34 protein-coding genes, 2 tRNA genes and 3 rRNA genes (1 of these 39 running past the window's edge) are annotated in these 42,601 nt (G+C 68.6%); 17 read left to right on the plus strand and 22 right to left on the minus strand.

What is annotated here, in order from left to right; genetic code table 11:
* Positions 1–27: transfer RNA gene (locus ASF28_RS20650), tRNA-Leu, on the minus strand (it extends 58 nt beyond the left edge of the window).
* A gap of 213 nt (positions 28–240) precedes the next feature.
* Between ASF28_RS20650 and ASF28_RS20655 the strand changes: the two genes are divergently transcribed.
* Positions 241–1,734 (plus strand): multicopper oxidase family protein, encoded by a 1,494-nt coding sequence (locus ASF28_RS20655; protein ID WP_056097223.1) that lies wholly within the window; start codon positions 241–243, stop codon positions 1,732–1,734.
* 7 nt (positions 1,735–1,741) lie between these two features.
* On the opposite strand, the gene ASF28_RS20660 is transcribed toward ASF28_RS20655, so the two are convergent.
* A complete protein-coding gene (locus ASF28_RS20660) occupies positions 1,742–3,244 on the minus strand; it encodes a bifunctional ADP-dependent NAD(P)H-hydrate dehydratase/NAD(P)H-hydrate epimerase (protein ID WP_056097225.1) in 1,503 nt (500 codons plus the stop codon).
* A gap of 220 nt (positions 3,245–3,464) precedes the next feature.
* Between ASF28_RS20660 and ASF28_RS20665 the strand changes: the two genes are divergently transcribed.
* The 10 genes from ASF28_RS20665 (at position 3,465) to ASF28_RS20710 (ending at position 14,664) form a co-directional block, all read left to right on the plus strand.
* Positions 3,465–3,803: a P-II family nitrogen regulator gene (locus ASF28_RS20665; protein ID WP_056097227.1), complete on the plus strand. Its 339-nt coding sequence runs from the start codon at positions 3,465–3,467 to the stop codon at positions 3,801–3,803.
* Positions 3,804–4,060: 257 nt separating this feature from the next.
* A complete protein-coding gene (glnA, locus tag ASF28_RS20670) occupies positions 4,061–5,473 on the plus strand; it encodes a type I glutamate--ammonia ligase (RefSeq protein WP_056097229.1) in 1,413 nt (470 codons plus the stop codon).
* A 605-nt stretch (positions 5,474–6,078) separates the two neighbouring features.
* A complete protein-coding gene (locus ASF28_RS20675) occupies positions 6,079–8,196 on the plus strand; it encodes a TonB-dependent siderophore receptor (RefSeq protein WP_056097231.1) in 2,118 nt (705 codons plus the stop codon).
* Between the two features lie 11 nt (positions 8,197–8,207).
* Positions 8,208–9,371: a PepSY-associated TM helix domain-containing protein gene (locus ASF28_RS20680; RefSeq protein ID WP_056097232.1), complete on the plus strand. Its 1,164-nt coding sequence runs from the start codon at positions 8,208–8,210 to the stop codon at positions 9,369–9,371.
* An 82-nt stretch (positions 9,372–9,453) separates the two neighbouring features.
* On the plus strand, positions 9,454–9,984 hold the full coding sequence (locus ASF28_RS20685; RefSeq protein ID WP_082476708.1) for a lipocalin-like domain-containing protein: 531 nt from the start codon (positions 9,454–9,456) through the stop codon (positions 9,982–9,984).
* 29 nt (positions 9,985–10,013) lie between these two features.
* Positions 10,014–10,592, plus strand: coding sequence for an NADPH-dependent FMN reductase (locus ASF28_RS20690; protein WP_056097234.1), 579 nt, complete (start codon positions 10,014–10,016; stop codon positions 10,590–10,592).
* 56 nt (positions 10,593–10,648) lie between these two features.
* Positions 10,649–10,975 carry a hypothetical protein gene (locus tag ASF28_RS20695; protein WP_056097236.1) on the plus strand — a complete coding sequence of 109 codons (327 nt, stop codon included), beginning with the start codon at positions 10,649–10,651 and terminating at the stop codon, positions 10,973–10,975.
* A gap of 160 nt (positions 10,976–11,135) precedes the next feature.
* Positions 11,136–13,445, plus strand: a complete 2,310-nt coding sequence (gene rnr / locus ASF28_RS20700; RefSeq protein WP_056097296.1) for a ribonuclease R — start codon at positions 11,136–11,138, stop codon at positions 13,443–13,445.
* Between the two features lie 45 nt (positions 13,446–13,490).
* Positions 13,491–13,967 carry a DUF983 domain-containing protein gene (locus ASF28_RS20705; RefSeq protein WP_056097238.1) on the plus strand — a complete coding sequence of 159 codons (477 nt, stop codon included), beginning with the start codon at positions 13,491–13,493 and terminating at the stop codon, positions 13,965–13,967.
* The gene (locus ASF28_RS20710; protein WP_056097240.1) at positions 13,927–14,664 is read left to right on the plus strand and encodes an NUDIX hydrolase; all 738 of its coding nucleotides are present in this window, start codon (positions 13,927–13,929) and stop codon (positions 14,662–14,664) included. Before ASF28_RS20705 ends, ASF28_RS20710 begins: the two co-directional genes overlap by 41 nt.
* Before the next feature lie 247 nt (positions 14,665–14,911).
* Here ASF28_RS20710 and ASF28_RS20715 read toward each other — a convergent pair whose 3' ends face one another.
* From ASF28_RS20715 to gor, 4 genes are all read right to left on the minus strand, one after another.
* The gene (locus ASF28_RS20715; RefSeq protein WP_056097242.1) at positions 14,912–16,312 is read right to left on the minus strand and encodes a class II 3-deoxy-7-phosphoheptulonate synthase; all 1,401 of its coding nucleotides are present in this window, start codon (positions 16,310–16,312) and stop codon (positions 14,912–14,914) included.
* Positions 16,313–16,438: 126 nt separating this feature from the next.
* A complete protein-coding gene (locus ASF28_RS20720; protein WP_056097244.1) occupies positions 16,439–16,738 on the minus strand; it encodes an RNA polymerase sigma factor region1.1 domain-containing protein in 300 nt (99 codons plus the stop codon).
* Positions 16,739–16,803: 65 nt separating this feature from the next.
* Positions 16,804–19,095: an FdhF/YdeP family oxidoreductase gene (locus ASF28_RS20725; protein WP_056097298.1), complete on the minus strand. Its 2,292-nt coding sequence runs from the start codon at positions 19,093–19,095 to the stop codon at positions 16,804–16,806.
* A gap of 88 nt (positions 19,096–19,183) precedes the next feature.
* Positions 19,184–20,569 carry a glutathione-disulfide reductase gene (gene gor / locus ASF28_RS20730; RefSeq protein ID WP_157085678.1) on the minus strand — a complete coding sequence of 462 codons (1,386 nt, stop codon included), beginning with the start codon at positions 20,567–20,569 and terminating at the stop codon, positions 19,184–19,186.
* A 238-nt stretch (positions 20,570–20,807) separates the two neighbouring features.
* Here gor and ASF28_RS20735 point away from each other — a divergent pair, with 238 nt between their 5' ends.
* The gene (locus ASF28_RS20735) at positions 20,808–21,122 is read left to right on the plus strand and encodes a type II toxin-antitoxin system MqsR family toxin (protein ID WP_056097299.1); all 315 of its coding nucleotides are present in this window, start codon (positions 20,808–20,810) and stop codon (positions 21,120–21,122) included.
* Positions 21,115–21,558 carry a type II toxin-antitoxin system MqsA family antitoxin gene (locus ASF28_RS20740; protein WP_056097248.1) on the plus strand — a complete coding sequence of 148 codons (444 nt, stop codon included), beginning with the start codon at positions 21,115–21,117 and terminating at the stop codon, positions 21,556–21,558. The genes ASF28_RS20735 and ASF28_RS20740 overlap by 8 nt, the downstream gene beginning before the upstream one ends.
* Positions 21,559–21,629: 71 nt before the next feature.
* Here ASF28_RS20740 and rpmG read toward each other — a convergent pair whose 3' ends face one another.
* From rpmG to ASF28_RS20795, 11 genes are all read right to left on the minus strand, one after another.
* Positions 21,630–21,797 carry a 50S ribosomal protein L33 gene (gene rpmG, locus ASF28_RS20745; RefSeq protein ID WP_018044575.1) on the minus strand — a complete coding sequence of 56 codons (168 nt, stop codon included), beginning with the start codon at positions 21,795–21,797 and terminating at the stop codon, positions 21,630–21,632.
* 106 nt (positions 21,798–21,903) lie between these two features.
* Entirely contained in the window at positions 21,904–23,076 is a 1,173-nt protein-coding gene (locus tag ASF28_RS20750) for an MFS transporter (protein WP_056097250.1), read from the minus strand.
* An 88-nt stretch (positions 23,077–23,164) separates the two neighbouring features.
* Entirely contained in the window at positions 23,165–24,442 is a 1,278-nt protein-coding gene (locus ASF28_RS20755) for an efflux RND transporter periplasmic adaptor subunit (RefSeq protein WP_056097252.1), read from the minus strand.
* Positions 24,439–27,666: an efflux RND transporter permease subunit gene (locus ASF28_RS23500; RefSeq protein WP_056097254.1), complete on the minus strand. Its 3,228-nt coding sequence runs from the start codon at positions 27,664–27,666 to the stop codon at positions 24,439–24,441. Before ASF28_RS23500 ends, ASF28_RS20755 begins: the two co-directional genes overlap by 4 nt.
* A 160-nt stretch (positions 27,667–27,826) precedes the next feature.
* Complete coding sequence (locus ASF28_RS20765) at positions 27,827–28,921, minus strand: M48 family metallopeptidase (RefSeq protein ID WP_056097256.1); 1,095 nt, start codon at positions 28,919–28,921, stop codon at positions 27,827–27,829.
* A gap of 31 nt (positions 28,922–28,952) precedes the next feature.
* The gene (locus ASF28_RS20770) at positions 28,953–30,242 is read right to left on the minus strand and encodes a DUF898 family protein (RefSeq protein WP_056097258.1); all 1,290 of its coding nucleotides are present in this window, start codon (positions 30,240–30,242) and stop codon (positions 28,953–28,955) included.
* A 230-nt stretch (positions 30,243–30,472) separates the two neighbouring features.
* Entirely contained in the window at positions 30,473–30,697 is a 225-nt protein-coding gene (locus ASF28_RS20775; protein ID WP_056097260.1) for a YbdD/YjiX family protein, read from the minus strand.
* A 5-nt stretch (positions 30,698–30,702) separates the two neighbouring features.
* Positions 30,703–32,769: a carbon starvation CstA family protein gene (locus ASF28_RS20780; protein WP_056097262.1), complete on the minus strand. Its 2,067-nt coding sequence runs from the start codon at positions 32,767–32,769 to the stop codon at positions 30,703–30,705.
* A gap of 160 nt (positions 32,770–32,929) precedes the next feature.
* Positions 32,930–33,556, minus strand: a complete 627-nt coding sequence (locus ASF28_RS20785; RefSeq protein WP_056097264.1) for a TPM domain-containing protein — start codon at positions 33,554–33,556, stop codon at positions 32,930–32,932.
* Positions 33,546–34,355: a TPM domain-containing protein gene (locus ASF28_RS20790; protein ID WP_056097265.1), complete on the minus strand. Its 810-nt coding sequence runs from the start codon at positions 34,353–34,355 to the stop codon at positions 33,546–33,548. Before ASF28_RS20790 ends, ASF28_RS20785 begins: the two co-directional genes overlap by 11 nt.
* Before the next feature lie 6 nt (positions 34,356–34,361).
* Complete coding sequence (locus ASF28_RS20795) at positions 34,362–34,991, minus strand: LemA family protein (protein ID WP_056097267.1); 630 nt, start codon at positions 34,989–34,991, stop codon at positions 34,362–34,364.
* Positions 34,992–35,227: 236 nt separating this feature from the next.
* On the opposite strand from ASF28_RS20795, the gene ASF28_RS20800 reads away from it, so the two are divergent.
* The 3 genes from ASF28_RS20800 (at position 35,228) to ASF28_RS20810 (ending at position 39,365) form a co-directional block, all read left to right on the plus strand.
* Positions 35,228–35,530 (plus strand): SelT/SelW/SelH family protein, encoded by a 303-nt coding sequence (locus ASF28_RS20800; RefSeq protein WP_056097269.1) that lies wholly within the window; start codon positions 35,228–35,230, stop codon positions 35,528–35,530.
* On the plus strand, positions 35,527–37,791 hold the full coding sequence (locus ASF28_RS20805; protein WP_056097271.1) for a sensor histidine kinase: 2,265 nt from the start codon (positions 35,527–35,529) through the stop codon (positions 37,789–37,791). The genes ASF28_RS20800 and ASF28_RS20805 overlap by 4 nt, the downstream gene beginning before the upstream one ends.
* Positions 37,792–37,976: 185 nt before the next feature.
* Entirely contained in the window at positions 37,977–39,365 is a 1,389-nt protein-coding gene (locus tag ASF28_RS20810) for a methyl-accepting chemotaxis protein (protein ID WP_056097273.1), read from the plus strand.
* Between the two features lie 152 nt (positions 39,366–39,517).
* Here the strand turns inward: ASF28_RS20810 and ASF28_RS20815 are convergent, their stop codons facing one another.
* Positions 39,518–41,581, minus strand: coding sequence for a M23 family metallopeptidase (locus tag ASF28_RS20815; protein WP_056097275.1), 2,064 nt, complete (start codon positions 41,579–41,581; stop codon positions 39,518–39,520).
* A 256-nt stretch (positions 41,582–41,837) separates the two neighbouring features.
* Here ASF28_RS20815 and ASF28_RS23640 point away from each other — a divergent pair, with 256 nt between their 5' ends.
* A complete protein-coding gene (locus tag ASF28_RS23640) occupies positions 41,838–41,960 on the plus strand; it encodes a hypothetical protein (protein ID WP_274533147.1) in 123 nt (40 codons plus the stop codon).
* Here ASF28_RS23640 and ASF28_RS20825 read toward each other — a convergent pair.
* From ASF28_RS20825 to ASF28_RS20840, 4 genes are all read right to left on the minus strand, one after another.
* Positions 41,931–42,007 (minus strand) — tRNA-Met (locus tag ASF28_RS20825). The genes ASF28_RS23640 and ASF28_RS20825 overlap by 30 nt on opposite strands.
* 64 nt (positions 42,008–42,071) lie before the next feature.
* Positions 42,072–42,186: ribosomal RNA gene (gene rrf, locus ASF28_RS20830) — 5S ribosomal RNA — on the minus strand.
* Between the two features lie 33 nt (positions 42,187–42,219).
* Positions 42,220–42,338, minus strand: a 5S ribosomal RNA gene (rrf, locus tag ASF28_RS20835).
* Between the two features lie 159 nt (positions 42,339–42,497).
* Positions 42,498–42,601: ribosomal RNA gene (locus ASF28_RS20840) — 23S ribosomal RNA — on the minus strand; the annotation flags it as partial.

The raw sequence follows: 42,601 nt of genomic DNA on the forward strand, positions 1-42,601 counted from the left end.
CGCGTCTACCAGTTCCGCCACGCCCGCAAGCGACGACCTCCGGCGCGCATCCCGCCGCCAGAGCGCGGTCCTATAGCACGGGCACAACGGGCCGCAGCAAAAAAAGTCGGGGTGTGCGATTCCGTGTGGGTCCGCCTCCGGACCGGCGGTCCGGCACGCCGGTTGGCGCGCTCCGGCCCGGCGTCTACAAGCGGCGCGGGCGTTTTCGACCGACCGTTCCCGCCGCCCGCCAGAGGTGTCATGCCGCATCGTTCCCCGTCGCCCGCCGCCGGATCGGCGCTCCCCGAGCCGGCGCTCTCGCGCCGGACCCTGCTCGGTAGCGTCGCGGCCCTGGCCCTCGGATCGACGGCGGCGGCCGCCCAGGCGCCGGCAAGATCGGGCTCCCCGATGAAGCCCGCGCCCGAGGTGAAATCCGAATCGAAGCCCGAGGCCCCGGCGCGGCCCCTCAGCGCTGGGCCCGGCACGACCCGCCTGAAGCCCGAGCCGGCGGTCGTGACCCCGGTCTGGTCCTTCGACGGTACGACCGTTCCGCCGGTGGTGCGGGTCAGGCTCGGCGAAACCGTGCGCCTTCGGGTCGAGAACAAGACCGACAAGCCGCTCTCCCTGCACTGGCACGGCGTGCGCAACCAGAACCCCATGGACGGTGTGGGCAGCCTCACCCAGGCGCCGATCCCGCCGGGGGGCGACTTCACCTACGCGTTCGCGCCCCCCGACGCCGGCAGCTTCCTGATCCGGCCCCTCGTGATCGGCGGATCGAGCGAGCCGTCGGGCCGGGGGCTTTCCGGCATGCTCGTGGTCGAGGAGACGGCGCCGCCCGCCGTGGACCACGACCTCACGGTGCTGATGCAGGATTGGCGGCTCTCCGACGACGGCACCCTGCTGCCCTTCGGTCAGACGGCCTTCGCGGCGAGTTCGGGGCGCCTCGGCAACCTCGTCACCGTCAACGGCAAGCCCGCGCCCGATGCGGTCCCCGTCCGGCCGGGCAGCCGGGTGCGCCTGCGCCTCGCCAACGCCTGCAACGCCCGCGGTACCCGCATCCGCTTCGACAACCTCAAGGTCTACGTCGCGGCGGTGGACGGCCAGCCCACGGACACGTTCGAGCCCCTGCGCGCCACCCTGCCGTTCCCGCCCGGCACCCGCTACGACCTGATGCTCGACATGCCGGCGGAGGTCGGCGCCGCGGGCAGCATCACGGCGCTCGTCGGCAACGGCCTGGCGCTCGCCACCCTCACCACCGGGGGCGAGCCGGTGACGGGAAAGCGCGGTGCCATCGGTCCCATCGGCGAGAACAAGCTCCTGCCGGCGGAGGTGAAGCTGCAGAACGCGCTACGCCGGGACGTGGTGCTGACGGGCGGGGCGCGCATCGACAAGGACAAGCCGGCGGCCGAGCCGGTCTATACGGGCGACGCGGCGAAGGTCTGGGCCGTCAACGGCGCCGCCGGCACCGCCGGGGTGGCACCCCTGTTCACGGTCAAGCGCGGACAGGTGGTGGTGCTGGCCCTGCGCAACGACACCGCCTTCCCCCAGGCGCTCCACCTGCACGGCCATTCCTTCCGCCTGCTCCACCCCCTCGACGACGGCTGGGAGCCCTACTGGCTCGACACCTTCCAGCTCCTCGAAGGCCGCACCGCCCGCATCGCCTTCAAGGCCGACAATCCCGGCCGCTGGGTCATCGGCTCGACGGTGCTGGAGCGGTTCGACACCGGATTGTGGGGCTGGTTCGAGGTGACCTGACGCCCGGTCAGGTGTCCAGAACGCCGCGCAGCACCGCCAAGATCAACTCCGGAAGGTCCTCGGCGATGAGGCCGGGGCCGTGGCGGCGTCCGGCATCGCCGTGCATCCAGACGGCGGCGGCGGCGGCCTCGAACGGGTCCATCCCCTGCGCGAGCAGGCCGGCGACGAGGCCGGACAGTACGTCGCCCGAGCCGGCTGTGCCGAGATAGGGCGTGCCGTGGTCGTTGATGGCGGCGCGGCCATCCGGCGCGGCGATGACGGTGTCAGCGCCCTTGAGCACCACCACGGCGCCGGTGAGCGCCGCGGCCCGGCGGGCGCGTTCCAGCTTCGACAGGTCGTCGGCCACCGCGTCCGTTCCCTCGAACAGCCGGGCGAACTCGCCGTCATGCGGGGTCAACACGGCCTGCGAGTCGCCCTCGGTGAGGTGGGCGGCGAGCAGGCGCGCCTGCCCCTTGAAACTCGTGAGGGCATCGGCATCCAGCACGAGGCGACGCGAGGCCGCCGCCGCCACGGCGACGAGGTCGCGGGTGGCCTCGCCCATGCCGAGGCCGGGGCCGGCCAGGACCACGTTCAGGCGCTCGTCCACCAGGAGGTCGTCGAGGTCGTCGGCGCTGTCGCAGGCGCGCAGCATGATCGCCGTGAGATGGGCGGCGTTCTCCGCCATGGCGGCCGCGGGCGCGGCCACGGTGACGAGGCCGGCCCCGATCCGGAGCGCCCCGCGCGCGGCGAGCCGTGCCGCGCCGGTGCGATGGACCGGTCCGGACAGGACCAGGACGTGACCGCGCGCGTACTTGTGGCTCGTCGCCTCCAGGCGCGGAACGGCACGTCCCCACAGGGCCGGGCCGTTGCGCCACAGGGGGGCGTCCGTTCCGAACCCGGCGTCCAGATCCGCATCGCCGGTGCCGATCTCGGCGACATGGAGCGTGCCGCAATGGGCGCGTCCCGGCTGAAGCAGGTGCCCGACTTTGAGGGCGACGAAGGTGACGGTCTCGACGGCCCGCACGGCGACGCCACGGACGGCGCCGGTGTCGCCATCGATGCCGCTCGGCACGTCGACGGCGATGACGGGCACGGCCGCCCGCGCGAGACGCTCCACGCAGGCGGCCGCGTCCCCGTCGAGGTCGCGCGACAGGCCGGCGCCGAACAGGGCATCGACGACGAGGCCGTAGGCGGAGAAATTCACGATGTCGGACACCCGCAGGACGGGACCGGTCCATCCGGCCGCCGCCCCGGCGGCATCGCCCTTCAGGTCGGCGACCGGCACGAGGGCGGCGAGATCGACGGAAATACCGTCCTCCACGAGAGATCGGGCCGCCACGAACCCGTCGCCGCCGTTGTTGCCGGGCCCGCACAGGACGAGGACGCGCCCGCCCTCCGGCAGCCGGGCCCGCACCCGGTCGGCGACGGCGGCCCCGGCCCGCGCCATCAGCTGCGCCCCCGCGGTGCCCCCCCGGATCGCGGCGGCATCGACCCGGCGCATGGCCTCGACCGTGAGCAGGCGCGTCGTCATCTCGTAGTCCCTCACGATCCCGGGTTTCCCTGCATGCCTGCGCGCCGCTCACACCCTGCCTCACGCTGGTCCACCGACGGGCGCGAGATCGAACGATTTGCAGGGCATGCACATTCGTTGTGCAGATTTTGGCCGACCATCGTCAAAACGGCGTGGCGAAGGCCCGGCGGCGATGATACCAAAGTGGTTCAGAGCAGCATCGAGGTCAGGCCCGCCCGGCATGAAGAAGATCGAAGCGATCATCAAGCCTTTCAAACTGGACGAGGTGAAGGAAGCCCTCCAGGAGGTCGGCCTGCAGGGGATCACCGTGATCGAGGCCAAGGGCTTCGGCCGCCAGAAGGGCCACACGGAGCTCTATCGCGGCGCCGAGTACGTGGTCGACTTCCTGCCCAAGGTGAAGCTCGAGATCGTGCTGTCGGACGCCCTGGTGGAGGGCGCCGTCGAGGCGATCCGCAAATCGGCCCAGACCGGGCGTATCGGCGACGGCAAGATCTTCGTCTCGTCCATCGAGGAAGCGATCCGCATCCGCACCGGCGAGACCGGCACCGACGCGATCTGATTCTTTTTTCCTGATCTCGTCCCCGGGCATCCGCCGATACGCGCGGTCCGACACGGACCGGGTCATCGCCGTCGCAGCACCGTGCCGCCGTCCGTCATAACGGAATCGCTGCTCTGTTTTCGGGCAATGGTGTTTTCTTCGCGCAAACCGGGTCCACCCCGCGCGAAAACCCTATAAACCCGAGCCCAACCGCGGGCCGCTCGGCGGCCGGCGGCAAAACCACGGCTGAATGCCGCGAACGAAGGAGACCCCCGAGGATGGCCAAGACTGCAGCCGATGTCCTGAGAGAGATCAAGGACAACGACGTCAAGTACGTGGACTTTCGGTTCACCGATCCGCGCGGCAAGTGGCAGCACGTGACGTTCGACGTCTCCCTCGTGGACGACGAGATTTTCACCGACGGCACCATGTTCGACGGCTCGTCCATCGCCGGCTGGAAGGCCATCAACGAGTCGGACATGCTGCTGATGCCGGACCCGGCCACGGCCTGCATGGACCCGTTCTTCTCGGCCTCCACCATGTCCATCGTCTGCGACGTGCTCGAGCCCTCCACCGGCGCGCCCTACAGCCGTGACCCGCGCGGCACGGCGAAGCTCGCCGAGGCGTATCTCAAGTCCACGGGCATCGGCGACACGATCTATGTCGGCCCCGAGGCCGAGTTCTTCGTGTTCGACGACGTGAAGTTCGCCTCCGACCCGTACCAGACCGGCTTCAAGCTCGATTCCACCGAGCTGCCGATCAACGGCTTCACCGATTACGAGGGCGGCAACCTCGGCCACCGCATCCCGATGAAGGGCGGCTACTTCCCGGTGCCGCCGCAGGATTCGGCCCAGGATATGCGCGGCGAGATGCTCGCCGCCATGCAGTCCATGGGCGTGAAGGTGGAAAAGCACCACCACGAGGTGGCGTCGGCCCAGCACGAGCTCGGCATGAAGTTCGACACGCTGACCCTGCTCGCCGACCACATGCAGATCTACAAGTACTGCATCCACAACGTCGCCCAGAGCTACGGCAAGACGGCGACGTTCATGCCGAAGCCCGTCTACGGCGACAACGGCTCGGGCATGCACGTGCACCAGTCGATCTGGAAGGACGGCAAGCCGCTCTTCGCCGGCGACAAGTACGCCGACCTCAGCCAGGAATGCCTGTGGTTCATCGGGGGCACGATCAAGCACGCCAAGGCGCTCAACGCCTTCACCAACCCGTCGACCAACTCCTACAAGCGCCTGGTGCCGGGCTACGAGGCGCCCGTGCTGCTGGCCTACTCGGCCCGCAACCGCTCGGCTTCCTGCCGCATCCCGTGGACGACCAACCCGAAGGCCAAGCGCGTCGAGGTCCGCTTCCCCGATCCGATGGCCAACCCCTACCTCGCCTTCTCGGCCCTGCTCATGGCGGGCCTCGACGGCATCCTCAACAAGATCGATCCGGGCCCGGCCATGGACAAGGATCTCTACGACCTGCCGCCGCGCGAGCTGAAGAAGATTCCCACCGTCTGCGGCTCGCTCCGTGAAGCCCTGCAGAACCTCGACCGCGACCGCGCCTTCCTCAAGATGGGCAACGTCTTCACCGACGATCAGATCGACTCGTTCATCGAGCTCAAGATGACGGAAGTGATGCGCTACGAGATGACCCCGCACCCCGTCGAGTTCACCATGTACTACTCGCTCTGAGGCGAGCGGGCCGGGCGCACGCGCCCGACCTTTCGGACGATCGCGACGCCGGGGCCTCGAAGGGGGCTCCGGCGTTCCGCGTTTTCGGTCTCGAGGAAGGCGCGGCCCCGATCCCATCCGGTCGCCGAGAGGGTATTCTGCGGGTCGAGAACCGGCCGGGATGGGCGCCGGTCGGGGAAGGGAAGAACCACGCCCGCCGTGTCCCGGCCTCGAAGCGGCGTTGAGGTGTCGGTCACCGGCCCTGTGCATTTGGGCTCCACGCACGGGGGCAACTCCCCGACTTCGGTCCGCGTCGCCGAAGCCGTGCAGCAAGGCAGGAACGCACCCTGACCAACAGGCAATAAAGTAGGGTTTTGGTCCGCTGCCGTGACGCTGCCTCACGCCACCGTGCGATCCACGCACACGATAATGCAAAGAGGGACGATCGCAAGTTGTAGAAAGGCTCTTTCTACTTTATAAATAGTCCAATTCAATATTTCTCAGGTATGGACTTCGATCGCGCATCGATTGACAATAGACAGATGCTTTAGGTAGGCGGAGACATACAGCAGACAAGGGGCGTTCGCTCGGTCACGTCGCGCTGTCGTCCGAGTCGAGCCCTCTCCATGTCGAAGACGTCTTTCCACGCCATTCTTCTGGCGACCGTCAGCCTGTTGTCGGGTGCCGCGCAGGCCCAACAGGCCAGCGACCCCGTCATTGCGCTGGACGAACTGTCCGTGTCGGGCGACGGCAAGGCGGTGTCGCGGGGCTACCAGCCGGTGCGCTCCTCCATCGCCATGGGCTCCGAGACGCCGATCCTCAAGATTCCGCAGGCGGTGGCCGTGGTCACCGAGCAGGCGCTGCAGGATCAGGGCGTGCGCACCCTCGACGAGGCGCTCTACAACGTTTCGGGCATCACCCAGACCAACACCCTCGGCGGCACCCAGGACGCCTTCATCCGCCGCGGCTTCGGCGACAACCGCGACGGCTCGATTCTTCGCGATGGCCTGCGGACCGCGCTGCCGCGCTCGTTCATGCCGACCACCCAGCGCGTCGAGGTGCTGAAAGGACCGGCCTCGGCCCTCTACGGCATCCTCGATCCCGGCGGCCTCATCAACATCGTCACCAAGACGCCGCGTTTCGTCCAGGCGGGCTACATCGAGACGTTCGGCACCAGCTTCAACGGCGGCGGCGTCGAGGCGGACCTCACCGGCCCCATCGCGGGCACCAACCTCGCCTATCGCTTCATTGCGCAGCATCGCAACGCCGAGTACTGGCGCAACTTCGGCACCCAGAACCAGCAGGTCGTCGCCCCGTCGGTGACGTGGCAGGGCGACGCCACGCGGGTGACGCTGGCCTACGAGTGGTCGCACTACAAGCTTCCGTTCGACCGCGGCACGATCTTCGACCTGCGTAACGGCAAGCCCGTGAACGTGCCGCGCGACCGCCGCTTCGACGAGCGCTACAACATCACCGCGGGCGAGAACCACGTCGCCAGCCTCAACGTCGAGCACCGTTTCGATGCCACCTGGAAGGCGAACTTCAACTACGCCTTCAGCCACAACTTCTATCAGGACAACCAGGCCCGGGTGGTGTCCTACAATCCGGCCACCAACGCCCTGGTGCGCAGGGCCGACGCCACGCAGGACTCGAACTTCTCGGTCCATTCCGGCCGCCTCGACTTCACCGGCAAGGAAACCTTCCTCGGCGTCGAGCACGACCTCCTCGTCGGCGCGTCCTACGACCACTCCGACGTGCTGCGCACCCGCCTGATCCGCGGCCCCAACAGCACCAGCTTCAACATCTTCAATCCCATCTACGGCCGGCTGCCGCAGAGCTTCGCCGTCTCGGCCGTGGACAGCGACCAGCGCGAGCGCATCGAGACGGCCTCGGTCTATGCGCAGGATTCGATCTCGCTCACGGAGCAGCTCATCGTTGTCGGCGGCCTGCGCTATCAGGATTTCTCGCAGATGGCCGGCAAGGGCCGCCCGTTCAACACCAACACGGACGTGTCGGGCGGGCGCGTGGTACCCCGCGTCGGGCTCGTCTACCTCCTGACGCCGAGCCTGTCGGCCTACGCGTCCTACAGCCAGACCTTCCGGCCGAACTCGTCCATCGCGAGCTTCATCGGCGCCCTGCCGCCGGAAGAAGGCGAGGCCTACGAGGTCGGCCTGAAAGCCGAGCTCTTCGACGGAATCACCGCCACGGCCGCCCTGTACGACATCACCAAGGCGAACGTCCTCTACACCGAGGTCATCAACGCCATCAGCTACAGCCGCACCGCCGGCAAGGTGAACTCCCGCGGCTTCGAACTCGACGTCGCCGGCCAGATCGCCCCGGACTGGAGCGTCATCGCCACCTACGCCTACACCGACGCGGTGGTGACGGAGGACCCGACCCTGAAGGGCAACGAATTGCTCAACGTCGCGCCCCACACGGCCTCGGTGTTCCTCACCCACGATTTCGGACCGGTGGGCGACGGCCGCCTGCGCGCCGGCCTCGGCGGGCGCTACGTCGGCTCGCGGCCGGGCAGCGCCGCCAACACCTTCCGGATGCCGGACTACGCGGTGGCCGACGCGTTCATCGCCTACGACACCCAGGTGGCGGACCGGCCGGCGACGGTGCAGCTCAACCTGCGCAACCTCACCAACGAGACCACCTACACCTCGTCCATCGGCACCAACCTCGGCGTGGCGTTGGGCGAGCCGTTCCAGGCCATCGTCTCGGCGCGCCTGTTCTGGTAGGGCGCAAAGCCATGGTCCGCACGATCCTGTTCCGCCTGCACTGGGCCCTCGGCCTCAGCGCCGGCCTCGTCCTCGTCCTCCTCGGCGTGACCGGCGCGCTGATGAGCTACGAGGACGCCATCGGCGACTGGGCGAACGGCGACCGGGCCTTCGTCGCCGTGCGGGACGCGGCCCGCCTCGGCCCCGAAGCCCTGGTGGCGCGGCTGGAAGCACAGCGCCCCGGCCTGAAGGTGAACGCCCTCACCTTCTCGGGCGACCCGGAGCGGAGTCCCCGCGCCCGCTTCGTCTACGACGCCCGGACGGGTGAGCGGCCGGTCTCGGTCTATCTCGACCCGTATGACGGACACGAACGCGGTGAGGCGCGTCTGGAATCCGCGTTCGCGACGGTGCGCGCCCTGCATCGCTGGCTCCTCGTGCCGGGCGACGGCAAGGGCTGGGGCCGCAGCATCACGGGCGCCAGCACCATCGCCCTCCTCGCCTTCCTCGCGACGGGCCTCTACCTGCGCTGGCCCCAGATCCATTCCTGGCGGATCTGGCTGAAGCCCAACCTCAGGCGCCCGGGCCGCGCGCGCTGGTGGTCGCTGCACACCATCGCGGGGACGTGGCTCCTGCCGGTCTACGCGGTCATCGCGCTCTCGGGCCTGTGGTGGTCCTACGACTGGTACCGGACGGCGGCGACCTACGTGCTGACGGGAGAGGCGCCGCGTGCCAAGCCCGGCCGCGTCCTCGGCCGCACCGTCGAGACGGCGCCCCTCGCCCTCGACAGGGCCTGGGCCGCGTTCAACGCACGCGAGGGCGCCGGCGCCCACCTCGTCATCGTCGCCCTGCCGGGACCGGACACCACGGCGATCCGCATCCGCTATCTCGGCAGTGTCGCAGACCATCCGAAGGCGCGCGACGAGATCACCTACGACCCGGCCACCGGCGAACGCCTGACGGCCACCCGCTACGCCGACAAGCCCCTGGGCCGGCTCATGGCCGACAACATGCTGGAGGTCCATCGCGGGCGCTTCTTCGGCGGGTTCGTCGCGTTCGTGTTCTTTGCTGCCTCCCTGCTGATGCCGCTCCTGGCGGCGAGCGGCCTCGTCCTCTACGTCCTGCGCCGCCGCAGCGCCCGCAGGCGCGCGAAGGCCGCGGCGCCCGGGATCGGTCCGGTGCAGGGCTTGAATGCCTGACGAAGAGGGTTGGCCGCGGGGCTTTCGGCGTCCAGATTAGGGGAGAGCGGGCCGCGAGACGCCCGCCCCCAGGGAGATGCCCATGCCCGTTCACCGACTCCGTCACGTCCCGGCGCGCCGCCCACGCGGCCGGACCCTGCTCCTCGGCGCCGTCGCAAGCCTGATCGCGACCGGCGCCCACGCGGAGGGCGATTCCCGCATCACCGGCCTGTGGAAGCTCGTCTCCTACGAGGTCGAGATCAGGTCCAGCGGCGAGAAGGACCCGGTGATGGGCGCGCACCCCACCGGCTACGCCTACTTCACGCCCGAGGGCCGGGTGTTCTTCAACCTCACCGGCGAGGGCCGCAAGCCTGCCAAGGACGCCGAGGGCAAGGCCCGTCTCCTCGACACCACCGTGTCCTACACTGGCAAGTTCACCACCAGCGGCGACCAGTGGACCACCCGGATCGACACCGCCTGGAATCCCGACTGGATCGGCACGGACCAGACCCGCACGTTCAAGCTCGACGGCAAGCGGCTCGAAGTGCTCACTCCGTGGCGGATCATGCCGAACTGGGCCAAGCAGGGCGAGACCCGCAGCATCGTCACCTTCGAGCGCGCCACCGACGGCTGACCTGACCGATCCCTCCACCGGAGCCTGCCATGCCCCTCGTGATACCCGTGATCCTCGGCTCCGTCCGCACCGAACGCCAGGGCGAGCGCGCCGCGCGGTTCCTGGTGACGCAACTGGAGGCGCGCTGCATCGAGGCGCCCCTGGTCGATCCGGCCGCCCTGCAGCTGCCGCTGCTGGACAAGATGTACAAGGAATACCCCAAAGGGTCGGCGCCCCCGGCCCTGGAGGAGCTGGCGACGCTCTATCGCCGGTCGGACGCCTTCGTGGTGGTTTCGGCCGAGTACAACCATTCGATCCCGCCGGCCCTGTCCAACACCCTCGACCATTTCCTCGAGGAGTATTCCTGGCGCCCGTCCGCCATCTGCTGCTACTCGGCCGGGCAGTATGGCGGCGTGCGCGCGGCGATGCAGCTGCGTGCGATGATGGCCGAACTCGGTGCGTCGAGCATCCCGTCGCTCCTGCCGATCCCGCGCATCGGCAAGGCCCTCGATGCCGAAGGCAACGCGCAGGAGGAATGGCTGACCAAGGCCGCCAGGCGCTTCCTCGACGAGCTGGTCTGGTACGCCGAGGCGCTGCAGGCCAAGCGCGCGGGCGGCACGCCGTACTGAAGGGCTGGCCCGGGCCTTGCCCGGGTAGACGCCATCGCGCTCCAACGGACAGCCCCATGAACGACGTCAGACACCTCCTTGCCAGCCTCGTGAAGGCGGCCCTCATGGGGGACGACCGCGCCAGCCTCCTGTGGCGCGAGGAGGCGCGCCAGGACCATGGCCGGATCGCCGCCGATCCGGCCGCCGTCGCGCATCTCAAGATCGACGGGATGTGGACCCTGGCGGTGGGCGATGCCGAGGCGCCGGAATTCCGCGCGGCGGAAGGCCAGGTCGAGTTCGGGCTGCCGGCCCTGTGCCCGTTCACCCTCGGGGAGATCGCCGCCCCCGATCTCGACATCGACGCGGCGGTGGAGCGCATCCGCCAATCGGCCGCCACGGGCTGATCCGCCGCGGCGGACGAAACGGTGTTGAGGGCTGCCCCCGCGCCCGTTGCCCGGAAGCGGGGTCGAGCCCATGTTATGGGCTTGAGGCCGTGATCCCGTGCCGGGATCGGCCAAGACCTTCTAGCGTCGGGCCATGCGCCCGCGCCGCGAGCCCGAGCCTTTGGCCAAGCGCATCAATCCGAATCCCGGGCGCCCCGCCCTCCCCTCCCGCGAAGAGATCCTCGCCTTCATCGCCTCGGCGATGGAGAAGGTCGGCAAGCGCGAGATTGCGGCGGCGTTCGCCATCAAGGGCGCCGATCGCATCGGCCTCAAGCGCATCCTGAAGGAGATCGAGGAGGACGGTGCCATCGAGCGGGGCAAGGGCGGCCTTACGGAGGCCGGACGCCTGCCGGCGGTGGTGCTGGCCGACATCAAGTCCCGCGACCGCGACGGCGACTTTTTGGCTGTTCCCGTCGAGTGGGACCAGGCGAAGGGTCCGCCCCCGAAGATTTCGGTGATCGCACCGCGCCCCGGCCGCAAGCCGGGCCTCGCCGCGCCCGGCATCAATGACCGGGTGCTCCTGCGCGTCGAGCCGACGGAGGGCGAGACCGAGCGCTATTCGGGCCGGGTCATCAAGGTCGTCGGCAAGAACAAGGCCGAGATCATCGGCGTCTTCCGCGCCGGCAAGGAGGGGGGCCGCATCATCCCCGTGGAGAAGCGGGCGCAGGGGCGCGAGATCGCGATCCCGGTCGGCGAAGAGGGCGAGGCCCGCGACGGCGACCTCGTCAGCGTCACCCTCCAGCGCGAGACCCAGTTCGGTCTGCCCCAGGGCCGGGTCAAGGAACGCCTCGGGTCCCTCGGCTCCGAGAAGGCGGTCAGCCTCATCGCGCTGCATCTCCACCACATCCCCCACGTCTTCGCCGCCGCGACCCTGGCCGAGGCCGATGCCGTGGAGGCCGCCGGCGTCGAGGGGCGCGAGGACTGGCGCGCCGAGCCGCTGCTGACCATCGATCCCCCCGACGCCAAGGACCACGACGACGCCGTGATGGCGGTGCCCGACCCCGATCCCGCCAATGCGGGCGGGTTCATCGTCACCGTCGCTATCGCCGATGTGGCGGCCTATGTCCGGCCCGGCTCGGCGCTGGACCGCGAAGCGCTCATGCGCGGCAATTCGGTCTACTTCCCTGACCGGGTGGTGCCGATGCTGCCCGAGCGCATTTCCAACGACCTGTGTTCGCTTCGCCAGAACGAGGACCGCCCGGCTCTGGCCGTCCGCATGGTCGTCACCGCCGATGGCACGAAGCGCCGCCACAGCTTCCACCGGGTCATGATGCGCTCGCGGGCGAAGCTGTCCTACGCCCAGGCCCAGGCGGCCATCGACGGGTTCACCGATGAGACCACCGCGCCCCTCCTGGAGCCGGTCCTGCGCCCGCTTTGGGCCGCCTACGAGGCCCTGAAGACCGCGCGTGACGAACGCGGGCCCCTCGCCCTCGATCTGCCGGAGCGCAAGGTGCTGCTCACGGCCGACGGCGCCGTGGACCGCGTCGTCGTGCCGGCGCGCCTCGACGCGCACCGGCTCATCGAGGAGTTCATGATCCAGGCGAACGTCGCCGCCGCCGAGACCCTGGAGCAGGCCAAGCAGCCCCTGATCTACCGGGTCCACGACGAGCCCGCCCTGGAAAAGATGCGCGCCCTCGGCGAGGTGCTCGCCTCCATCGGCATCAAGATCCCCCAGGAAGCCAAACTCCGGCCCGCCCTGTTCAACCGCATCCTCGGGTCCGTGGCCGAGACCGAGCACGCGATCTTCATCAACGAGGTGGTGCTGCGCTCCCAGGCCCAGGCGGTCTACGCCGCACAGAACCTCGGGCATTTCGGCCTGAACCTGCGCCGCTACGCCCACTTCACCTCGCCGATCCGGCGCTACGCCGACCTCATCGTCCACCGCGCCCTGATCGCGGCCTGCCGCCTCGGACGCGACGGCCTGTCCTCGGAGGTCACCGTGGGCATGCTCGATCAGATCGGCGAGCAGATCTCGGCGGCCGAGCGCCGGGCCATGGCGGCCGAGCGCGAGACCATCGACCGGCTCATCGCCCACCACCTCGCCGACCGGGTCGGCGCCACCTTCACCGGGCAGATCTCGGGGGTGACCCGCTCGGGGCTGTTCATCAAGCTCGACGAGACCGGGGCGGACGGCTTCGTCCCGATCTCGACCATCGGCGCCGACTTCTACCGGCACGACGAGGCCCGGCATGCCCTCGTCGGCGAACGCTCGGGCGAGACCCATCGCCTCGGCGACCGCGTCGAGGTCCGCCTCGTCGAGGCCGCCGCCGTGGCCGGGGCGCTTCGGTTCGAACTTCTGTCGGAAGGCCGGTCCCGGCCCGAACGGTCCTCGCCGGGCGACAGACCCCGTACCGCCCGCAGGGCCGGCGCGCCGGGCCGTCCCCCCGGCATCCGCAACGCCGGGTCGCGCCACCGCGGGTCGCGCCGCTGAGGCGGGTGGTATAGGAGGGATATGACGAACAGGACGAACACCGCCATGACCGCGCGCGTCGAGACCCTCCCGGCCGAACGCCATGGCCTCGTGAAGTCCATGGCACGGGGCTTCGTCGGCCGCTGCCCCCATTGCGGCGAAGGCCGGATCTTCGGGCGCTTCCTCAAGGTGCGGCCGGACTGCGAGTCCTGCGGCCTTGCCCTGCACAGCCACCGCGCCGACGACCTGCCGCCCTACGTGGTGATCTTCATCGTCGGCCACATCGTCGGGTACTTCATCCTCGAGCTCGAGACGAATTACACCGTGCCGCTGTGGTTCCAGCTCAGCTTCTGGCCCCTCGTCACCCTCGCCTCGGCGCTCGCCCTGCTCCAGCCGGTGAAGGGCGCCGTCGTCGGCCTGCAATACGCCCTTGGCATGGGGGGCTTCGCCACGCTACCCGTCGGGCCGAGCGCGGCCGTGTCGCGTCCGGAGGATCGTCAGCGTGGACCCAGCGACACTCGCCCCGGCCTCGACCCCGCCTGACCCGACGAAGAAGGCCGCCCTTCGGCCCCGCAACGCCGCCACCCTGATCATCCTCGACCGCGCGAAGAAGACTCCGAAGCTCCTGATGGGGCGGCGCCATCCGGGCCTCGCCTTCATGCCGGGCAAGTTCGTGTTTCCCGGCGGCCGCATCGAGCCGGGCGACCGGCACATGCCCGTGGCCGGCGCCCTCTCGGCCCGGGCCACGGACGCCCTCGCCGCGCAGGTGCCGCGCGCCTCGCACCATCTCGGTCGCGCTCTGGCCCTGGCCGCCATCCGCGAGACCTACGAGGAGACCGGGCTGATGCTCGGCACCCGCGAGTACGGGCCGCCGGACTCCGCACCCGAGGGTGTCTGGGAGGCTTTTCGCGAGGCCGGCATCATGCCGGACCTCGAAGCCTTGCATCTCGTCGCCCGCGCCATCACCCCGCCGGGACGGCCTCGCCGGTTCGACACCCGCTTCTTCGCCGTCGACCGCAGGGCCGTGGCGGGCGAGACCGCCGGCGTGGTCACGCCGGATTCGGAACTGGTGGAACTCGCCTGGGTGACCTTCGCGGAGGCGCGCAGCCTCGACCTGCCGCGCATCACTGGCCTCGTGCTCACCGACGTCGAGGCCCAGGTCGCGGGCAACCTCGCCCCCTACCTGCCGATTCCGTTCTACTACGAGCGCCGGGGCAAGGGGCAGCGGGAGGTGCTTTGAAACGGTGATCCCCGGCCGATCGCCCGACGTTCAGGAACCGATTCCGGACCCGGCCCGTTGGAAGGCAAATGTCTCCACGGGAGCTGCGTCATGTTGAAGGGCGGTTTGCTTTGGCTCATCGGCATTCCCTTGCCGATCATCCTGATCATTTATTTCTTCACCGGCTGGTTGCACTAGGCGTTCTTCGCGCCAGTGATCTAATCCCGGATGAGAAACAAAAAAGGCCCCGCTCGGCGGGGCCTTTTCTTTACTCCGCCGCGTCGAGACGGGGACGCTCGATCTCGGCGCGTTCGCGTTTCACCAATTCGGCGGTGAGGAACGCGACTTCCAAGGCCTGCTCCGCGTTGAGACGCGGATCGCAGTAGGTGTGGTAGCGGTCCTGCAGGTCGTCGGCGGTCAGCGCGCGGGCGCCGCCCGTGCACTCGGTGACGTCCTTGCCGGTCATCTCCAGGTGGATGCCGCCCGCGATGGTGCCCTCGGCCCGGTGGATGCCGAAGAAGCTCTCGATCTCCTGCATCACCCGCTCGAACGGACGGGTCTTGTAGCCGCCGGCCGAGATGGTGTTGCCGTGCATGGGATCGCACACCCACACCACCTTGCGGCCCTCGCGCTCCACCGCCCGGATCAGGCCCGGCAGGTGGTCGCCGACCTTGTCGGCGCCGAAGCGGCAGATCAAGGTCAGGCGCCCGGCCTCGTTGGCCGGGTTGAGCTGGTCGATGAGCCCGATCAGGCCCTCGGCCGTCATCGACGGTCCGCACTTCAGACCGATGGGGTTCCTGATGCCGCGCGCGTACTCGATATGGGCGTGATCGGCCTGCCGGGTGCGGTCGCCGATCCACAGCATGTGGCCCGAGGTGGCGTACCAGTCGCCGCTCGTGGAATCGACGCGGGTCAGCGCCTCCTCGTAGCCGAGCAGCAGGGCCTCGTGGCTGGTGTAGAAGTCCGTGGTGCGGACCTCCTGGTGCGTCTCGGGATTGATCCCGATGGCGCGCATGAAGTCGAGGGTCTCGGTCATCCGCTCGGCGCAATCGGCGTAGCGCGCGGATTGCGGCGAATCCTTCACGAAACCCAGCATCCAGCGATGCGAGTTCTCGAGGTTGGCGTAGCCGCCCGTCGCGAAGGCGCGCAGCAGGTTGAGAGTCGCGGCCGACTGGCGGTAGGCCTCGAGCTGCCGGCGCGGATCGGGGATGCGCGCCTCCTCCGTGAAGGTGAGGCCGTTGACGATGTCGCCGCGGTAGCTCGGCAGGCTCACCCCACCCAGGGTCTCGGTCGGCGACGAGCGCGGCTTGGCGAACTGTCCGGCGATGCGCCCGACCTTCACCACGGGCGAGCCGCCCGCGAAGGTGAGGACCAGGGCCATCTGCAGGAACACGCGGAAGAAATCGCGGATGTTGTCGGCCGAATGCTCGTCGAAGCTCTCGGCGCAATCGCCGCCCTGAAGCAGGAAGGCTTCGCCCGTCGAGACGCGGGCAAGGGCCGATTTCAGCTTGCGGGCTTCACCGGCGAAGACCAGGGGCGGAAAGCTCGCGAGCTGGGCCTCGACCGCTTCGAGGGCGGCGGCATCCGGATAAGCCGGCACCTGCTGGATCGGCAGGTTGCGCCAAGATTTCGGCGACCAACCCGTCTTCGGTGTCCAACGCTCGCCCATGATTGTCTCCCGCCACCCCTCGGCCGGCTTTCCGTAATGCAGGATGCGTTGCGGAAAGCGCGGCTTATAGAGGGGTTTGACCGCAGAGGCGAGTGCGGGGAACCACCGGGCTGACCTGCTTTCCGCTCAGGCGACGTCGCCGTCCTCGATGGCGATGCCGTGCTCCGACAGGATCCAGAAGATCGCCTCCAGATCCTCCGACGTGACGTCCCGCGGCGGCAGGGCCTCCTCCAGATCCTCGTAGGTGAGGCGGCGGACGCGCTGGGCCTCCGCCTTGGCCAGGAGGGCGTCCACCGCCTTGCGCATATCGGGCGGCAGGGCATCGTGGCTCGGCAGGCGATAGTCGTCGACGGGATGCAGCGCCTCCGCCAGCATCCGGTCGATGATCACCTGACGGCGATCGTGCGCGTCGTCGTGCTGTTCCATGGGGCTGTTATGGGTCGGAGAAGCCGCGCGTCGAGGGGCGAAGTGACGTCAGGTGCGCGCGGGCCTCAACGCGCAGCGGCCGGCACGACCCGGACGGGGATCGCCTTGGCCGCCGGGGTCTTCGACTGTTCGTCGTGGTGCCACAGGGGAATCAGGGGGTTCAGCTCAGGATAGTAGCCGCCGCAATTGCCCGGCGGAATGTCGTACTGGATCACCCGCAGGCCCTTCACCGAGCGATCGATGCCGTCGTCGGACGGCGTCGAGAGGTCCACCGTCTCGCCGTCGCGCACCCCGATGCGCGCCATGTCGGCGGCATTCATGAACAGGATGGTGCGCGTGCCCTTCACGCCGCGAAAGCGGTCGTCATAGCCGTAGATCGTCGTATTGAACTGATCGTTTGAGCGCAGCGTGATGAGGTCTAGGATGTCGGGGCCCCGCGCCGGCATGTCCGGGTCCTCGTCGAGGCCCTCCGGCACGGTGAAGTTGGCCCGGCCGGTCTCGGTCTCCCATCGGCGTTCCCGCGCCGGGATCGGCTTGTGCAGGCCGCCCGGATCGAACATCCGGCCGTTGAGGTCGTGGAACACGTTCGGATAGGTCGCCTCGATGGCGTCGCGCACCTTGGCATAGTCGCCGACCCAGGCGTCCCAGGTCACCTTCGGATTGGGGGGCAGCGTCGCCTTGGCGAGTTCGGCGACGATCCACGGCTCGGACCGGGCCTGGGCGCTCACGGGCTTGGTGAACCCGCGTGAGCCGTGGAAGCACGACGTCGAGTCCTCCATGGACACGGCCTGGGGACCGCTCGCCTGCGCGTCGATCTCGATGCGGCCGAGGCACGGCAGGATGTAGGCCACCGCGCCGTTGACGAGGTGGGAGCGGTTGAGCTTCGTCGAGATCTGCACGGTGAGGCGCATGCGCCGCCACGCCACTTCCATCCGCACCGTATCGGGGATGGCGCGCACGAAGTTGCCGCCGAGGGAGAGGAACGCCTTCACCGAACCGTCGAGGATGCCTTCGCAGGCCTCGACGGTGTTGAGGCCCTTTTCCCGGGGCGGCGCGAAGCCGTACTGCGCCGCGAGGGTGTCGAGGGGTGCGAGTTCGGGCTTCTCGGTGATGCCCACCGTGCGCTGGCCCTGAACGTTGGAGTGGCCGCGCACGGGGCAGAGGCCGGCGCCGGGGCGTCCGACATTGCCGCGCAGGAGCATGAGGTTGACCAGCATCTGCACCGATTCGGTGCCCTTTCGGTGCTGGGTCAGGCCCATGCCGTAGATGCCCATGACCGCGCGGGCCCGGCCATAGACCGTGGCAGCGGACTCGATGGCCTCCCGGGTCAGGCCGGACCGCGCCACCAGAGCGGCCCAGTCCTGCGCCTCGCAATAGGCCTTGAACGCGTCGATCCCGTGGGTGTGTTCCTCGATGAAGGCCACGTCGAGGAGGCGCGGCCGGCCGACCGCCCTGGCCGCGTCGTCGTCGGCGAACAGGGCCTTGCACATGCCGGTCATGGCGGCGATGTCCCCGCCCGCCTTGACCTGATGGTACTGCGTCGAGATCCGGGTCTCGCTGCGGGTCACCATCTCGACGGGCGATTGCGGGTTGGTGAAGCGCTCCAGGCCGCGCTCGCGCAGGGGGTTGAAGGTGATGATCGGCACCCGGCGCTTGCGCGCATCCTGCAGGGGATGGAGCATGCGCGGCGAATTGGAGCCGACGTTCTGGCCGAAGAACAGAATCAGGTCGGTGGACTCGAAATCCTCCAGCACAGTGGTGCCCACGGCCGAGCCGATGGAGGCTTTCAACCCGACCGAGGTCGGCTCGTGGCACATGTTGGACGAGTCGGGCAGGTTGTTGTTGCCGTAGAGCCGGGCGAACAGCGCGTACATGTACGATGTCTCGAGGGATGCCCGGCCCGAGGCGTAGCAGACCACCGATTTCGGCTCCAAGGCGCGCAGCTCGCGGCCGATCTCCGCGAAGGCGTCGGCCCATTCCACCGGAACGTAGCGGTCGGTCGCCGGATCGTAGCGCAGGGGATGGGTGAGGCGGCCCTTCTCCTCGAGGGCGTAGTCGCTCCAGCCCAGGAGGTCAGTGACCGTATGCGTCGCGAAGAAATCCGGGCCGACGCGCTTGGTGGTCTGCTCCCAGACGGTCGCCTTGGCGCCGTTCTCGCAATACTCGAAGGCGGCAGGCTTTTTCGGCTTCGACCACGCGCAGGACGTGCACATGAAGCCGTCGGGCTTGTTCTGCTTCAGGAGAAGCGCTGCACCCGAAGCCGGGATTTCCTCGCGCAGGAGGATTTCGGCCAGCGACGCCGCGGAGCCCCAGCCACCCGCCGGACCGGTATAGGGTTCGATTTTCGGGTCGGCCATCTTGTCGGTCATGGGGGGTCCGGTCAGGCGATTGCTCTTTCGGCAACCGGCTCCGCAGCCGCCCTGTTCCCGCCTGCGACGGTGCGCGCTAGCCGACCCCCTCCGGGCGCTTGGTGACCACGGGCGTGCGCATGGTGACGAGTTCCTCGCCGGCGGTGGGGTGGACCGCGATGGTGCGGTCGAAATCCGCCTTGGTGGCACCCATGGTGACGGCGATGCCCACCGCCTGGATGATCTCGCCGGCATCGTGCCCGAGGATGTGGACGCCCACGACCCGGTCGCTGGCGCAATCGACGATGACCTTCATCAGGACCTTCTCGTCGCGGCCCGACAGGGCCGCCTTCATCGGGCGGAAGCTCGACCGGTAGATGTCGATCTTGCCGTAGCGCTCCCGCGCCGTGCTCTCGTTGTGGCCGACGACGCCGATCTCGGGCGTCGAGAACACGGCCGTGGGGATGAGGTCGTGATCGACGGCCCAGGATTTGTCCCCGAACACCGTGTCGGCGAAGGCGTGTCCCTCGCGGATGGCGATGGGGGTCAGCGCCGCCCGGTTGGTGACGTCGCCGACCGCGTAGATCGACGGCACGCGGGTCTGCGAGAACCCATCGACGGGGATCGCGCCGGCCCCGTCGAGGGTGATCCCGACGGCGTCGAGCCCGAGGCCCTCGACCTTCGGTCGCCGGCCGGTGGCGTAGAGGACCTGATCGACCTCGAGGCTTGTCCCGTCGCTCAGGGTCACGGCGAGACCGCCCGCGACGCGCTCCAGGCGCTCGACGCTGGTGCCGAGGCGCAGGTCCATGCGCTTGGCGTAGGCCTCGTCGAGGGCGTCGCGGATCTCGTCGTCGAAGCCGCGCAGGAGCCGGTCGCCGCGATGCGCCAGGGTGGTGCGTGCGCCCAGAGCCGCGAACACGCCGGCGAACTCCACGGCGATGTAGCCGCCGCCGACGACGAGGATGCGCTCGGGCATGGTTTCCAGATCGAACACCTCGTTGGAGGTGATGGCGAGCTCGCAGCCGGGCACCTCCGGCAGCTTCACGGGATGGGCGCCGACCGCGACGAGGATGACCTTCGCCCGGACCCGCCGCCCGGAAGCGACGAGGCGCACCGTATGGGCATCCTCGATCACCGCGCGCTCGGGCACGATCGCGACGCCGGCCTTGCCCAGATTGGTGCCGTAGATGCCCTCCAGACGGCCGACCTCGGCGTCGCGCCGGGCTTTCAGGACGCGCCAGTCGAACCGCGGCTCGGGCACGCTCCAGCCGAAGCCGGCGGCATCCTCGAACTCGTCGCGGAACCGGCCGGCATAGACCATGAGCTTCTTCGGGACGCAGCCGCGGATCACGCAGGTGCCCCCGACCCGGTACTCCTCGGCGAGCTGGACCCGCGCACCGTAGCCCGCCGCGATCCGCGCGGCTCGCACGCCGCCGGAGCCGCCGCCGATGACGAACAGATCGACGTCGAAGTCCTGAGTCATGAGGCGCGTCCCGATAGCCATACGAAGCGTCGCCCTCCATGGCCCGAACGGTCGGCGGCTTCAACCGCAGGCCGCCTGGGCGTGACAACCATGCGCCACGTGACCCCAAAACAGCGGAGCCGGCCCTACACGCTTTACGTGTGCTACCGTTGGGCACAAAGCCGGGGCATGTAGACCTGTCGGGTCCGCCCGCTTGAACGCAGACCTTGAAACGACACCATCATGGTGCAAAATGGAGATGTCCGAAAAGCGCAAACCGACCTACGATTTGCACGCCTTCCGGGCTTGGGCGCGATCACCCAAATTCAGCGCGGCCGGGTCCGCCGTGCGAACGGCTGCGGCCCTCGGGGTCGGTTCAACCGACATGGTACGGATCGTTCAAATGCTGGAGCGAAAGCACTTTCAGAAATCCGTGACGTCCCATGCCAATCCGCGGGAGTGGCAGGACGTCTATCATGTCCCGTCATCGATCGGCGTCCTCTACATCAAGTTCCGCGCGGACGTCGTCACCGAGTTTTTGCTGCTGTCATTCAAGGAAAAGAACAATGACTGAAGCACCCGTCTGCCCCGTCTCCGGGCAGGTGATGTTTCGCGACACGCGCCCTTTCACGCTGCACTACAAGGGCAGCGTGCGGACCTTCGACATGCCCGGTTGGTACTGCGACGGCAGCGGCGAGAGCATCTTCACCCGTGCGGATATGAAGATATCGGACCGCGAACTCGCGACCCTGAAAGCCACGGTGGAAAATCTGGCGACGCCGGCCGAGGTGGCTCGGCTGCGCAAGACACTCGGGCTGTCGCAGGCCAAGGCGGGCGAGATCTTCGGCGGAGGCCTTCGGGCATTCCAGAAGTACGAAAGCGGCGAGACTTCCACGAGTCGCGTCATGACGAATCTTCTACGCGTCGTTTCACGCCACCCGGAAGAAGTAGAGCAGATAGCGGCCGAAGCGAGCAAATGCGAGGCCAAGATGCCGTGGAAGATGCCGTGAAAGCGTCCAACAAAAAGGCCGCCTCCCCGTGCGGGGAAGCGGCCCGATGGCCGGTGCGCTGAAGCGGCGGCCTACTTGATCTTGGTTTCCTTGAAGTCGACGTGCTTGCGCACGACGGGGTCGTACTTCTTCATGGAAAGCTTCTCGGTCTGCGTGCGGGAGTTCTTCTTCGTGACGTAGAAGTAGCCCGTGTCGGCGGTCGAGATCAACTTGACTTTAACGGTGACGGCCTTGGCCATGGCGCGGCGCTCCTGTGATGGCGGCATTCCGCATCAGCGAAACGCAAAAGGGCCGGCGGCAGCCGGCTGAATACCGGCGCGTGATTGCCCCATGGATCACGTTTCGTCAAGGCCGGGGATAGCCTTGCAGGCGCCAGGCCACGACGCCCGCATAGGCGAGGAACAGGGCGCACAGGCTGTAGGCGAAGCCCTGGGGCGGCACCAGATCCATGCCGCCGCCGATGATCGGAGGGCCGACCATGAGGCCGACATTGTAGAGCAGCACGAAGGCGGCGTTGGCGCCGGCGAGCTCCGGCCCGCGCACGCTGGCGCCGAGCTGGGCCAGCCCCACGGTGTAGAGGGTGCCGGCCAACCCGCCCCAGACGAACAGCAGGAGGACGAGCGCCGGAAACGAGGCCGAGGCCACGGGAATCAGGATCGAACCGAGCGCGCCGCACAGGGCCGAGGCCAGGAGCACGATGCGCCGGTCGATGCGGTCGGCGAGCCAGCCGACCGGGATCTGGAACAGGACGTTGCCCAGCGCCAGGGCGGAGACGAGGCCGGCCGCCGTCTGCGCGTCGTAGCCCAGCCGCAGGCCGTAGAGAGGCAGGATGGCGAACCCACCGGTCTCCACGGCGCCGTAGACCAGGGCGGCGCCCGTCGCGGCGGGCGCGAGGCGGAGATAGGCGAGGATCGAGCGGCTGCCGCCCTGCCCGATCTCGGGTGACAGGCCGCGCGCGAGCAGCAGGGGCACCATGGCGACGAGGAACAGGCCCGAGCCGGCGAGGTAGGGCGCGTAGCCCTCCGTGCCGAGGAGGGCGAGCAGGGTCGGGCCTACGGCGAACCCGAGGGCCAGCACCGTGGCGTAGATGCCCATCACCAGGCCGCGCCGGGCCGGCGGGGCGGCCTCGCTGATCCAGAACTCGGAGAGGACGAACAGGGCGCCGAGGGTCGCCGAGAACACGAAGCGCAGGGGAAACCACCAGGCGATGTCCTGGAACACCTTGAAGCCCGTGAGCATCAGGGCGCCGAGGCCCAGGGCCAGGATCAGCAGGCGGACCACGCCGATGCGCGCGGCGACCCGCGGCACGTACGGCACCGTCAGGATGCTGGCGAGGCCGGCGACGGCGGTGTTAACGCCGATGAGGGTGCTGGACGCGCCCATCCTGGCCATTTCGAGGGACAGGAGCGGGATCGTGAGGCTGAGGCCGATGCCGACGACGGCGACACAGACGATGGCGGCGGCGATGGACGCGACGCGGGCCCGGTCGTCCGGCGCCGACGGGGTCTGAACGAGCATGGCGGGCAAGGACACGTCCTGAGCGAGCCGCGCGGCGGCTCCGGGCCGGCTTTCTCGCCCCCGCAACGCGCCAGCGCAACCGCCCGTATCAGCGCGCCGCCGCCGTCACCGGCTTGTCGTCGGTCTTGGGGACCTGACGCTCGATCTTCTGGTCGTCGCGAAGGTCCGCCGGCGGGCTGAGCACGATCTGCTCGCCGCCCTCCAGGCCCCGGTCGATCTCCAGGACCGTGCCGAGGTCGCGCTGGATGTGGACATTGCGCCAGCGTGCCTGTCCGTCATCGCCCGCGATGGCGACCTGGGTGCCGCGCTGGTTGAAGACCAAGGCCTCGGCCGGGATCACCGCGATGGATTGGGTGCGCGGCACCCGGAAGGTCACGGAGACGTAGAGGCCGGCGCGCAGGGCCAGATCGGCGTTCGGCACGTCGACCTGGGTCGTGAGGGTGCGCGACGACAGGAGCAGGGCCACGGAGCTGCGCTCGACCTTGCCGGAGAACACCCGGTTGGGCATCTGCGGCACCCGCACCACCGCGTCGAGCCCCTCGCGGATGCCCGACGCCGCGCTTTGCGGCACGTTGACGGAGACACGCAGGACGTCGTCGCGGTCCATGCTGAGCAGCGCCGTGCCGGTGCCGTCGGCGTGGACGAGGTCGCCGACGTCGACGCCGCGGGTGGTGATGACCCCGTCGAAGGGGGCGACGATGTCCTTGAAGCCCGTCAGCGCCTTCAGCCGGTCGACGGTGGCGGTCTGCGCCTTGATGTTGGCCTCGGCCACCTTCACGCCGGCCTGGGCGGAGGCGAGGGTCGCGGCCTGGCTCAGCACGCTCGCCTGGGAATTGTCGGCGTTCTGCTTCGAGGCCCAGCCCTGGCCGGCGAGCGTCGAGGTGCGGGAATTGGTGACGTTGGCGAGATTCACGTTGGCCTTGGCCTGATCGACCATGGAGCGGGCCTGAAGGAGCTGCGCCTCGAGCTGCCCGACCTGGGCCTCGGCCTGGGCCAGTTGCTGATCGAGGTCGGGGGCGGCGATGCGCAGGAGGATATCCCCTTTTCGCACGCGGGACCCGATATCGACCCGGCGCTCGGCGATGTAGCCGGTGGCGCGGGCGTAGAGGGCGGCCCGCGCGAAAGCGTCGGTCTGGCCCGGCAGGGTGAGCTCCATGGGCTTGTCCGCCCGCTCCACGGTCGCCGTGCGCAGGCGCGGCACGTGGGTTTCGATTCTGCGCTGGGTTTCTGCGGCGGCGGCGCGCTGCTGCCACTGGCCGTAGCCGCCCCAGGCCAGGAGCCCGGCGACCCCGAGGCCGACGAGGACGAACGGACCGGCCCGCGGCGGCGGGGGCACGTCGGAGGGGTCGCGGGGGCTGTGCGTCACGCGTAATCCTCCAGGGGCCGAGCCTCGCCCCGACGCAGGAGCGCATAGAGGAACGGCACGAACAGCAGCGTCGAGGGGGTGCCGACGGCGATGCCCCCCATCACGGCACGGGCCAGCGCCGCGTTCTGCTCGCCGCCCTCCCCCGTGCCCAGAGCCATGGGGATGAGGCCGAGGAACATGGCCCCCGCCGTCATCAGCACCGGGCGCAGGCGGGTCTCGCCGGCGAGCAGCGCCGCCTCGGCCGCGCCGCATCCCGTAGCCTCGCGGTGCTCCTTGGCGAAGGTGACGAGCAGGATCGAATTGGCCGATGCGATGCCGACCGACATGATCGCCCCGAACAGCGACGGAATCGAGATCGTCGTGCCGGTGATGAACAGGCTGGCGACGATGCCGCAGAAGGCGAGCGGCAGGGCCGCCAGGACCACGAACGGGTCGCCCCAGCTCTGGAAATTCACCGCCATCAGCAGGTAGACGGCCACCAGCGCGATGGCGAGGCCGACCTGAAGGCGGGTGAAGGCCGATTGCATGTTCTCGATCTGCCCCCGGACGGTGATCTTGTCGGGGGCGGGCAGGCCCTTCTGCTCCTCCGCCACGATGGTGCGGATTTCGCGCGCCACCGAGCCGAGGTCGGAATCCTGCACCGCCGCGTAGATGTTGAAGGTCGGCTGGGTGTTGACGTGGTTGATTACCGTCTGGGCGCCCTCGCGCCGCATGGTGGAGACGCTGGAGAGCAGAGTCAGGACGCCCGGCGCCTCCGGACCGCCCTGGACGAGGAGCGGCGTGTTCTCGAGGGCGTTGAGCGAGTCGTTGCGGAATTCCGGCGTCTGGACCCAGAGCTGGTAGGGGATGCCGGTCTTCGGGTCCGTCCAGAAGTTCGGCGTCACCTGAAACGAGCCGGACAGGGACACGTTCAGGCCCTGGGCGATCTGCTGCTGGGTCAGGCCGAGTTCCGAAGCGAGCTTGCGGTCGACGTCGACGAAGAATTGCGGCGTGCCGACGATCTGATGGAGATGGACGTCCACGGCACCGGAAACCGCCTTGAGGCGGCGGACGATGTTTTGAGCGACCTCCAGATCCTTGGCGGTGTTGCGGCCCGACACCTGGATGTCGATCTGCGCGAGGGTGCCGAAGTTGAGGATCTGGGTGATGATGTCGGAAGGCTGGAAGTAGAACACCACGTCGGGGAAACGCTCGCGCAGGGTCTCGCGCAGGCGCTTGGTGTAGTCCGCCACCGACCCGTGGCCCTCCTTCAGATTGATGAGCATCTGGCCGTCGTTGTAGGCGACGAACGAGCCGTCCGAGAAAGCGAAGTTGTAGTTGTTCGACGGCAGGCCGATATTGTCGAGAATCTGGTCGATCTCGCCCTCGGGGATGACCTCGCGCACCACCCGCGACACATCGGCGAAGACCTGCTCGGCCGTCTCGATGCGCATGCCGGGGCGGGTGCGCAGGTGCAGGGTCATCTGGCTCGACGCCACCTGCGGGAAGTAATCCTGTCCGACGAAGGTGAAGAGGCCGGCCGAGCCCGCCAGTACGGCGCCGACCACGGCCAGCGTCACGATCCGGCGGCGCAGCACCACGTGCAGGAGCCCGACATAGCCGCGGTGGAAGCGGGTGAAGCGGGCCTCGAAGCCGTGCCGGACCCAGCCGGCGAGGCGCAGGACCGGGCGGCCGAGCCAGGCGAGGGCACGGCCGATGCGGCCCCGGCGCGGCGGTTCGACCCCGTCGCCGTGGCGCTCGGCGTATTCGCGCGCCACCAGCACGTCGATGAGCACCGGCACGAGGGTGCGCGACAGGACGTAGGAGGTCAGCATCGCGAAGACGACCGCGAGCGCCTGGGGCGTGAACAGGTATTTCGGCGTATCGGTCAGGGCGAAGACCGACACGAACGCGGCGCAGATCGACAGGGTCGAGATGAGGGCGGGCTTGGCGATGCCGGCGGCCCCCTCGACCACGGACTTGCGGAACGGTTCGCCCTCCTCGAACAGCCGGTAGGTGTTCTCGATGGCCACCGTCGCGTCGTCGACGAGGATGCCGACCGCGAGCGCCAGGCCGCCGAGCGTCATGACGTTGATGGTCTCGCCGAGGGCGGCGAGGATCGCCAGGGAGGTCAGGATCGAGAGCGGGATCGAGACCAGCACCACGATCGTGGAGCGCCACGAGCCGAGGAACAGCAGGATGGTAAGCCCGGTGAGGGCCGCCGCGATCACCGCCTCGTGGATCACGCCCTCGATGGCGGCGGAGACAAAGACCGACTGATCGAACAGCGGCTTGAGGGTCATGCCCTCCGGCGCGGCGGCGCGGATGTCGGGGAGGGCCTTCTTGACGTTGTTGACGACGTCGAGGGTCGAGGCGGTGCCGTTCTTGAAGATCCGCATCAGCACCGAGTGCACGCCGTCAGCGCGCACGATGTTGACCTGCGGCGGACCGCCGTCGCGGACATGGGCGACATCGCGCACGAGGATCGGCTGGCCGCCCACGACCCGGATGGGGATCTGGTTGAGGGCGTCGATGGCGTCCGGCGAGGCGTTGAGCTGTACCGGATATTGCTGCTCGCCGATCTTGGCCAACCCTGAGGGCACCGTGAGGTTCTGGGCGGTGACCGCGTTGGTGACGTCGAGGGCCGTGAGCCCGAGGGCCTGGAGCGCCTGGAGGTCGAGATCGACCATGATCTGGCGCGGCGTGCCGCCGAAGGGCGACGGCAGGGTCGAGCCCGGCACCTGGGTCAGGCGCTGGCGGATGCGGTACTGGGCGTAGTCGTAGACCTTGGTCAGGCTCTCGCGGTCGGAGGCGAGGGAAAGCTGGATCACCGGCACGGACGAGGCCGAGAACCGCAGGACGATGGGCGGCTGAACGCCGGGCGGCATGGTCGCGCGGATGGAGTTCATCGCCGAAACGGTCTGCGCGATGGCGAGATCGATGCTCACGCTGCCGTCGAAGTAGATCTTCTGGATCGCCGTCCCCTGCAGGGTGGTCGATTCCATCCGGGCGATGTTGTTGACGTTGTTGGAGAGCGAGAACTCGGCGTAGGTGGTGATGCGCCGCTCCATCTCGGAGGTGGAGAGGCCGTTATAGGTCCACACCACCACGACCACCGGAATGTCCACGGTGGGCAGCACGTCCTTCGGCGCCACCACCACGGCCGCCGCCCCGCCGAGCATCATCAGCACGGCGAGCACGTAGATCGTGATCCGGAACTTCAGCGCGTATTGAACGAGACCCATGCCGTCTCCGAAACCGTGCGCTCAGGTGGTCGCACAGTTGAGTGCACGACGCAGCCGTGGCGCCGCGCCGCACAGGGTCTCGCAAGACTTTGTTTCTGAATGACGTACGCGATGCTTTCTCACCGCATGGTCGGGCACGTTGGACGTCGGCGGCGCGCGGTTACTGCTGCGACATCCCGTATCTGACCTCGCAGATGCTTTTGAGGGCTTTCCACTCCTCGTCGCTCAGGAGCCCGGCGGACGGCGCCTGTCCCGCGAGGGCGCGGATGGCGTGGGCGCGCTCGTTCACGAAGGGATGGCTGCGGAGAATGCCCAGGGCCGAGGAATCCGCTTCTCCATCGAGGCGCTCGAGGATCGTGGCCAGGGCCGAGGCATCGCCGCCCGCGCGTTGCAGCAATCTCACCGCGTAGGCATCGGCGGCGCTCTCGGCATCGCGGCTGTAACCGGCCGCAAGGGTGGCCTGCCCCAATCCGATCAGGACCGTGGACCCGGACAGGTCGCCGATGACCAGACTGAGGAGGATCGACGTGCCGCTGGCGGCGATCACCGCGCGCATGGGGTCTTGAACGGACACGTGTCCGAATTCGTGGGCCAGCACGGCGGCGAGCTCGTCCGGCGTCCGCGCGGCGTCGATCAGGGCGGACAGGAGGATGACCCGTCGGCCGGGAAGCGCGAAGGCGTTGGCGCTGTCATGCTGCCGGACGGAGATTTGGACCCCCTCCGGCAAGCCGCCGTCCCGGGCGAGCCGCGCGACGAGTCGATCGAGGCTCGCACGTCCGCTGCGATCGTCGCAGGGCGGAGGATAGTCCAGGAGATAGCGGACGTGCCGGTCGACCGCCTCACCCAACTGTGCCTCGATGAAGAACGGCACCAGCGGTGCCAGGCGGGAGGCGAGTGCCGGAATCCCGTAGAGCGCCATCGCAAATGCGACGATCGCCGCGGCGACCGACCAGACGACGAGCCGCAGACCGGCTCCCTTCACCGTCGTGGCGCCGCGACGGAGGCCGGGACACCGGGCCGTCAGCGCGGCGCCGAACGCCGGGTCCTGGATTTCCACCCGGTCTTGTTTGAAGCGCGGGCCGACGCGCAACAGGGGCGCCGATGCATCGTCCGCGACGAGATCCACCGGATTCCAACGGAGGTACAGATCCGGTCCGACGATTTCGAGATGGTCGGACAGATGCAGGGTGACGGGATGTGCCCTGGCCTCGAAGCCATCGAAATAGGCGCCCCTCGCCGTCGGAGGGGCCGTCACGGCGCGCTGCCCGCATTAACGGGCCCGCGCATCAGAGCCCTGCCTCCAAGGCACTCCCGACGCCCATCGCATCGCTCAGCCCCTCGTCCAGGGCGCCGGCCACGCGATGTCTCGATGCCGTAATTCCCTCCAGGACGTCCCCGTTTTCGATCGCGGTCGTTTCGGCGACCGCGCGCCAGAGTCGGACCTGAATGACCCTCACGTAGAGCAGGTTCAGGAGAAAGGCGCCCGCCAGGTAGGCGAGGACGAGAAGCGCCAGGGTGATTGATTGCGTCGGCGTATAGCCGCCCACCTGAGTCAACGCGGGTCGGACCACCGATGTGATCCCCAGGAGAAGACCGACAAAGCCCGCGAAGGCGAGCGCGTACCAGCTGTAGGCTGCATAAATCGTGCGCGCTTTGAGCCTCGACTCCAGACGACACTCACCGAGTCTCACCGCGTTCAGGAACGCTTTCAATTCCTTCGCCCGGTAGAATGGACCGAGCGAGATCGCCAGCAACAAGCAGATCAACACGGTCACCAGAAGAATCGCGGCTGAGAAAACAACGTTGGTTTCGATGTAATCCTCGTTTATCGTCAACTTTCCGGGAGGGCCAGCGAGATCAGGCACGAAGAGATCGCGCGGGATGGTGAAATCCGTTGCGATGAGAAATGCGATCGCCGCCACGATGACGGGGGTTATGGAAAACAGGTGGAAGATCAGCCACGGCTTGACCAGGACCCATCCGTCCATCGCGGAACTCATCCGGCTCGTGCCGACCAACGTATGGTCGATGCGATAGCGCTCGAGGCTCGCGCGCATGAACGGGTAGGCCAAGCCGAAGGTCGCCAGGGACAGCATCGTCCACCCGACCGCCTTGCTCATATAGACGCGCGCCGAGCCGTCCTGGCTCAGGCGTATGCCGCGCCACGACGTACGCGATGTCCGGTAACGACGCCCGCGGTACTTTGCGTATTGGACGAGGGGGTACAGGACGACAACGAGCAGGAGCGTGCTGAAATCCGCGATTTCGGGAAACGAGAGTGCGGCGATCCAGATTGCAAGGTAGATCGGCAGGAAGACCGCCGTCGCGATCAGAAATCCGATGAATAACTCTCTGCCGCGCCCGGTGTACTGCGCAGGACTTCCAGCAATCAGGGTGCGCGACCAGAAGAATCGCCGCAGTTCAGTCATATACCAGAATCGGTACACGCCGAACGTAACCATCGACAGGAGCGCACCACGAACAACGATCCGGTCGAGACCGACAAGGTTGCGATCGAACTGAACGTGTGTTCTGCGCACCGCGAGAGCGTCTTCAGTATCGGTACACGTAGCCATATCAACGTCGTCCGTAGAGCCATCGCGATAGGCTTAAGCTTCGTCGGGCGATCTAGCTATAGTATCGCGTGTACCGATCGAGATTTTTCACGTTTCGGTTGTAAGTTGGCTGACTTTTCAGAGGATCGAAACGAGAGGCGCCGACCTGAAAGGATCAGGCCGGCGCCATCGAACGATGCTCGAAACCATGTCTCGGGCCGGGCCGCCGAGCGGTCACGCCGGCGGTCTCCCTAGCAGCAGCGAAACCCGTTGCGGTTCCCCACCCCGAAGCGGGCGTTCTCGCGATTGCGAAAAAACTCCCGCTCGCTCATGGGCTCCTGGTCCGCATGGGTGCGGCGGATATGGCTGGCATAGGCTTCGTAATCGCCCTGCCCCACCATGAGGCGGGCGCCGTCGCAGACGCATTTCGAGAAGGTCTTGAGGCGGTCCCGCAATTCCATCGACGACAGCGCCATGGTGCCTACTCCGCAGCGACCGCGGCGGGGCCGCCGCTTTCCAGGGCGGTCCAGCGGTCGGCACGATAGGCCTTCACGCAGGCCTTGATGCCGAAGACGCCGATGGCCACGACGAGCCCGACGAACATCACCGCGAGGGCGGCGTCGATCCGGTCGTTGAAGACGATCTTGTGCATGTCGGCCATGTTCTTGGCCGGTGCCAGCACCTTGCCCTCGGCGATCGCCGCCGAGAACCGGTCGGCGTGGGACAGGAAGCCGATCTTCGGGTCGGCCGAGAAGATCTTCTGCCAGCCGGCGGTGAGGGTGCAGATGCACAGCCACACGGTGGGGATGATCGTGACAAAGGCGTAGCGCTCGCGCTTCATCTTGAAGATCACCACCGTGGCGAGCGTCAGGGCGACGGCGGCCAGCATCTGGTTCGAGATGCCGAAGAGCGGCCACAGGGTGTAGATGCCGCCCAGCGGATCGGTGACGCCCTGGTACAGGAAGTAGCCCCAGGCGCCGACGCAGAGGGCGGTCGCCAGGATGCTGGGCGCCCAGGCCGTGGTGTCCTTGAACGTCGGCGAGATCAGCCCGAGGAGATCCTGCAGCATGAAGCGGCCGGCCCGGGTGCCCGCATCCACGGCGGTCAGGATGAACAAAGCCTCGAACAGGATGGCGAAGTGGTACCAGAACGCCATCATCGTCTTGCCGCCGATGGCCGAGGAGATGATGTGGGCCATGCCAACGGCAAGCGTCGGCGCGCCGCCGGCGCGGGAGATGATCGAGTGCTCGCCGACATCGACGGCGGTCTGGGCGATCTGCTCCGCCGTGATCGCGAAGGCCGGATCGAGCTTCGTCACCGCGGCGGCGGCGCTTTCGGGCGTGGTGCCGACGAGGCCGGCCGGCGAGTTCATGGTGAAGTAGATGCCCGGCTCGATGACGCTGGCCGAGACCAGGGCCATCACGGCGACGAAGCTCTCCATGAGCATGCCGCCGTAGCCGATGAAGCGGGCATCCGATTCACGTTCGATGAGCTTCGGCGTGGTGCCCGACGAGATCAGGGCATGGAAGCCCGACACCGCGCCGCACGCGATGGTGATGAACAGGAACGGAAACAGCGTTCCGGCCCAGACCGGCCCGCTGCCGTCGACGAACTTGGTCACCGCCGGCATCTTCATGTGCGGGGCGACGTAGACGATGCCCAGCGCGAGGCCGACGATGGTGCCGATCTTGAGGAAGGTCGAGAGGTAGTCGCGCGGGGCGAGGAGCAGCCAGACCGGCAGGATCGAGGCGACGAAGCCGTAGCCGATGAGCATCCAGGTGAGCTGGGTGCCGGTGAAGGTGAAGAACGGCCCCCAGTACGGATCGGCCGCGACGTTGCCGCCGTAGACGATGGCGAGCATCAGCAGCACGAAGCCGAGAATCGAGACCTCGCCGACCTTGCCGGGGCGGATGTAGCGGGCATAGAGGCCCATCATCATGGCGATCGGGATCGTCGCCGCGACGGTGAAGGTGCCCCACGGGCTTTCGGCCAGGGCTTTCACGACGATCATCGCCAGGACGGCGAGCAGGATCACCATGATCATGAAGGTGCCGAACAGGGCGATGACGCCCGGGATGGTGCCGAGCTCGGCGCGGATCAGCTCACCGAGGGAGCGGCCGTCGCGGCGCATGGAGATGAACAGGATCATGAAGTCCTGCACGGCGCCGGCGAGCACGACGCCCGCGAGAATCCAGAGCAGGCCCGGCAGGTAGCCCATCTGCGCGGCGAGGACGGGGCCGACCAGGGGCCCGGCGCCCGCGATGGCGGCGAAATGGTGCCCGAACAGCACGTTGCGGTTGGTGGGGACGTAATCGAGCCCGTCGTTGTGAACGTGGGCCGGGGTCTGGCGCCGGTCGTCCAGGCGCATGACCTTCGTGGAGATGAAGAGCGAGTAGTAGCGATAGGCGATCAGGTAGGTGCAGACCGCCGCCACGACGATCCAGAGGGCGTTGACCGTTTCGCCCCGGGTGGTGGCTACGATGGCGAGGGCGGCGGCGCCCAACGCTCCAACGAGGGCCCATGGCCCGTGCTTGGTGATCGCACTCATCGACGTCTCGCTCCCGCGACCTGTCCTTGCTGGCAGATCGTCAAGCCCCCTTGTTACGCAATTTGCGAACGAGGGCCAGACGTCTCGCGCAATCGGCGGACATCAATTGCCAAGTGTCACCGTTTGCGAAGTGCCACCCCCTGCGGCCGCGACGGCGGAGTCAGTCGACGACGATCACCCGGTTGGGAAGAAGATCGAGGCCGCCGTCACGGTCGGGCAGTTCGGCGGCGAGGATAGCCCCGACGCGCTCGACGGCGGCGACGAGGCCGGCCTCCATCTCGCCCCGGCGCAGGGCCGCCAGGAGCGCCGCGATGGCCGCCTCCCAGGCGGCGGCCGGGACCCGTGCGGCGACGCCCGCATCGGCCACGATCTCGGCATGCCCCTCGGCACGGGCGAGATAGATCAGGACGCCCGTGCGGTCCGGCGTGCGGGACAGACCGCGCGAGCAGAACTCGCGCCGGGCCGCCTCGTGCGCCCGGGCCCGCCGGATCGCGCGCGGCACCAGACCCATCCGCGCGCGCGGGTGCAGGCCGGCCGCGAGGGCGGCCAGGACGATGCAGGCCTGGGCGAGGGCGATGGAGACGGCGCTCCACGGCGTCAGCAGAATCAGGGGCCAGGGCGCGAGAAGACCGCAGGCCAGGGCGAACAGCAGGGGGGCCGAGCGGTACGTACCCGCACGGGCCGCAACCAGAACGACGATCTCGCCCGACGTCGCCGCTTCCGCGCGGCGGACGGCCTCAACGATCCGCGCACGCGCGTCCCGGTCCAGAATCGGCTCACCAGTCACCCGAAGCTCCTCCGCCGCCCGACGAGCCGCCCCCGCCGGAGAATCCGCCGCCGTCTCCGAAGCCCCCCGAGACCCCGCCGCTCCATCCGCCGGAGGACGGTCCGGGCAGGATCACGAAGCCGCCACCGCGCCGTCCGCGGTTCATCCGGTAGGCGAGGAACAGGATCACCAGGAAGATGACGATGAACACGATCACCTGGCCGGGATCGGCCTCGTCGCGGCGGATCTCCGCCTTGCGGTGCCAAGTCTCGCTTTGCGAGGGCTCCCTTTGCGAGGTCTCCCCTTGCGAAGTCTCGGCGTCGCCCGACAGGATCGACAGCATGGCATCGACGCCGGCGTTGAGGCCGCCGGCATAGTCCCCGGTCTTGAAGCGCGGGGTGATCGCCGTGGTGATGATCACCTTCGACAGGGCATCCGTCAGGGCGCCTTCGAGGCCGTAGCCGACCTCGATGCGAACCTTGCGATCCTTCGGCGCCACCAGCAGCAGGGCGCCGTTGTTCGTCTTCTTCTGCCCGAGCGCCCAGTGCCGGAAGAGGCGGTTGGCATAATCCTCCACCGTGAGGCCCTGGAGGTCCGGCACCGTGGCGACGACGACCTGATCGGTGGTCTTGTCCTCGTAGGCCTTGAGCTTCGACTCGAGGCCGGCACGGTCCTCCGGCTTCAGGATGCCGGCCGCGTCGACGACGCGCCCGGAGAGCGCCGGGAAGGTCGGATCGGCGGCGAGGACGAGCCCCGCCTGCAGCACGAGCACGAGCCCGAGCAGGACGGCGCGAAATCCCCGGCCCATGTTCGCCGGCATGGACGCCTAGAACTTCACGTTCGGCGGACGCTCGGCATTCGGCGTCGCCGTGAAGGTCTCCATCGGCTTGGCCTCAGGATAGAACCACGCGGCGATCCAGCGGCCCGGAATGGTGCGAACCTCGGTGTTGTAGGCCTGGACCGCGCCGATGTAGTCGCGGCGCGCCACGGCGATCCGGTTCTCGGTGCCCTCGAGCTGCGACTGGAGGGCGAGGAAGTTCTGGTTCGACTTGAGGTCCGGATAGCGCTCCACGGTCACGAGCAGGCGCCCGAGGGCCCCCGAGAGCTGGTTCTGCGCGTCCTGGAACTCCTTGAACTTCTGCGGGTCGCTCACCGTCGAGGCATCGACCTTGACGCTGGAGGCCTTGGCGCGCGCCTCGGTGACGCCGACGAGGACGTCCTTCTCCTGCTGGGCGTAGCCCTTCACCGTCTCGACGAGGTTCGGGATCAGGTCGGCCCGGCGCTGATACTGGTTCTGCACCTCGCTCCACGAGGACTTGGCGCTCTCCTCCAGGGTCGGCACGCGGTTGATGGCGCCGCATCCCGTGAGGGTTGTGGCGAGCGCCAGGGCGACGAACGCCGCGCGGACCCGGCCGAAGACGGTCGGACCGGCAGGGATGGCGACGCCTGGATGCATGGACGGGACTCCTGAGGGCAACGAAGGATCGGAACGGTCTCGACCGTCCCCTGCGACAGATAGGTACGGCCGCCGGCACGGAGAAGGTTTTGCGCGCAGGAAAGGCACGGCCGAATCTCCACGGGTAGACTTCGGTGACGACGGCAACGCCGGCGCGACTCCGCGCTCGCGATGACCGCGGCGTCGAAGGGTCCCGTGGTTGACAAGGCGGGGGGGTTCGGTGCGCTGTGCCGGTCATGGACGGAACACCACACGCCCCGGCCGGAAAACCGCGGGTTTCCATCACCTACTGCACGCAGTGCCAATGGCTCCTGCGCGCGGCCTGGATGGCCCAGGAGCTGCTCTCCACGTTCCGGGACGACCTCGGCGAGGTCGCGCTGGTTCCCGGAACCGGCGGCGTGTTCGTCATCGCGTGCGAGGGCGACATCCTGTGGGACCGGACCCGCGACGGTGGGTTTCCCGACGTGAAGGCCCTCAAGCAGCGGGTGCGCGACCGGATCAGCCCGGCGCGCGACCTCGGGCACCTCGACCGCCCATGAGTGCGTCCGGTCCGCAGGACGGCGGCGCGGAGACGGCCGGAAAGACGCCGCTCGGGCCGTTCCGGCGGCGGTCGCGGCGCCTCGGCCGTTTCCTCCCGGCCCTGTGGCGCGGGGATGTCTCGACGCAGGTCTACCTCGTCGCCCTGGTCGTCGCCCTGATCGGGCCGGGGCTGCTGTTCACCGCGATCCTGCTCGTGCGCTACGCCGGCACCGAGCGGGCGCGATTCGAGCAGGATGCGCGGGAGAACGTCCGCGGCATCGCCCTCTCGGTGGACCGGGATACGGCGGGCCTCGTCTCCGTGCTCCAGACCCTGGCGACCTCGCCGCGCCTGAAGGATGCCGAGTTCGCGAATTTCGACACCCAGGCCCGCCTCGTGCGCGACGCCGTCGGCCTCGACCTTCTCCTGCGGCGTCCCGACGGACAGCAGCTCGTCAATACGGCGGTGCCGCCCGGCGCGCCGCTGCCGCGGGGCAGCCTGCCGTTCGACCGCGAGATCGCGGCAGGCACCCAGCGCGCCATGGTGTCGGGCCTGCTGCACGGGGCGAGCCCGAACGCGGCGACCTACGCCATCGCCGTGCCGGTGTCCGTCGAGGGCGACATCGCCTACATCCTCAGTTTCAGCGCGCCGGTGACCCGCCTGCAGGCCCTCGTCGCCCGGGAGAGCATCGCCGGCTGGATGACGGGCATCTCGGACCGGGACGGCGTCGTGATGGCCCGCATCCCCGATTCGGCCGCCATCGTCGGACGTCCGCGCCTGGGGACCCTGCGCCAGAAGCAGACGGACACCGCGGGGGTCTGGGAGGGCAAGGATCGCCAGATGCGGCCCGTCACGGTGGTCGAGGCCCGGGCCCGGCTGACCGGATGGACGGTGGGCGCGGTCATCCCGCAATCCCTCGTGGATGCGCGGCTGCACGGCTGGATCTGGGCGTTCTGCGGCTTCGGCCTCCTCGTGCTGGCCACCTCGTCGATCCTGGCCCTGAGCCTGTGGTCGCGGGTGGCGCGACCCCTCCGGCGCCTCGCCGCAACGGGGCACGCCCTGGAGCGCGGCGAGGCGATCCCGCGCATCAGTTCGCCGGTCAACGAGATCCGCCGCCTCGGCGAGGTCCTGGCCGACGCCTCCATCCGCCTGCGGACCCGCAGCGCCGAGCGCGACCGGGCCCTCGCCGAGACCGAGCGCGGCCTCAGTGCCCTGCGCGAGAGCGAGGCGCGGTTCCGCCACATGGCCGATTCGGCCCCGGCCCTGATCTGGATGACCGACGAGACGGCCGAGATCAGTTTCACCAACATGCATTTCGAGCACCTGTTCGGCGAGGCGGCCCGGACCCTGGCGGGGGATGGCTGGCACAGGATCGTCCATCCCGACGATCTTCCGGCTTTCTCGACCCTGTTCCGCGAGGCGTTCGAGGCCCGTGAGCCGTTCCGCGGCGAGGTCCGCGTCGTCGACCGGACCGGCCGGGTCCGCTGGCTGCGCTGCGAGGGCGTACCGCGCCAGGACGATACCGGAGCGTTCCTCGGCTACACCGGCTGCAACGTCGACATCACCGACGCCAAGCGCGCCGAGGAGCACCTGCTCCTCCTCATCCACGAACTCAACCACCGCGTGAAGAACACCCTCGCCACCGTGCAGTCCATCGCCGGCCAGTCCCTGCGCCGCCTCGAAGGCGACGAGGCCGCCTCCGCCCGTGCGGCGTTCGAGGCGCGGCTGCTCGCCCTGGCGCGGGTCCACGACGTCCTCACCCGCGAGAGCTGGGAGGGGGCCGAACTCGGGACCGTCGTGGCCGACGCCATCGCGCCCCTCGACGGGGATGACGGCCACGCCTCGCGCTTCCGGGTCAGCGGCCCGGCCCTGCGCCTGCCGCCGCGCTTCGCCCTCTCCATCGCCATGGCGCTGCACGAACTCGGCACCAATGCGGTGAAGTACGGCGCCCTCTCCCGCGAGGGCGGACGCGTCGCCATCACCTGGTCGGTGGTACGGGATCCGGACGTCCGGCTCATCCTGCGCTGGAGCGAGAGCGGCGGGCCGGCCGTCGTCCCGCCGACCCGGACGGGGTTCGGCTCACGCCTGATCGAGCGCAGCCTCGCCCGCGATCTGGCCGGCGACGTGCAACTCCTGTTCGAGGAAAGCGGCGTGGTCTGCGTCATCGCGGCCCCGGTGCCGCCCCCGACCCTCCTGGAGCGCCGGGCCGGCCTGACGGATCTTCCGCTGCCGGGTCGGCACGAAGCCGGGACAGGGCAGCGCCCGGATGCGTCGCGCCCATAAGCATGCGCTCTACCGCAGCGCGTCATTCTGTCTTCGTAAGAATATTGCGCGGCACCCAACACAACTTCTGGGTACAAAACGCGATGCCCGGAAACGGGCAAAGTCGGTACAAAGGTTTGACGCGCATTAAGTGAGTCTTAATCGGACGAACATATCAGTGACGCCTCGCCAACAGGACGTCCTCGATGCTCGGTCTTCCCCTGACACGGTTCGCGAAGAATCGCCGCGTTGCCGAAGTGACGCCGGAAGCCACGCCCGTCGCCGAAGACGTCCGTCTGATCCACGCCGTCGAACGCCTGATGGCGACCCATGACCTCGACGCCGTCGATCTGCCCGACGGCCCCCTGAAGACCGCCCTCGTCGGTCTCCAAGGTGAGTCCGACCGCGCGACGCTCCGGGCCCTGGGCAGCACCGCCCGGGTGGCGCGGGAAGCCTCGGAAGCCGCGACCAACACCGGATGGATGACTTACGACGTCGGCGAGGTCGCCCGCGCGACCCAGACCATCGCGGGCGCCACGGAGGAGATGGCCGCCTCCATCGCCGAGGTCGCGCAGACCTCCGACACCGTGGTGAAGGTCGCCGAGGACGCCTTATCCGCCATGCAGAGCTGCATCACCGACGGCAGCCAGGCCCGCGGCGCCATGCAGGAGATCGAGGGACGCACGGTCCAGATCGCCGACCGCGTGGTGGTGCTCGAGCGCGCCATTGCGCAGATCGAGGTGATGGCCACCGCCATCGCGGCGATCTCGAGCCAGACCAATCTCCTGGCGCTGAACGCGACCATCGAGGCGGCGCGGGCGGGCGAGGCCGGGCGCGGCTTCTCCGTCGTCGCCGCGGAGGTGAAATCCCTGTCCGCCCAGACCGCGAAATCCACGGGGGAGATCCGCTCCCTCCTCAACACCCTGACCGTCGAGATGGGGTCCATCGCCCAGGCGGTGAGCGAGAGCCGCAGCGCCGTGTCCGCCGGCCGGACCATCGTCGACGGCCTCGAGACCCGGGTCTCGCAGGCCAACGACCGCATCGGCGAGGCGAGCGAACTCAACCGGGCCATCGCGCACATGCTCGGCCAGCAGCGCCAGGCGACGGCGGAGATCTCCACCAGCGTCCAGAACATCGCCGGCAAGGCCTCGAAAACCCACGAGGAGATCGAGCAGATCACCAAGCGCCTGGTCAAGGCCGAAGCCCTCGGGCAGAAGGCCCTCGATACGGGCGCGCGCGGTCTGCCCACCTACGCCCTGGTGCGCCTGCCGGCCGATATCGGCGCCTGGAAACGCAAGCTCGCCCGCGTCCTCGTCGGCTTGGCCGAGCCGGATCGCAGCCTCGCCAGACTGCCCTGGAACGACGGGCTCAGCCTCGCCGGTCTCCTGCGCGTCGGCCCCCTCGCCACCCATCCCGCCCTGCCGCAGCTTCTCACGGCAGAAGCCAAGGTGCTGGAGGAAGCCGATCGGATGATCACGGCCCTGGTGGGACAGAACTGGGATGTGGGGACACCGGCCTATCGCGGCGCCACGGACGCCATGAAGACGATGCTCGACACCGCCCGGATCATGCTCGGCGAGGCCGCCTCCGCCTGATCAGGACGAGTGACGCGGCGGATCAATGCCTGCGGCCGTGCTCGGTCATACGATTTTCGACACGATCGCTTCGCGATAGCGGAGAGCCGTCATCCTCGGATGCCATTCGCACCCGCCGATTCCGTCTTCGCCTTGGTTGCGCGGAGGCGGGCTCAGCGGAAGGTCTCGCGCTGCGCCATCGCCGTGGCGGACCGCGATTTCTGCATCACGCCATCGATCTGCTCGCGCTGCCGGGTGAACTCCGCTAGCATCCGGCCGTCGAGCTCGCGGCCGCGCGGAACCCGGATCTTCATCGGGTCGACGAAGTGGCCGTTGATGACCACTTCGTAATGGAGATGGGCCCCCGTCGAGAGGCCGGTGGAGCCGACGTAGCCGATCACCTGCCCCTGCCGGACCTTGGCTCCGGCCGTCATCCCGCGGGCAAAACGCGACATGTGGTTATAGGTCGTGACGTAGCCGTTGATGTGCTGGATTTCGATGCGGCGGCCGTATCCGGAATCCCAATCCGCCTTGATCAGGGTGCCGTTGCCCGCCGCGACGATGGGCGTACCGATGGGATTGGACCAGTCGACGCCCGTATGGAGCTTGGCGTAGCCGAGGACGGGGTGGCGCCGGTAGCCGAAGCCGGACCGCATGATGCCGTCGGCGATGGGCTTGCGGATGAGGAACTTCTTGAGGGAACGGCCCTGCTCGTCGAGGTAGTCGATGGTCCCGTCGTCGGGGGATTGAAACCGGTAGACCTTGCGTGATTCCCCGCCGAGGTTCAGCGCGGCGTAGAGCAGGTCCGGCCTCTCGGAGGCCGTCTGCCCCGCATCCTCGTCGAAGGTGTAGAAGACGTCGAGGGCGTCGCCGGATGAGATCCGACGCTGGAAATCGACGTCGTAGCCGAAGATCCGCACGAGATCCTCGACGGTGGTCCGCGGCAGTTCATGCCGGGCCGCAGTTTCCTGTAGGCTCTGATACAGCCGGGGGCCGGAGCCGCCCTCCTCTTCCTCGTCCTCGCCCGACGCGTCGACCTTGCCCAAGACCTTCGGCGAGGGTGCCCCCTCCGTCGGGGGCGCCACGGAGACGAAGGCGCCCCGATCGTTGATGGCCGCGATGGCCTCGATGCCGCCCTCGCCGTAGAGGATGAGCCGCGTCACCTGCCGCGGGTCGCCGGGCTTGGGGCCGGGCGCGATCTGGAGGCGGAATTGCTGGCCTTCGGCGAGTTCGCCGATCCGCCCGCGCCCGCCAAGGGCCGCGACGATCCCGCGGATCTGCTCCTCGCTGGCCTGGCCGGTCCCGCGCAGCACGGTCTCGAGGCCCTCGCCGCGCTTGAGGGCGAGGTCGCGCTCGTCGACGAGGGGGGCGTCGCCGGCGCGCAGGCCGACCTTGGCGAGCCGGGTCACGTTCTCGGGCACCACGAGAACGTCGATGGACTGGAACGGGCTGGGACCACCGACGGGCTGGGCCGGTTCGAAATCCGACGAGGCTCCGCCATGCTGCAGGGTGCGCGACAGCATGATCTGTGGTGCCACCGGCACGGCGCTGCGTCGTCCGGCTTCCGCCGTGAGCCGGCGTTCCTCCTCGATCTGCGCGGCGACATCGTCGTCGGTCAGGGCAGCCGCGCCGGGCTCGACGGCCAGGCCGACGAGATCCTGCTTCACGACGGAGACTTCGCCACCCGGGCCCTCGGAGATGCCGGGGTCCGGTGCGCGCTCCAACGGCTCGTCCGAGGCGAACTTCATCGGATCGAAGCGCGGCATCTCGGCGGCGAACACCCCCGTGGTCATGGACAGGGCGGTGGAAATGCGGACGAAGGGCCGGACCTTGATGATCTCGCGGTCGGCGAGGCGGACGGTGACGGGTGCGCGGAAACTCTGCTTCGCCGAGGCGATCATGAGGTTTCGCACGAGGCGGTCCCCCTTGCGCGCCAGGGCGATGTCGTCGTCGCTCGGCGCGGAACGGACGACGACAGCCGCCCGCTCGGGGATCGCCGCAAAGGAGATGTCGCTCTGGAACGACACATGGATCGCCGCCCCGATGAGACCGGCTCCGGTCAGGCCCGTCAGGGTACTGGCGCAGAGCCAGCGCAGGTTGACCTCACGGCGATCGATGCGCGGCGCGTCGGGTCCGAGGAGGTCGAGGGGCGGTTCGATCCCGTTGTGGAAGCGCGGCGTGGGACGCCCGTCCTGAGTCTGGGCCGGATGGCCGATCTTGAGGCGACCGCGCTTCACGAAACAACCCTTGTGAACGTGCCCCTGGCACCGCCGGCGAACGGAACGGAAAAGCCCCCTGCCGGGTCTAGGATGTCGAAGGTCAGCGTGTCGAGAGTGAGGCGACGGCGTTCCCCCGACGGAGCGCGGCTTGATGTGAAGCAAACGGCAGAAAGCCCCCGACCGTTGAGGATCGGGGGCTTTTGGGTCTGTTTGGTGTTTGGTTGCGGGGACAGGATTTGAACCTGTGACCTTCAGGTTATGAGCCTGACGAGCTATGGTCGACACCCTCTACGACGCCCACGTGAAGCTCGTGGCCAAAAAGCCCCCGACCGTTGAGGATCGGGGGCTTTTGGGTCTGTTTGGTGTTTGGTTGCGGGGACAGGATTTGAACCTGTGACCTTCAGGTTATGAGCCTGACGAGCTACCGGGCTGCTCCACCCCGCGCCAGGGTGTTTTGCCTTTGGGGCAAGTTCGGATCGTTGTGAGGGAAGGGTGATGTGCTGTGCAGGTCTGGCGGCGACCGACTCTCCCGTGTCTTGAGACACAGTACCATGGGCGCTGGTGCGTTTAACGGCCGAGTTCGAGATGGGATCGGGTTCTGGGCACACCGCTCAAACACCAGACCGGCGCAGCACATCGTTCGGCAAGTCGCAGCGAAGCGGAGATCCCCGCCGACTCTCCCGTGTCTTGAGACACAGTACCATGGGCGCTGGTGCGTTTAACGGCCGAGTTCGAGATGGGATCGGGTTCTGGGCACACCGCTCAAACCACCAGACCGGCGCAGCACATCGTTGTTCGGCAAGCATTTGGTTGGTCTTTGGTTTCGTTCTTCTGACCGTCCGCTGATCGGAGCCGCTTTGCAACGGCTGCCGATCAGCTTGGCTCCGCCAGCCTTGCGGCTGCCGGACCAAGTCACGGACACGGATCATGAGAGCGATCAAGTTCAATCGAGCGATTAGTACTGGTAAGCTCAACGCGTCACCGCGCTTGCACACCCAGCCTATCAACGTGGTGGTCTTCCACGGCTCTCAAGGGAGT

This window comes from Methylobacterium sp. Leaf99 (assembly GCF_001422375.1).
Classification (GTDB): Bacteria; Pseudomonadota; Alphaproteobacteria; order Rhizobiales; family Beijerinckiaceae; genus Methylobacterium.

Excerpts from the sequence above, each read along its gene's own strand:
- ASF28_RS20655 (WP_056097223.1), top strand. The coding sequence starts at position 241 with ATGCCGCATCGTTCCCCGTCGCCCGCCGCCGGATCGGCGCTCCCCGAG.
- ASF28_RS20660 (WP_056097225.1), bottom strand. The coding sequence starts at position 3,244 with ATGACGACGCGCCTGCTCACGGTCGAGGCCATGCGCCGGGTCGATGCC.
- ASF28_RS20665 (WP_056097227.1), top strand. The coding sequence starts at position 3,465 with ATGAAGAAGATCGAAGCGATCATCAAGCCTTTCAAACTGGACGAGGTG.
- glnA (WP_056097229.1), top strand. The coding sequence starts at position 4,061 with ATGGCCAAGACTGCAGCCGATGTCCTGAGAGAGATCAAGGACAACGAC.
- ASF28_RS20675 (WP_056097231.1), top strand. The coding sequence starts at position 6,079 with ATGTCGAAGACGTCTTTCCACGCCATTCTTCTGGCGACCGTCAGCCTG.
- ASF28_RS20680 (WP_056097232.1), top strand. The coding sequence starts at position 8,208 with ATGGTCCGCACGATCCTGTTCCGCCTGCACTGGGCCCTCGGCCTCAGC.
- ASF28_RS20685 (WP_082476708.1), top strand. The coding sequence starts at position 9,454 with ATGCCCGTTCACCGACTCCGTCACGTCCCGGCGCGCCGCCCACGCGGC.
- ASF28_RS20690 (WP_056097234.1), top strand. The coding sequence starts at position 10,014 with ATGCCCCTCGTGATACCCGTGATCCTCGGCTCCGTCCGCACCGAACGC.
- ASF28_RS20695 (WP_056097236.1), top strand. The coding sequence starts at position 10,649 with ATGAACGACGTCAGACACCTCCTTGCCAGCCTCGTGAAGGCGGCCCTC.
- ASF28_RS20705 (WP_056097238.1), top strand. The coding sequence starts at position 13,491 with ATGACCGCGCGCGTCGAGACCCTCCCGGCCGAACGCCATGGCCTCGTG.
- ASF28_RS20715 (WP_056097242.1), bottom strand. The coding sequence starts at position 16,312 with ATGGGCGAGCGTTGGACACCGAAGACGGGTTGGTCGCCGAAATCTTGG.
- ASF28_RS20720 (WP_056097244.1), bottom strand. The coding sequence starts at position 16,738 with ATGGAACAGCACGACGACGCGCACGATCGCCGTCAGGTGATCATCGAC.
- ASF28_RS20725 (WP_056097298.1), bottom strand. The coding sequence starts at position 19,095 with ATGGCCGACCCGAAAATCGAACCCTATACCGGTCCGGCGGGTGGCTGG.
- gor (WP_157085678.1), bottom strand. The coding sequence starts at position 20,569 with ATGACTCAGGACTTCGACGTCGATCTGTTCGTCATCGGCGGCGGCTCC.
- ASF28_RS20735 (WP_056097299.1), top strand. The coding sequence starts at position 20,808 with ATGTCCGAAAAGCGCAAACCGACCTACGATTTGCACGCCTTCCGGGCT.
- ASF28_RS20740 (WP_056097248.1), top strand. The coding sequence starts at position 21,115 with ATGACTGAAGCACCCGTCTGCCCCGTCTCCGGGCAGGTGATGTTTCGC.
- rpmG (WP_018044575.1), bottom strand. The coding sequence starts at position 21,797 with ATGGCCAAGGCCGTCACCGTTAAAGTCAAGTTGATCTCGACCGCCGAC.
- ASF28_RS20750 (WP_056097250.1), bottom strand. The coding sequence starts at position 23,076 with ATGCTCGTTCAGACCCCGTCGGCGCCGGACGACCGGGCCCGCGTCGCG.
- ASF28_RS23500 (WP_056097254.1), bottom strand. The coding sequence starts at position 27,666 with ATGGGTCTCGTTCAATACGCGCTGAAGTTCCGGATCACGATCTACGTG.
- ASF28_RS20770 (WP_056097258.1), bottom strand. The coding sequence starts at position 30,242 with ATGGCTACGTGTACCGATACTGAAGACGCTCTCGCGGTGCGCAGAACA.
- ASF28_RS20775 (WP_056097260.1), bottom strand. The coding sequence starts at position 30,697 with ATGGCGCTGTCGTCGATGGAATTGCGGGACCGCCTCAAGACCTTCTCG.
- ASF28_RS20780 (WP_056097262.1), bottom strand. The coding sequence starts at position 32,769 with ATGAGTGCGATCACCAAGCACGGGCCATGGGCCCTCGTTGGAGCGTTG.
- ASF28_RS20790 (WP_056097265.1), bottom strand. The coding sequence starts at position 34,355 with ATGCCGGCGAACATGGGCCGGGGATTTCGCGCCGTCCTGCTCGGGCTC.
- ASF28_RS20795 (WP_056097267.1), bottom strand. The coding sequence starts at position 34,991 with ATGCATCCAGGCGTCGCCATCCCTGCCGGTCCGACCGTCTTCGGCCGG.
- ASF28_RS20800 (WP_056097269.1), top strand. The coding sequence starts at position 35,228 with ATGGACGGAACACCACACGCCCCGGCCGGAAAACCGCGGGTTTCCATC.
- ASF28_RS20805 (WP_056097271.1), top strand. The coding sequence starts at position 35,527 with ATGAGTGCGTCCGGTCCGCAGGACGGCGGCGCGGAGACGGCCGGAAAG.
- ASF28_RS20810 (WP_056097273.1), top strand. The coding sequence starts at position 37,977 with ATGCTCGGTCTTCCCCTGACACGGTTCGCGAAGAATCGCCGCGTTGCC.
- ASF28_RS23640 (WP_274533147.1), top strand. The coding sequence starts at position 41,838 with ATGGTCGACACCCTCTACGACGCCCACGTGAAGCTCGTGGCCAAAAAG.